We start from the raw sequence: 57,235 nt of genomic DNA, 5'->3' as shown, positions 1-57,235 counted from the left end.
AAATGGTTTAAAGATGCAAAGGATGTTAAGACCCTTCCTGTTAAAGCTGAGCTTGTCCCTTCATCCTGACTTCTTTAGCCTTTTACTTAAAGGAAAGAGTTTTTAAGGAGGGGTTTATGAAAAAGGCTTTTCCGCTTCCGTCATTCCTGCTTGTCAGGAATCTTTCTGATATAATGACATTTAAGTAGGGTTTTATGAAAAAGGTTTTTATATTTTGTCACCCTGAATTTATTTCAGGGTCTAAGAGATGCTAAACTGAGATGCTGAATCCCGAAGTGTCGGGACAGCATGACAGATAGGGTGTATGATGACAATTTCAGGAGGTCTCTTATGAAAAAGGTATTTTCGCTTATGTCATTCCGAACTTGTTTCGGAATCTCAATTGTCTTAACCCTTGCCCTGCTTATCTCTGCGCTCTTTATTCCCCTTACTATTTATGCAGACATTAATGATGACCTGAGAAGGGCGGCAGAAAAGGGTGATATTAATAAAGTTAAAAGTCTCTTACAGCATGGTGCTGATGTGAATGCAAAAGACAATAATGGCAATACTGCTTTGATGTATGCGGCAGTGGGTGGTCATACAGAGATTGTCCAGACCCTTCTTAACAAAGGCGCCAATGTGAATGCAAAAAACAATTTTGGCAATACTGCTTTGATATATGCGGTAAAGAATGGTCGTACAGAGATTGTTTCCCTGCTTGGGTATGCAATGGAAGGTAAATATATTGCTCAACAGAAGACTCCCCCTCCACAGAAGGCTCCACCTGTAATTGACATAGTCTCTCTAACTTTTTCCGAGCCTTCAGGAAACAATATCCTTGACGCAGAAGAAAAAGGGACAATCTTTATAAAGGCTAAAAACACAGGTAAAGGCACAGCATTTGATGTCCACATCAGACTTATCCCGAATGAGTCAGTTAAGGGCATGAGTTTTGCTAAAGAGACCTCTATCGGCAACATAAACCCTAATGAGGAAAAAACAGTCTCTATAGATATATCCGCAGATGAGGCTCTTTTAACAAAGGATGTTAGTTTAAAGGCAACCCTTATAGAGTCAGGAGGCTTTGACTCCCAGCCTGTGATTTTATCCTTTAAGACGAGCCAGCTTATCCCACCTGTCTTACAGCTCGCAAAACTAAATATTGAGGACTCTGAGGGAAGAAGGGTCATCACAAAAGGCAAGGAGACTAATATAACCCTTACTGTTCAGAATGCAGGCATGGGCATAGCAAGAGGTGTGGTAGTTACAATAGAGTCAGGGGACCCCAATGTCAAGGTATTCGGTGACAATAAGGTAGTCCTCGGCATACTTAATCCGGGCGAGTCAAAGAAGGCTGTTTTCAGCATAGCGGTTACACAGAGATATAGCGGCGCTGAAACCCTGCCTGTCTCATTCAGTATAGATGAGGAGCGAAAGAGGTTTTCCCTGAGACCTGACATAAAGCTTGCCCTTAATAAGGAGGCTCCTGAAATAAAGGTCGTGAAAGTGGAGGCTAAAGAGACACCACTTTTTACACCTGTGGCTTCTGAGGGTATAGATGCGGTCCAGGTCCTTAATACCGCAGAGCAGGTAGTAAGCCCAATGGATATTGCTGTTGTAATCGGCATAGAGCAGTACAAGAATGTCCCAAAATCAGATTACTCATATGATGATGCAAAATTAATGAAGGCATATCTTAAGGCATTGGGCTTTGCTGAAAGAAATATACAATTTGTAACAAACACTGATGCAACGAAATCAGGCATTGAAAAATCCATTGAGGGATGGCTAAAAAATAAGGCAAAGCCTGAAAGTCGTGTTTTTGTCTATTACTCAGGACATGGTGCACCAGAGCCAAAAACAGGTGATGCATATCTTGTCCCATATGATGGAGACCCTAATTACCTTGAGCTTACAGGGTATCCATTAAAAAGGCTTTATGATAATCTGGGCAAATTGCAGGTAGCTGAGGTAGTAGTTGTCTTGGATTCCTGTTTTTCAGGCTCAGGTGGAAGAAGTGTTTTAGCAAAAGGAGCAAGACCATTGGTGATGACAGTAGAGGGTTTAATATTACCTCAAAACATGGCAGTTTTGACCTCAACACAGGGAACTGATATAAGCACATCTAATCCTGAAAGAGGTCATGGGGTATTCACATATTATTTTCTTAAAGCACTAAAAGAGGGCAAAAAGAGCCTTGCTGAGATTTATGAATATATAAAGCCTTTGGTTGAAAACGAGGCAAAGGAGCTTAATGTTCAGCAGTCTCCGAGCATAAGCCCGGAGATAGAGAAACTGAGAGGAAGGTTTAACCTGAGAAAGTGATGAAGCATACCCAAAGCAATAGATTGCTTCGCCCCGAAGCATCAGGACTCGCAATGACACTAATCATCGGCGCTTTCTTATTTGCGTCAAGTGTCTTTGCCTCTTCTGCACCTATCTGGGTTACTGCAGAGGGCGAAGCCTACATGGGTGAGCTTGACACCCCAAAAGAGGTAAAAGAGCGTGCAAAAAAGGACGCCCAGAGAAAGGCAATTGAAGAGGCAGTCGGCACATTCATAAGGTCACATACCCTTGTGTCAAACAGTCAGCTTAAGGAAGACCTCATATATGCAAGTGTGAGGGGTAAAATAGATAAAATTGAAATTATAAAAGAGGGCTGGGATGAAAAAGACAGATTCCTCTACAAGGTCAGTTTAAAGGCACTCATCATACCTGTTTATCCTGAAAAAGGTGAGGGGATTTCCATAAAACTCTCGCTTTCAAAGACAGAGCTAAAAGAAGGCGAGGAGGTAAAGCTCTTCTATCAGGCAAGCTCGGATTGTTATGTTTATATATTCTCAGTTGCAGTAGATGGCTCTGTAACAGTGCTTTTGCCGAATTCTGTGAATCGGGAAAATTTCATAAAGGCAGGGGAGCCATACGAGTTTCCGCCTCTAAAAAGTTCGATAAGACTGAAGGCACTTTTTCTTCCTGAATACAGGGAAAATACTGCTGAAGAATGGATTAAGGTCATAGCCACAAAGAAAAAAGAAGAGCTTGTTTCATTAGGATTTCAGGAAGGAATGTTTAAAGTCTATGATGCAAAATCCACAGGCATGATAAGCGACCTCGTAAGAAGGCTTAATCAGATTGAGCCTTCAGAGTGGACAGAGGCAGGCGCAGGGTATATTTTAACGAGATAGTTAAAGAGGCGGCGATCGGATTTGAACCGATGCATCGAGGTTTTGCAGACCTCTCCCTTAGCCACTTGGGTACGCCGCCATATAGCTCCAAAAAGTCTATGACTTTTTGGAGACCTCTTTAATATTTATTTTCTAAGAAAAATCGTAAGATTTTTCTTGGCTTCAAAGCGGGCGACGGGACTTGAACCCGCGACCCCAACCTTGGCAAGGTTGTGCTCTACCAACTGAGCTACACCCGCATATTAAAAATTAATAAGGACAATCGGTTATAATAAATAAATATAGTTAATAATCAGGTGCTTTGTCAACATGATATACCCTGACATAGAAGACTTTAAAAATATTGCCCTTTCGGCAAAAGGCAGGCTCATCCCTGTTTACAGGGAAATATCAGGAGACACCGATACCCCTGTCTCTGCATTCTTGAAGCTAAGAGACTGCCCCTCGTTTCTACTTGAAAGCGTTGTTGGCGGAGAGAAATGGGCAAGGTATTCTTTTTTAGGTCTAAACCCCTCAAAGGTCATAAAGGCAACAGGAACACAGGTTGAGATAATAGAGAAAGGAAAAACACACTCTCTTGAGGTCAAAGACCCTATAGATTTCCTGAGACAAACAATGAAAAATTACAAGGCACTAAAGGTAGCAGGTCTTCCGAGGTTCTCAGGCGGTCTTGTCGGGTATCTGAGCTACGACATGGTCAGATTCATGGAAAAACTTCCTGACATGAAAAGAAAAGACATAGAACTGCCTGATATGTTTTTCATGCTCACAGATACAATGCTTATATTTGACAGCCTAAGACAAACGATAAAGGTTTTATCCACTGTGCCTACAAAAGGCAAAGACCCAGAAATTGCTTATAAAACTGCAAGAGAAAAGATTAATAACATAGTAAAGAAACTGAAAAAGCCATTGCCCCCAGATGTCCTTGAGTTCAGGTCAGGAGAAGGCACTAAAGGGGGCGATTCGTTCGTCTCCTCATTTGGGGGAAAGGAGGCATTCAAATCAGCAGTTATGAAGGCAAAGGATTATATCTCTAACGGAGATGTCGTTCAAGTGGTCTTATCACAGAGGTTTCAGAAGCCCTGCCATATCGATGCATTCTCCATCTACAGGGCACTGAGGGTGATAAACCCCTCTCCCTATATGTATTACTTAGATACAGGGGACTGTGAGATGATTGGCTCCTCCCCTGAAATCCTCGTCAGGCTTGAAGGCAGAAAGATTACCTTAAGACCAATAGCAGGCACAAGAAGAAGGGGTGACAAAGAGGAACAAGACATAGCCCTCGAAAAACAACTAAAAGATGACTTAAAAGAAAAGGCAGAGCACATAATGCTCGTTGACTTAGGAAGAAACGATGTGGGAAGGGTTGCAAAGACAGGCTCTGTAAAGGTCACAGAGCTTATGGCTGTGGAAAGGTATAGCCATGTAATGCATATGGTGTCAAATGTAGAGGGCATCCTAAAAGATGGGCTCGATTCATTCGATGTCCTCAATGCCTCTTTCCCTGCAGGCACAGTCACTGGTGCTCCAAAGATTCGGGCAATGGAAATAATCGAGGAGCTTGAGCCTTTAAGAAGAGGGTTGTATTCAGGTGCAGTCGGGTATTTCGGCTATACAGGCAATATGGATACATGTATCACCATAAGAACACTCATTAAGAAAAACAACATGATATATGTGCAGGCAGGTGCAGGCATAGTGGCAGACTCAAAGCCTGAGCTTGAGTACATGGAGACTGTCAATAAAGCCAAAGGGATGATGAAGGCAGTTGAAATGGCAGAGGAGGCGAGCTAAGACTAATATGCTATTGATGATTGACAATTACGATTCCTTTACTTATAACCTCGTTCAGTATTTGGGAGAGCTGGGCGAGGACATAAGGGTATTCAGGAATGACAAGATAACCATACCTGAGATTGAAAGGCTCAAGCCCATGAGGATTGTAATATCCCCTGGCCCTTGCACTCCGAATGAGGCAGGAATCTCCGTTGATTTAATAAGGCACTTTGCAGGCAGGATTCCAATATTGGGCGTGTGCCTTGGACATCAGTCAATAGGTTCTGCATTTGGAGGAAAAATCATAAGGGCAGAAAGACTCATGCATGGAAAGACATCCATGATTTATCATGATGGAAAAACCATTTTTAAGGGGATAGTAAATCCCTTTGAGGCAACGAGGTATCATTCCCTTCTTATAGAGAAAAAGACGCTCCCTAAGTGCCTTGAGATAAGTGCATGGACAGATATGGGTGAGATAATGGGTGTAAGACACAGGGAGTTTCTGATAGAGGGTGTTCAGTTTCATCCTGAGTCAATCCTTACAAGGGTGGGTAAGGATATATTGAGGAATTTTCTAAGATTGAGTAGAAAGGGATAGGATGCTTAACCGTCTATTACATCTTGAAAAGGAGCTGTCTTAAAAAACAGGGGACAAGTGGAGGTAATAGGTGTTGACAGTCCCATGTATTTGTTTTACAATTTTTGTATCGATGCTATAAGGAGGGATAAAATGCCGACTACTACCGTATCACCGAAATTTCAGGTAGTGATACCAAAAGATATAAGGGAGAAACTCAATTTAAAAAAGGGTCAGAGGATGACTGTCATCACAAAAGGCGGGGTAATCTATTTCATTCCTGAGAAGCCTGCTACTTCATTCAAGGGATTTCTAAAGGGAATGGACAGAGGGGACATAAGAGAGGACAAAGACAGATAATGTATCTTGTGGACTCTTCCGGCTGGATTGAATTCTTTACAGATGGTCCCCTTTGTAGCGAATACTCAAGATATCTTAAGGACCCAACTAAGATAATAACCCCAACGATTATCCTTTATGAGGTCTATAAGAAGATAAAAAAAGAGCGCACCGAAGCTGATGCCATCCTTGCAGTATCTTCAATGTGGAAGACAACGATTGTTCCTTTAAGTGAAAGCATAGCACTTACATCAGCAGATTTAAGCTTGAAGCACTTACTGCCTATGGCTGATGCCATCGTATATGCAACCTCACTGGAAAAGGGTTGCAAGGTGATAACCAGCGATACCCACTTCAGAGGACTTGAGGATGTGGTTTTGATTGAGGACTAATAAGGATGCTATGGAAAATCTAAGAAACTTTTTGAAATTAAGGAGGTAGATATGATAAAGGAGGCAATCAGCATCCTTGTAAGCGATATAAACCTCTCTGAGTTCGAGATGGCTGAGTGCATGACTGAGCTAATGGAAGGTAGGGCAACCGATGCACAGATAGCCTCATTCCTTACTGCACTCAGGATTAAGGGCGAGACAGTGGATGAGATAACAGGTGCGGCTAAGGTTATGAGGCAGAAAGCCGCATCTATCAAGTCACCTCGAGGCACACTTGACACCTGCGGAACAGGCGGAGACATGGCAGGAACATTCAATATATCCACAACCACTGCCATTGTTGTCTCTGCATGCGGTGTGCCTGTTGCAAAGCATGGAAACCGCTCTGTGTCTTCTCAAGCAGGAAGCGCAGATGTGCTTGAGGCATTAGGAGTCAAGATAGACCTCCCTCCTGAGAAGGTAGAGGAATGCCTCTTTCAGACAGGCTTTGGATTCCTTTTTGCACCTCTTTTTCACCCTGCAATGAAGTATGCAATTGGCCCAAGACGGGAGATGGGTATAAGGACCATATTTAATATCCTTGGACCCATCACAAACCCTGCAGGTGCAAAAAAACAGATACTTGGTGTTTTCTCGGACAAACTTACAGAGACCCTCTGCCGTGTCCTTCAAAACTTAGGTGCAGAAGATGTAATGGTTGTCCACGGCGAAGACGGCCTCGATGAGATAACAATCTCAAATGGCACAATGGTATCGAGGCTTTCCTCAGGCAGAAAAATAGATAACTTTGTGCTTTCCCCCGAGGACTTTGGGCTTCAAAGGGCTGAGCTTAAAGAGATTTCAGGTGGCACAAAGGATGAAAACGCAAAGATAACACTTTCAATCCTCAAAGGCGAAAAAGGTCCTAAAAGGGATATTGTGCTTATGAACTCCTCTTCGTCTCTGGTTGTCGCAGGCATGACTGATTCGTTTAAGGATGCCGTTATGATAGCAGAAGAGGCGATTGACTCGGGAAGGGCTATAGGAAAGCTTGAGGAGATTAAGGGCTTTACCCTGAAAGCCTGTTGAATGAAAGAAAAATATATCCCAGAAGAAATAGAGCTTAAGTGGCAGAGCTACTGGGCTGAAAAGGACATCTTCGGCACAAATCCGCCTAATGACAGGAAGTTTTACTGTCTTGAGATGTTCCCCTATCCATCCGGCAGGATTCATATGGGACATGTAAGAAACTATGCAATCGGAGATGTTATTGCCCGATACAAAAGGATGCAGGGCTTCAATGTGCTACATCCAATGGGATGGGATGCATTTGGACTGCCTGCTGAAAATGCCGCAATAAAAGAAGGCATACACCCTGCTACATGGACATACGAAAACATAAGCTATATGAAGAAACAGCTCATCCGCATGGGACTAAGCTATGACTGGCAAAGAGAAGTAACTACATGTAGTCCTGAATACTATAGGTGGAACCAGTGGTTTTTCCTCAAGATGCTCAAGATGGGGCTTGCATATAAGAAATCGTCTTTTGTTAATTTCTGTCCGTCATGTGCCACTGTGCTTGCTAATGAGCAGGTCATAGAAGGAAGGTGCTGGAGATGCGATAGCGAAGTAGAGCAGAAAGAATTAGAGCAGTGGTTTTTGAATATAACCCATTACGAAGAAGAGCTTCATAAAGCATGCGACGACCTCAAGGGCTGGCCTCAAAGCGTTGTCCTTATGCAGAAAAACTGGCTCGGAAAAAGCGAAGGCATAGAGGCCGATTTTCCCATCGAAGGTATGAATGAAAAGATAAGAGTCTTCACAACAAGGCCCGATACGCTTTGGGGCGCAACATTCCTCTGCCTTGCACCAAACCATCCTTTGTCCGAAAAACTTCTTCCTGACACTATCAAGCTCGAAAAACTAAAGGAGCATTATGGAAGGATGGACGAAAAAACAGGACTTTTTACAAGTCACTATGCAGTTAACCCTGTAAATGGGGAGAGGCTTCCTATTTATATCGCAAGTTTCGTGCTTATGGAATATGGGACAGGAGCCATAATGTCTGTGCCTTCTCATGACCAGAGGGATTTTGAGTTTGCAAAAAAATATGGACTTCCAATAAGAACCGTTATTGTGCCCGAGAGTCAGGAAAAAGTCTTTGACTCAGCATATGAGGGAGAAGGCATACTCATTGATTCAGGAAGGTTTAGCGGTATCTATTCTGAAATGGCAAGGCAGGAGATAGCTGATTATTTGAAGCAGGAGGGAGTTGGTAAAAAGGTTGTAAACTATAAGCTCAGGGACTGGGGCATCTCAAGGCAAAGATACTGGGGAACACCAATACCTGTGCTTTACTGCTCAAAATGCGGTATTGTGCCTGTGCCTGAAGCAGACCTTCCAGTAATACTTCCTGAAAGTGTAAGGTTTACAGGAAAAGGTGGCAGTCCACTTCTTGAGCTTGAGGACTTCATAAATGTTCCCTGCCCTTTATGCAAAGGGCTTGCTAAAAGAGAAACAGATACTATGGATACATTCGTTGACTCATCATGGTATTTCCTAAGATACTGTCTTCCAAAAGGAGATATAGACCTTCAGGGTCTCTTAAAAGACCCTCATTCAGAGGCACATAAATGGATGCCTGTTGACCAGTATGTCGGAGGAGTCGAGCATGCAGTCTTACATCTTCTTTATTCGAGGTTCTTTATGAGGGTCATAAGGGACATTGGACTGACAGCCCAGAGCGAGCCATTTGGAAATCTCCTTACGCAAGGCATGGTCTCAAAAGAAACCCTTAAGTGCCATGAACACGGCTGGCTTTCTCCTGATGAGATAAAAGACTGCAGGTGCATTAAATGTGGGAATGAGATTGAGCTTGGCAGAGTCGAGAAGATGTCTAAATCAAAAAAGAATGTTATAGACCCAGACCATCTCATCGGAAAATACGGTGCAGATACGACAAGGCTCTTCACCCTCTTTGCCGCACCACCTGAGAAAGACCTTGAATGGTCCGACAAAGGGGTCGAGGGAGCATATAGGTTCCTTGGAAGACTTTACCTCACTGTCTATAAATATAAAGATAGATTAAAAGAAGGAACTGTGTCTGAGACCCATCCCCTTTATAAAAAAACACACCAGAGCATCAAAAGGGTAACCAATGACATAGAACGGCAGTTCCATTTCAACACTGCAATATCTGCCCTTATGGAACAGTTAAATGAGATAAACTCCTTTGAGCCTGCCTCTGAGGAGGACTACCTTGCATTGAGATTTGCAATTGAAAAACTACTTGTCCTTCTAAGCCCTTTTGCCCCTCATATAGCAGAAGAGCTCTGGAGTGCTATTGGGAAAAGCCCAAGCATCCTCGATGAGAAATGGCCCTCATGGGATGATGTTGCCGCAAAGGAAGAGGAGATAGAATTAGTCATACAGATAGGTGGAAAGGTAAGGGCAAAGCTCATAACACCTCATGGGAAGTCAGATGAGGAGCTTAAAGACATAGCTCTCAATGAGCCTAAGATAAAAGAGATTCTTAAAGATAAACCTCCAAAGAAGGTGTTTGTGGTTAAGGGGAAGCTGGTGAATATAGTGGTATGAGGATATGGAAAAAGGCTTGCAAAAAGGCTGATATTAATGATGCAAAGGCTCTATGCCTTGGCATGAGATTATGAGAAAGGTTGTATAATAAAGAAATACACAAAGCAGGAGGAGCGTGATGAAAGAATTTAAACGGATAACATTCAACAAGGACATTATGGGCGGGCAGGCTTGCATAAGGGGGCTGAGAATACCTGTTTCTCTCATAATAAACCTTGTTGCAAATGGAATGACTACAGAAGAGATACTTAAAGAGTATCCTGACCTTGAGCCAGAGGACATAAAAGAGGCGCTTCAATACGCTTCATGGCTCGCTAAAGAAGAACTGCATCCTGTAAGTTATCCTTAGCATGAAATTTTTTGCAGATATGGGTATTTCACAGACTACCGTAAAGTGGTTGAAAGAGCAAGGGTTTGATGCCATCCATGTAAGGGATATTAATATGCACCGTGCCTCAGATACGGAAATTGTCAGAAAAGCAGTAGAAGAAGGAAGGGTCATCTTAACCTGCGACCTCGATTTTGGCGGTATTATTTCTGCATCAAGAGAGAAGTTTCCAAGCGCAATAATTTTAAGACTTGAAAATGAAACTCCAAACAATATCAATAGAAGGCTGAAACAGATTTTAAAAGAATCTTCAGAGGCTCTAATAAAAGGGGCGATCATCAGTGTGGAAGAAACACGGCATAGAGTTAGATTATTGCCTGTATAGAGAATATAAAAAAGGAGAGAATATCTGATTAACATGCACCCGCAGTGGAAAATAGACATGCAAATCAAAACATGGTGGTTACTGTTGCTCTGTCTTTTACTCTTCCTTACCTCCTGTGGCTACACGCTTCATAAGAACATCCCTCTTGACTCCGTAAGGCTCGGAAGTATTGTCAATCAGACATTCGAGCATGGTCTTGAAGACAAGCTCATGATTACCCTTACTGAGGAACTTATGAAAAACGGAATAAGGGTCGAAAAGACCTCGCCTTATAGCATTAGAGGTGTCATCGATACCTTTGAGCTCAGAGGGGTTGCATATAAAGAAAATGTAGCTGTCCAGTTTGAGGTATTCATAAAAGGAAGTTTCTATCTCCATCAGGATGTAACAGAGGAGTCTCCATTTGAACTCGGAGGCACTGTGATATTCCCCATAACTTTTTCGAGTGAGGGCACTTTAGAGGAAATAACAGCACTTAAAGAGGAGGCTATCGAAAGGGCATTGGGAGAGCTATCTTCCGAAATAGTCTCTTCAATCCTTTATAGATGAGAAGGTATGATTAGATTTTTAAAGGAAATAAAGAAGGGTCTTAAATCTCCAGTATACCTTCTTCATTCAAATGAGCCTTATTTATTGAAAGAAGCGGTCTTTGAAGCCAAAAGGACTATCCCTCAGGCTGAAAGGGATTTTTTATTCTATACCTTTGACAGAGAGATGCCTGAAGGCACTATAGAAAATGTGATAGACATACTTTACACAGTGCCCTTCATCGAAGGCAGAAGGGTAGTTACGGTAGAGAACTGCAATCTCCTTGTAGAGAAAGAGCTTACAGTGCTCGGCCACTATATCTCAAAGCCCTCGCCTTCCTCTGTCCTCATAATGTTGTATCAGACAGAGAAAGGCAGATTTAAAAAGTCACATAATGGGATGTTTGGCAGTGCTCAAGCCATATCTCTTGATATCAGGGAAGCGGATATTCCGTTATGGATAAAGGAAAAGGCATCGAATATCGGAATCACTCTCTCCAAAGAGGCAGTGGACTACCTTATAGCCGTTATTGGCACTGATATAGGGCTTCTCACTTCCGAGATAGAAAAGTTCTCCGAGATAGGAAAGAAAACACTTGAAAGAAAAGACATCGAAGAGCTCATCAGGGGCATTGGAGATTATGATGCCTTTGACCTCTTTAAGGCAATTCATAACAAAGACAGCCAGAGTGTATTTAAAATCTTCAAGGCATTGTCAGGCATAGTAGAGCCACAGATGCTTTTAGGTGCAATAAACTATCAGTTTACACAGAGCAAAGACACCGAAATGGCAAAGAAGGCTTTTGAGATTCTCCATGAAACAGACATTGCCATCAAAAGCAGTGGCACATCCTATCCGCTTGAATACATGCTGACCCGACTCCTTAAGCTTTAAGGATAGTGTTTGCCAGTTTCGAAAGCCTCGATATATTCCTTGAGGCAGTGTTTTTGTGTATCGCACCCTTTGATGCTGCCGAAGTTATGACCTTTACTGCCTCCTTAAGCACTGCTGATACAGCGTCTTTGTTCTTTGAGGCAACCACACTTACTAATTTCTTTCTAATAGTTTTTACCTTAGAGCGAACTGCCTTATTTCTCAGCTCCTGCTTCTTAGCTTGCCTGACCCTTTTAAGGGCAGAAAGGTTTTTCTTTGGCTGTGCCTTTGGCGGCAATTATAATACCTCCTGTAAGTTAATTTCCCTCATAAACCAGTTATATTTTATAACATACCTGATTGAATATAATCAATCAGCCCACTTATTTCCCTAAAAAAATCTTAAGCCACTTGCTCCTTGAGGGGTGCTTGAGCTTTCTTAAAGCCTTTACCTCAATCTGTCTTATCCTTTCTCTTGTAACCTCGAACTCCTGTCCTACCTCCTCAAGTGTATGTGGCATATCAGTGCCGATTCCAAACCTTCTTATCAGGATCTTCTGCTCTTTTTTACTGAGTGTTCCAAGTGCCCTTTGAATCTGTTTCTTTAATTCATCCGATATTGCAGAGTCAAACGGGGAGGAGGCGGTCCTGTCCTCGATGAAATCCGCAAGGTGGCTGTCTTCGTCATCTCCTATTGGTGTTTCTAAGGATATGGGCTCTTTTGCTATTTTCAGCACAGCCTCAACCTTGTGAATAGGCATCTTGACCCTATGTGCAATCAGTTCTTTCTCGGGCTCCCTGCCAAGTTCCTGCACAAGCTCCCTCGTTGCCCTCGTTATCCTGTTTATCGTCTCAACCATGTGCACAGGTATCCTTATCATCCGGGATTGGTCTGCCAGTGCCCTTGTTATGGATTGTCTTATCCACCATGTAGCATATGTGCTGAACTTATATCCCCTTGCGTACTCGAATTTATCGACTGCCCTCATAAGTCCGATATTGCCTTCCTGTATTAAATCAGAAAGGCTCAGTCCCTTACCCATATGCCTTTTTGCTATGCTTATGACAAGCCTGAGATTGGCTTCTGTCAACTCTTTCTTTGCCTCTGTAATCCTTTGTTCGCTACCTATTATATTTCTGAGCACCTTTTCGAGTTCACTAACCTTGATACCGAGCAAAAAAAGTATCTCCCTGAGTTTTCTTCTTTTATCCTTGTAATCTTTGTGAATCTTATCGTTTAAGGCTTTCTTCGTTTTCTTCCTCGATGTCTGAAGCTCCCTTTGGAGAAATATACCGGTTGCAATCAGTTCTTTGACCTCTTCTGTAAGGGAGGTTATCACTTCCTCTTTGAGTTTCAGTTTTTCTACCTCATCGAGCATTTGTCTTTCAATGCCAGCAAGTTTTTTTTGTGAGGGCTTTTGACCCTTCAGATAAGAAGCTCTTTTGTTGAAGAGTTTCTCTATGCGACTTACCTTGTCTGTAAATCTTTTCTTTTCTGCAATGAAGTCCTCCTCGGATATATCCTCTCCATTTGAGATTATCTCTGCAAACGGAGCCTCGCCCTTTTCAACGAGGTCCCCAAGAGGAACCAGTTTCCTTATAGCGAAGGGCAAAAGAAATATTACGGATGTGAGCTGTTTTCTTCCTGCCTCTATCTTTTTTGCAATCTCGACTTCTCCTTCCCTCGTAAGGAGTTGCCTGCCTGACATCTCTCTGAGATACGCCTTTATAGGTTCGTATTCCACTGCAACGAGCGATGCCTCCTCAGCCTCGTCTTTAACAGCGTCTTGTTCGGCTTCTCTTAAGATGTCTGAATTTTTCTCCGACTCTTCGGAATCCTCGTAATCTTTTTTCATCTTGTTGTCTCTCCAGTGAGTTTTTTCCTCTCCGTAAGAAGACTGCTTAGAAGCCCGAGGTCTTCGCTTTCCCTGGCAATCTGTATCCTCTCGTCGATCTGCCGTTTCTTTATCTTCTTTATACAGTCATCGATGTTTTTGTCAACATTTGTGATGTCAAAACCCGGCTCAACCGATAGTATGCGTATGAGCCTGTTTTCCTCGGAGTCTTCTTCTTGGACTCCTGATGCGATGTCCTTTAAGGAGATGACCTTCTGGAATGCCTTTCTTAAAAGGGTGTCTTTAATGTCCTCTAAGGATATATCTTTAAGTATCATCTGTTTTTTCTCCGGGAACGATACTATGGCACTTAAAAGCAGAAGCTCTTCATTGCAGGTCATTGACATTGCAACCCCTTTGTGATGGAGTTCTGCCTTCACGAGGTTTTTCAATTCCTTTCTGAGTGTGGACTCGCTCATCTTAGATTTTTCCGTAAGCTCAAGGAGAAGCTCCTCCTTGTAAATCGGGTCATTCACTTTTGATATTAAAGCCAATACCTCTTTTACTGTCTCTGCCTTTGGCTTAGACGATGTCTTTATAAAAAAATCTAAAGGCATAGTGGAAGCCTTTTCTATGAGATGAGTCATATATTCGTGCCCTTTTTCCCTCAGGAGGCTGTCAGGGTCTTTGCCCTCTGGCAGTATGAGGGCTTTTGGCCTCATGCCGTGCTCTAACATTAACGATACAGACCTTTTTGCCGCCATAAGACCTGCGGTGTCTCCATCAAAAATAACAATTATATTGTTTGTGAATCTTTTGAGTCTTTTAAGATGTCCTGTCGTAAGGGCAGTCCCCAGTGGTGCAACCACATTTCCAATCCCATTTTGATGGCACATGATTGCATCGAAGTAGCCTTCAACGGCAATGGCACAGTCTTTTCCCCTGATTTCCTTTTCTGCCATATTCAGGCAATAGAGGGTCTCGCCTTTCTTGAAAAGGACTGTATCAGGGGAGTTCAGGTATTTGGGCATTCCGTTATCCATAACCCTTCCGCCAAATGCTATGACATCTCCATGAGGGCTGGATATGGGAAACATTATTCTTGCCCTGAAGTTGTCATATACGCCTTTTGGACCCGTCGAGAGAAGCCCAGACTGAAGCATTAGCGATTCAGGGAATCCCCTACCTTTCAGATGCTCGTAAAGCTGATGCCAGCCTGGATGAGCATAGCCCAATGAAAATCGGCTTATGGTGTCATCCTTAAGTCCCCTCGATTTAAGATACTCGCTTGCTAACCTTGAGCCCTCGAGGTTTTTAACGAACAGTTTAGATGCCTCTTCATGAATCTCCTTGAGCGTCTCTTTACCTTCGTCTTTTTTAAGCGAATAATCCTTGAGCTTTACGCCTGCCTTTTTAGCGAGAATTCGGAGTGCCTCATTAAATGAAAGGTTTTCGTATTTTATTATAAAGCTCAAAATATCTCCGCCACTTCCACAGCCAAAGCAATGGAATATCTGCTTATGAGGGCTTACCATAAAGGATGGGGTTTTTTCAGGGTGGAAAGGGCAGAGCCCCTTGTAGTTCTGTCCTACCTTCTTAATGGAGACATATTCGGATATAAGCTCTACGATGTCGAGCCTGCCTTTTATCTCTTCAAGGATGCCGTCTGATTTCATAAATAATTATATATTTTTAAAATATGTTATATGCAAATTTTTTGTAGAGGAGGCAATATAGTTTTCAGTATGTAAGCCTGCTTATCCTTCTAAAGCCCGAGCAGGCAGTAATCCCGATGGGAGATTGTTTTGTAAGCTCATCTAAGAGGAGGTTCATGCCAATGTTGTCGCTCGAGATATGTCCTGCGATGACGACATTGATATGGTTTTTCTCTGCTTCCTTTCTGTGGTCTTCGCTCAGGTGCATTGCCACTATGGTATTTATACCGCTCTGGGCAATGCTTCCGAATATCTCTTTTGAGCCCTCTGTGCCACCTGTCATATCGACAAATATCCTACCAGATTTTCTTGATTTGGCTCCTACGAGTATCTCTGGCCCGGCACTGTTTTTTGCGGCATCCCTGTATTCGGGAATCTCTCTAAGAATGTCTATGAGGTCTTCCACCTTGTAGGGTTTTTTGTCGTCAAAAAGCCTCTGTAGATAAGCAGACACCATGTTATCTGCAGGCGTGTGAAAACAGACAAAGGGTATACCGATTAGCCTTGCGGCATCCACTGTCTTTGAATGGTTGACAGGCATGAGTCTTCTCTGAACCTCTTTAATCCTGCCCTCGAGCAGGTCTTCTGCTATATTGATTGGCACTCCAAATCTTGACAGAATATCTGCCTGCATCTGCATAACTGCATAAAGCCCTGCATAAGCCCTGCCCGAGGGATGATGGGATATTATGAGGTCAATGCCATGACCTCTCTGTCTTAAGCTGTCGCATAGAAGGACCTCGGCTGTGTCAATGTCAATACCTATGGTAGCGGAGTTTATCTCCTCATCGCCACTGCCATGAAGTATCCTTGTGTCAGGATAGGGGTTGGTAAGGGATTCTACATCAAAGAATTCCCTTTCGCTTTCCTTAAGGTTCTCGTAGTCTTTTCTACGGGCTTCAAGCTCTCTTAAGACAACGACAGTTCCCCTTGGGTCGTTGTCTATACCGATGCCAACGGCTTTATTATATAGTTCCCTAAGCTTCAATAAGCCCACATGCGCACCCTTTAGATAATAAAGACATTTTTAACCTTGAAATTTTACCCTTTTAACTGCCTTTTTGCGAGCGGCAATTGCCTTTTTCTTTTTCCTGACACTCGGCTTCTCGTAATGCTCCCTTTTTTTTATCTCCGAGAGTATTCCTTCTCTTTCGCACTGTTTCTTAAACCTCTTAAGTGCATTCTCAAAGGAATCACTCTCCCTCACCTTTATAGAGGGCATCCATGCACCCCTCCTCTCTTTGTTTAAACTTTTTCAGGTTAATTTAGCAATTAACGAGTTACTCTGTCAAGAAGAGATTGCGACCTCGCTCAACCTGCCATGAGACATCCTTATCATCTTCTTTGCAGACCTCGCTATCTCTGTGCTATGGGTAACTAAAATAAAGGTTATGCCTCTGTCACGATTTATGCTCTTTAAAAACTCCATGACCTCTGCCTCTGTCTCTTCATCGAGGTCTCCTGTAGGCTCATCGGCAAGGATTACTTCAGGGTCATTCATAAGTGCACGTGCAATGGCAACCCTTCTTTGCTCACCACCGCTCAGCTCGGATGGATAGGAGTTAATCTTATCTGAAAGCCCAACCATAGAAAGGTATTCCTGTGTCTTCTGCCTTATGCCTGATTTCCTTTTAGAAGTAAAGATAGTTGGAAGAAAGAGGTTTTCCTCTACAGTAAGCACAGGAAGAAGACTTGCAAACTGGAATATATAGCCAATCTTTTCAGCCCTGTACTCTGAAATCTTATCCTCGCTCAAGCTATAAATGTCAGTGCCACCGAAGAAAACCTTTCCTGATGAAGGCATGAGTATCCCGCCTATGATTGAAAGCAATGTTGTCTTTCCAGAGCCTGAATGCCCGGTGATGGAGACGAACTCGCCTTTTTCAATCTCAAGTGAGGCACCATCAACTGCCTTGATTTCACTACTTCCAACTGTATAGACCTTGCTTATATCATTTATCTGTATCTGTACCATTATGCCTCCTTGAGTGCCTTGAGGGGTTCAAGCCTTTTTATGCGGATTATAGATGAAAAGGCACCAATCATACATATTCCAGTACCTATAGCAAGACCAAGAATGCCCACCTCAATGCGCTCAAATACGGTGAGTGTTGCAGATACATCCCTTAGAATGGTAAAGACCCTCGAAAGGCTAACCGATAGATATGTGCCAAGTGCTATTCCAATAAGACTTCCAAGCACACCAATGACAATGACCTCGATAAAGAACATCCTGATTATATGGGAGCCTTTTGCGCCAATTGCCCTCATTATTCCAACTTCCCTAAACCTCTCATTTACAATAGCAGAGAATATTGCCCACGCAAGAAATGTCGAAAGCAAGGATGCAAGAATGATTGTAAGCAGAAACACCCTATTTATATCCTTGAGTGTGGAGATTATCCGCTTGCCCATATCGCTTCTTTCAATAACATCGACTTCAACTATCTCACCCTCAACCTTTCTACCAACCTTTACAGGGTCAAACCCTTCCCTGACCTTTGTGAATATGAGGGAAATCTCACATGGTTTAATACCAGATTTACCCTTTTCAATTACCTCATTAATATTTTCATCACTTATAAAGATTGCATTGTCAAGCCCTGTGCCTGTCTTTTCGAGCACACCTACAAATTTAAACTTGGTCCCGAAAAGCACACTTCCTTCCATATCAAGAAGACCTAAATTCCTATCTGCTTCCCAGCCTATGATTGCCTCGCCTTTTTCGAGCTTCCTTCCAATAGCCTTTTTAAGCCATGGGGTAACAATAAAATCCGTTTCCTGATTGAAGGCAACCACCTTGACCTCTGGTATATCACAGCAGACACCAAGTATAGTGGTAAGATATGTCTGGTATGTAACCTCTTCTATGCCATCAACCTTCTTGACCCTCTCTACCATGGAGCTGTCCATGTAGAATGTCTTTGCCTTTGTCTCAAGCAGGACCTCCTCTGCATAATCCCTTGCACCCATGGGCACAACCAAGAGGTCTGCACCAAGTCTGTCTGATGCCCTCTTAAGCGTTGAGCTTACACTCAAAAGGAACGATGTCCCGAACACTAAGATTGACACTAAAAGACCTATGGAGAGGATAAGGATTACGGTTCTAAAAGACTTTCTTTTTAGGTTCTTAATAGCAACACTGAAAAGATTAAATCTCAAGACCTATCTCCTTATTATTTTAAATGTGGGAAACGGGCATCTGTTTTATAATAAAGCAGATGCCCGCTATTTTCAAGCCAGCTTAGAGCTTACTTTTTCCAGTTTCCGTCCAGACCGCAGAGAACCGAATTGCCGTGAATGCCAAGAGCCCTGTGGCACTGATAGCATGCAGATGATGATGTTCCAACAACACCCTTTGCCTCAATGTCATAAAGAAGGAGCGTACCATCGGTAATGTCTTTTCCTTCTGCACCTTCGGAGCTTTCAACCATCTCCCTTAAGGTCAGTACTACATACTTACTGTCAGGGGTTGCCATTGCATCGTGGTTCTGTCCCTCATTAAGCATCTCCTCGTCAATGAGTTTAAGACTCTTTGCATCAATGAGGAAGAACCTGTCAGCACCTGACTGAAGTATATAATTGCCATCAGGTGTATAGGTCTGCCTGAATGTAAGTGTCTTTCCGGGTGTGCCTGTAACCTGTTTCTGTTTCAGAATCTTTGCCTCGCCCTTTTCAAGTGCTGCCATGTCAAGCCTGATGATGTCAATCTTTCCGTTGGGCTTTCCCTCATCAGCAAGATTTACTGCAACCATAAACTCCTTCATATCAGGAGAGTTTATGCCATGATAGAACTTAGTCTCGCCCTTCTTATAAGGAAGGAAGACCCTGTGCTTGAGCTCAAGTGTCTTTTTGTCCAGCACATCTATATATGCCTCATCCGTCATCATCACAGGGATGAACATCGTTGAGGACTGTCCTGAGGCACAGTAGTTTGCACCAATCCATGTCGCCCTGTCAGCGATCTTAATCGGAACATCCTTTATTACATTGCCTGTTTTGAGGTCCGAGATACCAACATGGAGTGTTCTTCCACCTTCTATGTTCTTGTCAGGAATATATGTTGACCAGTACATCTTTGTGCTGTCATTGACATCTATCCTTGCATCGTGTGTCGGGTGTGTAGCCTTCGTGCCAATGACAACCCTGTCGAGCTTTGTTACCTTTATGGGCTTTGCGGCAGATGGGTCTATCTCAACATCGGCAGCTGCAAAATGTCCACCCATACCTGCAACATAGAGTGTGCCTACATATTTTGCCGCGGCGATTGCAGTTGGTGCTTTGGAGTTGATTGTGGTATGAGAAAGATAAAATGCAACCGCAAGAATCAGGCATGCACCAATAATCAATAATTTTTTCATTTTTACTCCTCCCCGTTATTTTTTTGTGAGTCTACCAACTTTAAAAAGAAAGTGCTTTTGCATCACCTCCCTTTTTGGAAATTTTATTGCCTTCAGCAGTTGTTATAAAAATTATATAGAGGAATATGTAAATATGCAACTTCAATTTTTCAATTTAGAAGACCTTAATATTAAAACTTTATGCCTTGTGTGGCTCATGCAAATGATTCTTTCCCCATCATCTCCCAGTCAACCCTATAGAGTTTGAAATATTTATCTTCAAAGACTCTTATGAGATAAGAAGGAGGCTCATATAATGTGTCATCTGACATAAGAACATAATCGAATTTCTTGTAATACTCCTTTATCCTCAGCCAGTCATCCTCTTTGAATGATAGTGCCTTCTTATAGATAAGGAGGTGCTGTTCTTCCGATTCCTCTATGTCCTTTAGTGTAAGTCCATAGACAACATCGAGTTCCTTATAGATTTTCGGAAGCATATCAGGGAAATATATGGAGTTTGAAACGACCCCATAGGCAAGCACAGTGTTTCTGAAAGCCGCATTCACCCATGTATACAGGTAATAGTGGTCTTTAAGGGTTTCACTCTGATAAACAAAAAAAACAGAATCCTTTGGCGTATTTTGGTCAATATAGCTCAGGAGCTTCTTTTCGCTTCTGGTTATTTCGGGAAGAGACCGTATTACTGTCTCATAAAATACTGATGTAAAGGCAATCCCAAAAAGGACAATCATGCCAACGATGACATGATAGCTCAGAGAAACAATCCTCTGCCTGAGTCGGGAGTTATAAGCAAATGTAAACCATGTCATAAGCCATGCCACCACATAAAGTATTCCTATGGCGAGCTTTTTATAGTTCAGCACAAGACCTATATATGTCTCTGAAGAGTAATCTATAAAACAGAAGGCAAACACTACGAGGCTAAAGAGAAGGGCATCTTTGAGAGTCCACCTGCTAAAGTGCTCTTTATAGATTATCCAGAGGATAGGGAAAAACAGAAACGGTGCATAATAAAAAGAAAAAACTACGAGGACTATTAAGGGTATGCCTTTTACACCATGCTTTTCGATAATAAATCTTATAAGAAGGGCTATCTGGATGAATAGGGCAAGCACCAAAAGAGAGGCAAGCCTGCTTGGATAAAGGGTCAAAAGCCTCGGATGCTGAAACACATATGCACCTATAGCAACAAATACCATCACTGCCACATATGCCATGAGCGCATAGGTCAGATAATATGCAGAATCCATGTTTTTGACGGAATCTTTAAAGAAACCCGGGTATTGCCTTTCCTTCTTCTTCATGAATACCACAAGGCAGGCAACTACGATATAAGTGTACAAGAGGCTTGTCAGTTCCTCCTTATGCATCCACGAGACAGCATGGCCACTGGTCTTCATAATAGTAGCCAGCTTAAACCATTCAGTAAAATTAACATTATATGACTGGAGCTGTGGCATATAAAGCACATAAATCATTGGCACAGCAATCAGAGGCAATATGCGCAGGGCTTTCCCCTTTACACTATAATCCTTAAGGAATGAGATATATCCGCATGCAAATGCACTAAAAAGAATGCCCTGAGCAGGATGAAATAGAAGAAGAAGGGTAAGAAAAATGAAATAAAGGGCAAACCTCCCGGAGACTAATGCAAATAAAATCAGGGGATGAAATCCTTGAGAAAGATAGCCAAAGAGCTTTCCGCTCACAGGGTAAAAGGGATATGTGTAAAGAAAGACCTTTGAGAACAAAGGCGTAATACTCATCAGCACAGCAAAAAAAAGGGCTATATTTCTTTCCCTGATAAAGTAACTGGCAAGGAGATATATCCCTATAAAATATATAAGAGAAAGCACAAAGAATTGAAGAAACTCATAGTTATAATTTCCAATGATACTGCCCATGAAACCTGCAAACCTCACAAGTGGAAACTGTGCCAGAGCCTTAATGGCAGTTGTAAGGGGAAGTGTCTCATCCAGGATGACATCTCCTGTAAGGTATCTCATTGGCCCTATTATGTCTGACCTCATAAGCGGAAGATAGGTCTTCATAATGAGGAGTTTGATTGCCGATACCGCTATGCCATAAAGGATAACAGTGCCATGCCAATAAGGCAGTCTATTTATTTCTGATGAGCGCACCTATATATCTTATCATACCACTGGATAATGTCAGTAATGTGAAAGTCTTTTTTTTGGGGATACCAGTACTCGTATATCTTACTGAGGAATTGATATTCCTCCTCGGTGTTTACATCAAGCCTTAGCTCAGGTCTTCTGAACTCAGGGGGGCATGTCACTGTTCCGACCTTGAAGTCTGCCCTGTGCTCATAGATATAGCTATGGGGATGTTCCCTATGAGTCGGGTCTTTAGTGATTTTCCAGAGCTTCTCAATGGTAGAGAAATTATAAACCTCAGCGCCAAGACCATCCGGATAGCCGTTTCCATTTATGTTATGGGTGTTTGAAGAGAAGTCATTGTCAGTGCCGAGATGGTATCTTATGATTCGGTCTATCTCTTCTGGCTCAACAACTGGATTATCAGCACAGAGCCTCACAACAGTATCCGCCTTGAATTCTTTTGCTGCCTGATAATACCTGTCAACAAGGTCATCTTCAGAGCCTCTGAAGACGCTTATGCCGAGCTCCTCAGCAACCCTGACAAGCACATTGTCCTCAGCCCTTTCGGTAGTGGCAAGCACTATCTTCTCAGGGGTCTTGCTTCTCTTTACCCTTTCTATAAACCTATATAGGAGGGGTTTGCCTGCAAGTGGCATCATTGATTTTCCGGGAAGCCTTTTAGAGCCCATGCGCGCCTGTATGATGGCAACTACCGTTTTAGGCACTTACCAGCATGTCCTTCCACCGTCTATTACAAGTGTAGAGCCTGTCATATAAGATGAGGCATCTGAGATGAGGAAGATGATGGCTTCCTTGTATTCGTCGGCATCAGCCATCCTTCCCATTGGGATGAGGTCTGTTAGTTTTTCCACAAAGTCCGCATGCTGGCTCTGATAGACTCCACCAGGGCAGAGGGCATTTACCCTCACCCCTTTTTCTGCCCAATAAACAGCGAGGTATTTTGTAAGCCCGATGATGCCGTGCTTGATTACAGAATAAGTTACTGGCTTTACAGGCTGACTGTCTTCTGAAAGCCCTTCTTTTCTGTAAATTCTCTGGTCAGGGGCTATAATGCCAAGGTCAGATGAGATATTCAGGATGACCCCTCTGCCCTTTTGAGCCATCTCTGTGCCGAAGACCTGACTGCAAAACATAGCACCCTTTAAGCCGACATCAAGCTCCTTATCCCACATGCGGGATGAATAATTTTCAAACCTTAAACCTTTAAGCCCAAAAACTCCTTTGACCTTTGGGTCTATAGAGGCATTGTTGATGAGGATGTCCACAGCCCCTAATTTCCTGAATATCTCCTTGCCTACATTTTCCACAGCAGTCTTTTTTGTTATATCAACTATATGAATTGGAATCTTCTTCCCGTATCTTTTTGCAAGCTCCATAGAGACCTTTTCCATAGACTTCTTATTTATATCTAAAAGGATTGGGAGTCCGCCTGCCTCAATGACAGCTTCGGCATGTTTCCTTCCGAGAAGCCCAGCCCCGCCTGTTATCACTGAGTTTCTGCCTTTGAGATTAAATCTCTCCATCATAGGAGTCTCCTTATCTGCCCGCCATCAACTACAAGGTTGGCACCAGTAATAAACGATGCCCTATCAGAGACCAAAAAACATATAGCATCGGCTATCTCCTCAGGTGTGCCAAGTCTTCTCGCGGGGACAGAGGTCTCTATATATCGCTCTACTGCCGCTCTGTCTTCCTTTAGTTTTCTGTCCCATGTTCCTCCCTCAAAATACACATTGCCCGGAGAGATAGCATTCACCCTTATACCGTCTGAGGCAACGAGGGCTGACACATTCTTTACGAAGCTCAGGAGAGCTGTCTTTGCAGCTGAGTAAGGAATAGGCGCAGGAATTGCCTCACAGCCGGCAATTGAGGATACCGCGACAATACTGCCAGAAGCCTGCTCCTTCATCACCCTTATGGATTCCCTTATGAGTCTTACCGCAGGGTAGAAGTTTATGTCAAAGCCCTCATGCCAGTAACTGTCCTCAACATCCCAGCCGACCTTGGACCTTCCACTTCCTATATTTGCAATAGCTATATCAAGCCTTCCCTGCTCCCTGAGAACAGTCTCTATGAGAGTTTTTATAGTCTCTGTAAGGCTAAGGTCCCCGTTGAACTTATAAACACTGTTTCCGAACTGGGAGCTGAGGTCTCTATATGTAGAGTCCAGTGCCTCTTTGTCTCTACCAGTCAGATAAACAATCGCACCCTCCTTAAGCAAGCCATAGGCTATGGCTTTTCCTATTCCCCTTGAAGAGCCACTGACAACCGAGACCCTGCCACCGATATTCAGTTCCATTTAGAGCCTTTTCCGCCTCCTATGAACCTTTTAAGAAAGGATAGATAATCCTTTATTTTCTCCTTCTCCCTGCCTGTCTGTCCCCTTGCTGTCTGGAGAATAAAAATGCCTGAGAAGCCGAGCCTCTTGAGCTTGCTGAAGACAAGATGAAAGTTGACATCGCCTTCCCCAAGAGGAACACTTCCTCCTTTATATGTACGGTCCTTTATATGCACATCAGTTATCCATCTGCCATATATGTCAAGCTCTTCCTCCGGGTCATAGCCAAGAGAGGCGCTATTGCCCATATCATAATTGACCTTTATATTCGGGGAGCTAAACCTGCGGAGAAGCCCTATAAATCCCTCTGGTGGAAGGTCGGTCTCAAGTGTAAGATTGATTCCTAATTTTTCAGCTAAAGGAAAGGACTTTTTAAGCGAGACCTCAAGCTGTCTTATCTCCTCTAATGTTTTCAGACCTGAGCGGTCAACACATGGAATTATTATATCCTTTACAGACAGAATCCCACAGTTCCTGATAAGGGCATTCAAAACCCCAAGTGCCTTCCTGCCATCACCCCTATGGAGCGGATAGTCCATGAAATAATCCGCACATACAGACAGCACCCTTACCCCGGTCTGTTTCTCAAGGGAGTTAATCCTTTCAATGCCCTTAATATTCATGAGGGGATGGCTCTCGGGGTTATCCCCCCCGAAGATAAACTCTATGCAGTCAATGCCAAGCTCCGATGCTGAGGAAAATTCCTTTTCCCATTCCTCCTCAGGGAATGCCTGAATCAATCCCTGAACTGGTGGCAAAAGCCTGCCCTGCATTATGCCGATAGGGTTATTCATTACTGTATTAAAGAATAGCTTTATTAATCCTTATCCCCTCCCCTAAATTCATAGGGCGTGGGGGCAGTGCCTTCAGCCGGGGTAATGCCCCATTTTTTTATCTGGGCTATTATGTCTATTCCGACATTCCTGCTCCACCTCTCCATAAGCATTTTAGTAATAGGTCCCATCTTTCCCGAGCCTATGGTAAGTCCGTTAATCCTTGACACCGGAAGCATGCAAAACGGTGTTCCTGTAAAGAATGCCTCATCTGCGGTGACGACATCATAAAGCTCTATATTTCGCTCATGGCATGGAATATTCAACTGTTTTGCGAGCTCATCCATCACATATGCCCTGCTTATGCCACGAAGGATGTTTCTTGGCTCAGGCGTAAAAAGAGAGCTATCCTTGACTATGAAGAAATTTGCCCCTGTGCCCTCTGCGACAAAGCCATCTGTGTCAAGGAGAAGTGCCCATACATTCTGCCCCTTGTATTTTGAGACCTCTATATTTGCCATCATGTAATGTAGCCTGCTTCTGTTTTTTACCTTTGGCTCAAGCAGCCTTGAGGGGATTGTCCTCTGGCTTGGCACAACTGCCTCTATGCCTTCATCGAAGAGCCTTCCCATCGCCGAGACAGTCCATCTGAGCGGAAAATCCGCTATAATAATGTTTGTGCCTTTATGCCCACCCAACACATCTCTGTATATTGAAAGCGTTCCCCTTGTCACATTTATCATGAGGCGGTGCTCGTCATCAGGCTCAAAGACAGGGTCGTTTCTTTCTATGGTGTCAAGACATGCCTGCTTCAGCTCTTCAATTGTCATTGGAATATCTATATGGATATAGCGGGCTGAGTTATAAAGCCTCTGTAAATGCTCTATGAGCTTGAACTGTACCTTATTGAAGGAGCGGGTCATCTCAAAGACCATGTCACCAAACATAAGGGCAGAATCGTAGATGGATATTTTGGCTTCTGTCTCAGGAACAAAGTCTCTGTTAAAGTATACGATTCTTTCTGCCATTGGTTTTCCTTTTATCTCTGCGAGGGTGGCTAATGTGCTCTAAGATCTCTTTTACCACACCTTCCCCCCGTGTTGCCCTTAGGGTTGTCTTTGCAGCGGCTCTTGCCTCTACAATGGCATTAGAGGGCGCAAAGCTGTGTTCAAGATACTCAAGTAGGGAGATGTCTTTTTTAGAGTCGCCCACATAACAGACCTCTGAGGCATTTAGCGATGCCTCTGCTATCAGGGTTTTAAATGTATTCAGTTTGTCCTTGCAACCGGCTGAAAAAAAATCAGGCAGGAATCTGCGTTTGACATATCTCGTGAAGTGGTTGTCCTCACCGGTTAGAAAGCCTATCTTTATGCCCAATCTCTTGAGCTCAAAGATGGCATCTATGTCATCGTAAGATATGGTCTTTGCCTCCTCACCTGAGGCATTTATCGTAACCTTCCCATCTGTAAGGACACCGTCTATGTCCAGAAAAACAGCCTTAATCACCCAACCCGCCTGAGCTTCTGTATGATAGGCTCTTCGCTTTCATAGACCCTGATAATGCCATCACCCCTTGCGACCTGATATTCCCTTATATCTCTTACGAGCCTCTGTAGACCCTGAGGCTCTACAGAGGCTGCCTGGTCGCTTCCCCACATTGCCCTGTCAAGGGTTATATGCCTTTCAACCATGCATGCCCCAAGAACTACTGCTGCGTAAGTGGTTGCCAGACCTACCTCATGCCCGGAATATCCCACTGGAGTCCCGAACCTCTCCCTCAAGGTCGCTATGCCAGCGAGATTCAGCTCTGAAGGCTTTGATGGATATGTGCTTGTGCAGTGAAGTAGTATCAGTTCCTCTCTTCCCAGCACCTTAACCGCATGCCCTACCTGCTGCATTGTGCTCATTCCAGTGGAAAGGATGATGGGTCTGCCATACCTCCTATTGTGTCTGAGGAGGTTGTCGTCTGTAAGGCAGGCAGAGGCAATCTTATAACATGGGGGGCTGAATTGCTCTATGAAATCAACAGAGCCTTCATCCCAGCAGGATGCAAACCACTGGATGCCCTTTTCTTTGCAGTATCTGTCTATCTCTGTGTAGTCTTCATACCCGAATTCAAGCCCTCTTTTTAAGTCGCCGTTTGTAGTTCCGAAAGGGTTTTCTCTTGGCTTTGCAAGCTCTTCAGCCGAGTAAACTACCTCAATTGTGCGTTTCTGGAACTTAACTGCATCACAGCCGGCAGTTACTGCCACATCTATAAGTTGCTTGGCTATATCTACAGAGCCATTATGGTTTATGCCTATCTCTGCGCATATATAGCAGGGGTTGCCGTCGCCAACATTTTTTTCTCCTATTTTTACAACAGGCGACATTTTTATGCCTCCTCCAGTTTTTAAAATATTTTATATTATATATAGAAAGGTTTTTCACTGTCAACCAAATCCTGCATTAACCAACCCATTTGAGCCCTGATTAAGTTCAGATACATATGAGGCAGAAATAAAGAATCTTCTTCACAGAATAGGGATAGGGGGACAAAGTCCCCCTATAAAAAAATAATTCCCCTCCATGAAGGGAGGGGATGAAGGGGAGGGTTGTCTCATATATGTTGAACCCATACATATTGCTTGACAACACGAGAAGTGGTGTGTTAGTTATATAACAACTTGTTTTACAGGTTGGATTTTGTTTTCCCGGAAGGAAAAAAGGAGGATTTTTGTAGTTATGGTAGTTGAAGGAAAAGTGAAATGGTTCAACGAAAACAAAGGCTTTGGATTTATACAGCAGGACGACGGCACTGATGTATTTGTCCACTATTCTGCTATCAAGACAGATGGCTTCAAGACCCTTATCGAAGGCGATAGGGTTCAGTTTGAAGTCGTAAGTGGAGAACGCGGACCAAAAGCCGCAAATGTAGTAAAGGTTCAATAAAGACCTTTCTGGGGGGCGTTAAGCCCCCCTTTGTTTCCTCCCAAAAAACTTCTTTGATAGATAGTTTGCGACACCCATGTCAAATCTGCACCCGTGTTATAATTATTGAATGCTTAAGCCAGCCATACTCGGAATTATTCAGGGCGCCACAGAGTTTCTTCCTGTTAGCTCTACAGCCCACCTGATACTCATGAGATGGTTTTTCGGCTGGAATGGAGAGTTAAGCACCCTTTCATTCGATGTGGCACTTCATGCAGGCACGCTTACAAGCCTCCTCATATGCTTCTCAAAGGATATAGCCAATATCATTAAGGAAAATAAAAGGCTTGCCCTTTTTATTGCTATTGGCACATTGCCTGCTGGACTGGCAGGTTTCCTCGGAGAGGACTTCGTTAGTGGGTCCCTCAGAAGTCCGTTTATAGTAGCCTCAGCTCTTATAGTCTTTGGATTGGTGATGCTTGCCTCAGAGAGATTTCAAAAGCTAAGAGACATGCAGACCCTGACACTCTCTGAGGTCCTATTCATAGGAATTGCCCAGGCAATTGCCCTTGTCCCGGGTGTCTCACGCTCAGGCATTACAATATCAGCCGCACTTATGATGGGATTGAAAAGACAGGACTCTGCAAGGTTTTCCTTCCTCCTTTCAATACCAATTGTCGCTGGTGCATCAGTCCTTGAGGGAAGCAGACTTATGAGCCATCCCGAAGATTATGACCTCGGAGTCTTTGTATCAGGCTTTCTCGCCTCTTCTATAGCAGGTATCTTTGCAATAAAATTTCTACTTGGTTATCTAAGGAGACATCCTCTAAATGTATTTGTTTACTATAGGATTGCACTTGCTGTTATAATCATGTGGTGGGGATTTACAGGCAGTGGTTATGGTAAGTAAGGCAGGCACAAAAGGCAAAAGGGCAGTTGGCATCATAACTGTTTTAGGCAGTGTATACCTTGGACTGAGTCTCCTCAGCTATTCTAAATGGGACCCATCTCTACTTACATATACCTCTGAGCCTGCTCAAAATCTTGGCGGAATAGCAGGCGCTTACATATCAGATGCCCTTATGAGCCTCATCGGAGTTTCTGCCTATAGCATACCGCTTTTTCTCTGTGTTTACGGGATAAAGGGGCTACTCTTAAGGGAAAGGAGTAGGATAAATTTAGTAGGAGCAGTGCTTTTTATCTTTTCGTTTTCAACTCTGTCAGGACTGATGGCAGATTCGTTTGACATCGAGTTAAATGCAGGCATTATCGGAACTGCATTAGGAAACGCCTTTAGTTCGTTACTTTCCATAGTAGGTGCATACATCCTGTCAATCGCCTTTGTGCTTGCCTCGCTCATACTCGTGAGTCCAGAGTCATTTATCGATGCTTTATTCAGGCTAAAAACAGAAGACAAAGAGAAACCAGAAGTTCCAGAGGAGGAATATATAAGCAGACGGTATGAGCCAGAGGTCTTTACAATGCCTTCTTCTTTACCGCCTCGATTAGAGGAAGAAGAAGGATTTTCCTATGCCGAAGAACAAGAGGAGCTTGAGAAGAAATATCTGCCACGACTAAAAAAATCAGGCTATGAACTGCCTTCTATAGAACTGCTTGTTCTTCATGAAGACACAGGGCTCAGACCCACAAAGGATGAGACCATATCGGACACTGTATTGCTCGAGAAGAGACTTGGAGATTTTCAGGTAGAGGGTAAGGTTACACAGGTGCATATCGGGCCTGTGGTTACGATGTATGAGTTTGAGCCTGCACCAGGGGTTAAGATAAACAGGGTAGTATCCCTTTCAGATGACCTTGCATTGGGTCTTAAGGCAAGAAGCGTAAGGATTGCACCCATACCCGGAAAAGCAACCATAGGGATAGAGGTTCCAAACAGATACAGAGAGACAGTCTCACTTAGGGAAATCATATCTTCGGAGGCGTTCAGGAGAAGTCCCTCTGCCCTGACCCTCGCATTAGGGAAGGATATATTCGGAAACCCAGCTGTTGCCGACCTTCTTAAGATGCCACATCTTCTTGTGGCAGGCGCTACAGGCTCTGGAAAAAGCGTTTCCATAAACGCAATGGTAATGAGCATCCTTTATAAGGCATCGCCTGCCGAGGTCAAATTACTGCTTATAGACCCGAAACTCCTTGAGCTTTCGGCATACGAGGATATACCCCATCTTGTCATGCCTGTGGTGACAAGTCCAAAGGAGGCAGCAGATGCCCTCAAAAAAACAGTGTTCGAGATGGACAGAAGATACAGGCTTATCGCAGAGAAAGGAGCAAGAAACATAGAGGGCTTTAATGCACATGTTTCAGAGGAGGAGAGATTGCCCTACATTGTGGTCTTCATAGACGAGCTGGCTGACCTCATGTTTACATCGGCAGTAGTCGTGGAGGACTCCATCGCAAGGCTTGCACAGATGGCAAGGGCATCGGGGATACATCTGATTGTGGCTACCCAGAGACCCTCTGTGGATGTAATAACAGGGGTCATAAAGGCGAATTTTCCTGCGAGGGTATCGTTTCAGGTAAGCTCTAAAATAGACTCAAGAACAATCCTCGATAGCCACGGAGCAGAACAGCTCATAGGCAATGGAGACATGCTCTTCATGCTTCCCGGTGCAAGAACAATACGAATCCATGGCGCATTCATTCAGGGCTCTGAGATTAATGCTATCACTGATTTCATAAAAGCACAGGGGAGACCCGATTATAGTCTCTTTGAAGGAATTCAGACAGTTGAGGAGCAAAAAGAGACGGTCCCTGGTGAGCGGGATGAGATATATCAGAGAGCACTTGATTTCGCAGAGGCAGTAGGCGAGGTCTCGATATCCTCCATACAAAGAAGGTTCAAGGTAGGCTATAACAGAGCCGCAAGAATCATGGAGCTTATGGAAGAAGACGGACTCGTAGGACCTATGAAAGGTGCAGGGAAACCCCGAGACTTCTTAAGAAAGGGGCATAGAGGACACCTCCCTTAACAAAAAACAGGTGAAAACTGCCGCAATCGTCATAATCGGAGACGAGATTCTTTCAGGCAAGATAAAGGATACAAACTCGTATTATCTTGCCGGAGAGTTGAGGGCACTCGGCGTGAATGTCAAATCTATCTCCGTTATACCCGATGATGTAGATGTTATAGCAAAGGAGGTCTCGTCTACATCAAAAAAATATAACTATGTCTTTACCTCAGGCGGAATTGGCCCAACGCATGACGACCTCACAATAGAGGGCATAGCAAAAGGATTCGGACTTAAGACCCACAGGAACAATCACATCGTGAGGCTTATTAAATCACGATGTAGGGGAAGAGCCTTAGAGAACTCTGTCCTAAAGATGGCTTACCTTCCAGAAGGCACTGAGGTCATCAAAGAAAAAGGAATGGGTTTCCCGGTTTTAGTTTTAAAAAATATTTTTATATTTCCGGGAATCCCACGGTTTCTAAGAAGGAAGTTCTCCCTGATAAAAGACCGCTTCCGTTCATTAAAGCCATTCCATCTGAAAAACCTCTATGTAAATGATGAGGAGTGCTTTATAGCACCTCATCTCGAAAGGATAGTGTCTGGTTTCCCTGATGTTTCAATAGGCTCATATCCTGATGTAGAGGCATCGGGGTATAAGGTTAAAATCACGCTCGAATCCAAAAACAGAAAATCCCTGCTTCAGGCTTATAGGTCCCTGCTTAAGATTCTTCCCCATGAGATAGTTGTCAATGAGCATTGAGCCTCTTATAAATATCATGGAGTCCCTGAGACAAGGCTGTCCGTGGGATAAAGAGCAGACCCCTGGGTCCCTTAAGCCTTTTTTGCTCGAGGAGGCATACGAGGTTATCGAGGCTATAGATGAAGGAAATCCCGATAGGGTTAAGGAGGAGTTAGGCGACCTCCTATTCCAAATAGTCTTTCATTGCCAGATTGCAAAGGAAAAATCCGAGTTTGACATCAACGATGTGATAAAAGGAACCTGCGACAAGATGGTCAAAAGGCATCCACATGTGTTTGGACAAAAAGAGTATAAGACTGCCGAGGAGGTGCTCTCTCACTGGGAAGAACAGAAAAAAACAGAAGGCAAGCTCAGGGAATCTATCCTTGAGGGTGTGCCGGAGATACTGCCTTCTCTTTTACGGGCACATAGGCTTCAGGACAGAGCCTCGAAGGTAGGCTTTGACTGGGAAAATATAGAGGATGCCCTTAAAAAATTGGATGAGGAGCTTTCGGAATTCAAATCCGCCCTCGAAAATAAAAAACACTCCGAGATAGAAGATGAGTTGGGAGATATCTTCTTTATGCTCGTTAATATCTCACGGTTTGTTGGCATCAATCCCGAGGATGCCCTGAGAAAAACTATAAGCAAATTCATCTTGAGGTTTAGGTTCATGGAAGAAAAAGCCGCCGAACGAGGCTTGACCCTTAAGGCTCTGACGCTCAAGGAAATGGACAAATTATGGGATGAGGCAAAGGGGTTACGAACCCCAGCGAAATAGGGGGTTAGATAGATTTGATGAACTCCTCGAGGCTTGACTTGTCTTCCTCCTTCAATTCAGTGAATTCTATTCCAATGTCATAGTGGATTGGAAGCCCTTCAGCCAGCTGACAATGGGCAATCCTGCCTGAGAACCTGATTGCCTTATCATGTGGAAGAAATATCTCCATAGAATAGGTTTCATCTAATTTAAATTCGTCGCTTGACTCGATAAGCATTCCTCCCAGACTGAGTTTTTTGACAGTGTAAGAATAAATATAATCTAACACTGCCCTCTCGGGACCATGAATCTTGAATCTTAGACCTTTCAGCCTGCCCTCATCTGCCTTCTTGTGGCCATCTATGAAGGTAACGAGTTCTTCTAATTTTTCGCTTACAATGGTTCTGAATTCTATCCCTGCCCTGTATACAGGAATAACCTCGCCGTGGGCGGACTTTTTACCTTCTTTAAGAACAGCCCACACAACAAGTCCTTTAAAGGAAATACTTCTGCCTTTGTCATCCAGCTTAATCGTATATTCGGTGCCAATCCGAAGCCTCCTGCTGGTCTCGATAGCCGCACCGCCAAGAGATATGTTTATGATGTGAATATCGGAGATAAAAAGCATGTTGCCGTGTATGCCTTCTACGGTGAATCTTTTATGACGCCTTTTATCATCCATCTAAGCAGGTCTCTTACCTCTTACTTCAGGAATGCCCCTTTTTAAAAATAAGTATATCACCTAATGAATGTCAACACAAATATTTTAATTACTCTGAATAGAAATAACAGGGCGATTCAAGTATAATCTTATTAAGGGATGGATATAGCTCATAGTCTCATAAAATCGGCAAGGACTGTAGGTGGAGATGCCCTATGGGAACTCCTGATAACACAACACCCTGAGGTGCTTTCCAATGCTGTATTCAATAAAAATCTCAAGGAGGAGATGGCGGTATTCATAGCAAGAAGCAGAAACACCCCTTTAGAGACCCTTGGCTTTCTGGCAGGAGATGTGAGGTTTAAGGAAAGCTCTGAGCTAAAGCTTGTCCTTTGCAAGAATCCCAAAACCCCACAGAAAGTAACACTGTCCCTTCTTAAGTTCATTGGCACATTAGACCTCGGAGACCTGACGAGATACCAGCGCATCCCCCTAAATATAAGGCAGAAGATAGAGCTGATTCTCATAGAGAAAATACTGCCAATGCCCTTGGGTGTCAAAAAGTCTCTTGCAAAGCGGGCAAGCAGTAGTGTCGTAATGGCAATCATGGGAAAATCCGATAAGTCTGTCATAAGCGTATGCCTGGACAGTCCGTCGCTCGTAGAAGGACACCTTTACACACTGATTAATAAATCCTCGACAAAGCAGACTCTGATAGAGGCAGTAGCAGAGCATCCGAAATGGGCATTGAGATATGCTATCAGGTACGCGCTTATCAGGAATTTCTACACGCCCATGCAGTATATCATAGACTTCATAAAGGGCATGAAGACCTCTGACCTTAGGCTCCTTTATTCCGACCCAAAACTTCCAGTGTCAACGAAACCATACATCTTTATGGAGCTTCAGGAAAGAAACGAGACCGTTGACATTGCAAAAACAAAAACCTATACCCTCTCTGAAGAGGAAGATGCCTGCATCTCCGACAGAGACATAGACCTGTGAGCTATTTTTTCTTTATATAGAAATAAAAAGACTTTCCTTCTTCCTTGGAGCCTATGAGCTCATGACCAAGCTTTCTTAGAAGGGCAGGAATATCAGCCTTTGTGCCTGGGTCGGTTGATATGACCTCAAGCACTTGACCTGCTGATACTGTGTCGAGGGCTTTCTTTACCTTAAGAATAGGCATTGGGCAATTCAGCCCGCTTGTATCTAAAGAGACATCAGCCTTTATATCAGCCATTATTACCTCCAGTTCTAATTGGGGTTTTTAACCCTCTGCCTTTGGATTTTATAAACCTGAATATGAGGAAGGGGGAAGATGTTTATCATTTCAGGTTTTTTATAAATTCCGTAATAGGCAGTGCGGCAAGTGAAAGAAGATGAACAGAGCCTCTCGAGCCAAGCTCAACTGACATGCGCATAACTGTGTCATTGTCAGGAGCCTCTACGATATTTACGAAGTCATAAGGTCCAAGCACTGCAAACTGCTCTTTCACCTTAACACCCATTTTTTCAAGCTCTTTGTTTACCTCAAGAATCCTCGATGGGTTCTGCTTGATGGTTTTTCTGCCCTCATCCGTTAGCGTGCTTAATATAACATATATCCCCATTTTACCTACCTCCTTTCTTTTCCCTCTTCCTTATACATTGTATAATTTTTTGAATCAAGGGTCAATGGGTTTGTATAAGAGCTGTATAAGGGCAATGAAGTAAATGCTATAATCCGATATGAAGGATGAAAATGGGCAGGGGCTTTTCCATTCGGGATATGTAACGATAGCAGGAAAGCCCAATGTAGGAAAATCCACGTTCCTTAACTCGATCTTAGGCGAGAAGGTCTCCATAGTAACTTCAAAGCCACAGACAACACGAAACAGGATTATCGGAATAAAAACCCTGAAGGACTCCCAGATAATATTCATAGATACACCGGGCATTCACAAACCAAGACATGCCCTCGGTGCACTTATGGTGAAAAGGGCAAAAGAGGCATTAAGGGATGTGGATGTGATACTTTTTATGGTGGAGCCCTCGGCGCCTTCTTATGATGACATTGGCATCGTAAAACTCCTGAAGGGCTTTCCACTAACACCTGTTTTCCTTCTCATAAACAAGACAGACACTGTGAAAAAGCCTATGATTCTGCCTGTAATCGAGGAGTATAAGGAGATTTATCCCTTTAAGGAGATAATCCCTGTTTCTGCCCTCAAAGGCGATGGCATAGATATAGTCCTCGAGAGGATTCTCGAGCATCTTCCACTTGGACCTAAATATTATCCCGATGACCTTGTAACTGACCAGCTCGAAAGGTTTATGGTTTCCGAGATAATAAGGGAAAAGGTCATGGAAGAAACCGAGGAGGAGGTTCCACATGCCTGTGCAGTTGAGGTTATCGACTGGTCAGAGGAAAAAGACATAATTTCCATCTCGGCAAATATTTATGTTGAAAAAAATAGTCAAAAAGGTATTATAATAGGAAAAGCCGGGCTGAGGCTTAAGGCGGTGGGGACTTCAGCAAGGGCTGATATTGAAAGAATGCTTAATACAAAGGTTTATCTCAGGCTCTGGGTCAAGGTCAAACCGCACTGGCGAAAGAATGAGACAGCTTTAGCAGAATTGGGGTTAAAGTGATATGTTGATTCGTATGAAGGTCGAGGGTCTTTTATTCGACCCGAGAAGTAACATGTATATCCTACTTCTTAAGGAAGTGGATGGCTCAGACACTTTACCCATCTGGATTGGAAAACCAGAGGCAGACTCTATAGCCCTTGCACTGGGCAAGGTGGCAACACCAAGGCCTCTGACCCATGACCTCATCAGAAACCTCATTGACCTCCTTAAGGTAAAGGTCACGAGGATTGTGGTTACAGAGATATTAGACAACACATACTATGCCCTCATTTATCTAACCGATGGAAAACGGGATATACCGATTGACTCAAGACCCTCGGATGCAGTTGCAGTTGCCCTTAGGTCAAGTGCACCTATATTCGTCGAGGATGGGATATTAGAAAGAAAAAATACAGATGAGCTTGAAGAATGGCTTAAAAACCTTAAGCCAGAAGACTTTGGCAATGTCATGTGAGCCTGTATCGTAGAACAGAGGCTATTGTCCTTAAGAATAATCCTTTTCAGGAAGCAGACCTGATAGTTACTTTTCTTACACTGGATTATGGCATCATAAATGCGATTGCAAAAAGCTCCCGAAAAATAAAAAGCAGGTTTGGAAGCTCTCTGGAGCCATTTACATATTCTAAAGTCGCATTCGTTGGAAAAGAAGATGTAAGACTGCCCAGATTGACTCAGTCAGACATAATTACATCCTTTCACGGATTAAGGGAAAATCTCTCTGACCTAATGGATGCATCCGAGATGGCAGGAATTACCCTTATGCTTTTGCCCGAGGCAGAGGTAAATAAAAAGGCATTCTCCCTTCTGATGACCTCACTTCACATGCTCGATAAAAAACACTCTACCGTGCCACCAGTGATGCTTTATAAGATAAGATTGCTTGACATAGCAGGCTACTCACCCTCTTTGAAGTGCGTAAAATGCAAAAAACAAGTAGATGGCTTTTATATGGAAGGGGCGATGCTCTGTAATGCCTGTGTCAGGGCTTATAACCAAATCTCGGTTTTGAGCCCTCTTTCATCTGGGGCAATAAAGCTTTATGAGAGCCTGAGGCTTTGGGACATCCAGAAGATGAGTAGGATAAAGCCATCGGTTAGTATGCTACTTGAGCTTAAGGAGCTCATTAAGACGCATATACAATATATAGCTTCACCCTGAGATTCGTAGTTTCCCTGTGGATTTTTTAATGCGAGTTGTTTTATTCTTATATGCATTAGATTTATGGAGGTATTGATATGAAAAGGAAATCCTCTCCTCTTGTTATTATCGGTGCTTTATCTGTTTTATTGCTTTTCTCCTGCACTCCGCCTCAGCCTACAAAGGCATGGACAAAACAGATGGGAAGTCCTGCGGATGATTTCGCCTATGCAGTGGCATTAGACGAACAGGGCAATGCCTATATAGCAGGCTCCTCGTCAGGTAATTTTGATGGGCTTCGTGGAGCAGGCTATCGTGACCTTATCTTAGGCAAATACGATGCAGGCGGAAGGAAGCTCTGGTCAACGCAGATGGGAACCTCATCGTGGGAAGAGGCATATAGCATTGCAGTTGGCCAAAAAGGCGATGTATATACGGTTGGCTATACATATGGAGGTCTCGACGGCAATATGAACTTAGGCCAGTATGACTTTTTTCTGGTCAAGCACGATGCAGGTGGCAATAAGCTCTGGAGCAAGCAGATGGGCACAGAAAAAAACGATTATGCCTATTCAGTGGCAGTTGACAAAGACGGTAATGCCTATGTGGCAGGCTATACATATGGAAGTTTCGAGGGCTCAACCAATGCAGGCAGTGCAGACATCTTCTTAATCAAATACGACACAAATGGAAATATGCTCTGGGTTAGACAGATGGGGACTGCATCGGATGATATAGCCTACGGAGTGGCAGTTGACAAAGACGGAAATGCCTATGTGGCTGGCTATACAGGCGGAGGGTTCGATGGCAATGCCCATATGGGCAGTTGGGATATATTTCTTATTAAATACGACTCAAACGGTACCAAGCTCTGGAGTAAACAAGCCGGGACTCCATCATGGGATGAGGCATGGGCAGTGGCAGTTGACAAAGACGGTAATGCCTATGTGGCGGGCTACACAGGCGGAGGGCTCGATGGCTTAAAAAGTTCGGGTGCATTCGACCTCTTCCTCATTAAGTATGGCTCCAATGGAAATAAGCTTTGGGTGAAACAGACAGGCACTGCTGAAAATGATTATGCACATGCAGTGGCAGTCGATGCTAATGGGAATGCATATGTCTCTGGCTATACAGAGGGTGGACTTGGTGGAGTCAACAGAGGAGATGCAGACCCATTCGTGGTGAGCTTTAGCCCAAAGGGAAGAAAACTATGGACCTATCAGACAGGAACCTCCTCTGGAGATTACGCATTCGGTGTGGCAGTAGATTCCTCGATGAATGTATATGCAGTGGGAGAAACCTCAGGCACGATTGAAGAAAATGGCAGTCAGGGCGCTTATGACCTTTGTCTTTTTAAGCTCAATGCACCTAAGGAGGAGGGATTCTTTAGCCGTATCAAATCGTTTTTCAAAGGACTGCTTAAGAAAATCGGCATAGGCTGATGCGTTGGGGACTTATCAGTGCAGTGCCCTTTGAAGCCAATCTCCTGATAAAAAGGCTCTGCCTGAAGCAACCCCCTAAGTCCGACCTCTTGGGCTTGTTCATTGGCAATAATGTCTTATATATCTCCTCAGGCATAGGTGCTGTAAATACAGGACATGCAACTACCCTGCTTATAAAGGAGTTTTTACCTCAGGCTGTTATTGCCTTTGGCATTGGTGGTGCATATCCATCATCAGGCTTAAAAATAGGTGACATTGCAGTGGCTGAAAAGGAGATATATGCTGACACAGGAGTACTCTTAAAAAATGGATTTCACGGTCTAAATACCATCGGGATACCACTGATTAAAAAAGGCAAAAAAAAATACTTCAACGAATTTCCTCTTGACACTAAACTGATTAAAAAAGCTATGAGGGTGCTACCAACTGTGCATAAGGGCGTATTTCTTACCGTATCTACCTCTACAGGCACATTAAAAAGGGCAAATGAGCTGAGCAGAAAATGTAATGCCATATGCGAGAATATGGAAGGCGCCTCTGTCGCACATATATGCACTATGTATGGCATACCGCTTCTTGAGCTAAGGGGCATAAGCAATATGGTTGAAGACAGGGATTTAAGAAAATGGGACAAAGCCCTTGCCTCAAGGAGATGTCAGGAGGCAGTGCTAAAGATAATAAGCCTGATTTAGGGTTTCCAGAACTCCACAAACTCGCCGCTTTTTGTAATCCAGATGACATAAGGTGCATTAACCACATCGCCCTTTTCATCGAATTTAATCCTGCCAAGGCCGCCTTCAAACTCAAGGCTATGGAGTTTCTCTATGACAGCCTTAGTGTCTATTGTGTTTGCCTCCTTAATTGCAGTAAGGAGTATGTTTATCGCATCGTATGCATAAATGGAGTAAGGCCCGATGTCTCCGAATCTCATCTTATAAGTCTGCATGAATGTCTTTGCAGTGGGTATGTTCTTTGGGTCAGGGCTGAATGTAAGGAATGTGCCTTCTGCGGCATCTTTGCCTGCTATTTCAACAAACTTCTTGTCTATCGTTCCATCTCCGCTCATAAAGGGGGTTTCGATGCCAAGCTCTCTTGCCTGTCTTACGAGGAGACCTGCCTCAGGGTATATGCCTCCAAAGTAAATCAGCTCGGGATTTTTGTCCTTAATGGCAGTAAGCACCATCTTGAAGTCCTTATCGCCCTGAACAATGCCTCCGTAGTAAACAGTCTTTATATCACTGCCTAAGGATTTCTTGAATTCATCTGCAAGTCCCTGTCCATAGGTTGTCTTGTCATGGATTATGGCAACGGATTTCACTTTCAGCTTTTTCTTTACGAAAAGAGCGGCAATCATTCCCTGCTGGTCATCCCTTCCGCAGACCCTGAAGACGCCTCTCATACCCCTTTCTGTAAGCAGGGGGTTTGTGGATGCAGGGCTTATCATAGGGATGCCTGCCCTCCCATAGACATCAGAGGCTGGAATCGAACAGCTTGAGTTAAAGTGCCCTATGATGCCGACAACACCGCGGTTAACAAGCCTGTTTGCAACAGAGACCGCTTGCTTTGGGTCTGCTTGGTCATCGCCGACCTCTATGACAATCCTTTTGCCTAACACCCCGTCTTTTTGATTCCACTCCTGAACTGCAATCTCAACGCCGTTTCTAAAGTCAGCTCCCATCTTTGCCTGAGGACCTGTCATTGGCCCTGCAATGCCGATTCTTATAACATCTTCCTTTGGCTTACATGCAGTAATGGCTGTTAGGATAACGAATATTGATACTAAAAAGCTTTTCCTCATGATTTCTCTCCTCTAAAGTCTTTCTGTAAAAGCTGGCTCTTAATAGAGATGTAATTTTTTATCTTCTTTAATGTCTCTCTGTCAAGGTCTGTAAAATTCACTCCGATGCCTATGCCTGCTTGCGAGTGTTGGACCTTTGCAGTAAGATTAAGGGTTTCATTGCCAAGCCTGAACTTAATATGAATGATATTACCTGTAATGAATGTCTTTGTCGTATAAAGATACATCCCTTCCTCTGAGAGGTCAAGTCCTTCTGCCTTTGTAGTCTTATTGATTGTTACATCCTTTGTTATTGAAATCCGCACTTTTTTCCTTTTAAGCATGTCTTAGTTTATACCATTAAAATGCTGTTTGCAAGAAATCATTCTTTGTCTGTCAGCAAAATCAAAGTTCAGCCTTGACCTTTCCTGCTCTTCATCATCCCTTTGCTTTAGTTTATGGGGTGGGGGGGGTGCCTCATAACCCCTTGATTTTTAAGGATTCCCATGTTGATTAAGTTGATATTTATCAACCTCAACCATCGTTTTATAGCTATAATCTACTAAAACTATAGTTAGTAGTATAAGGCATGGTTTTTGATTTGTCAAGCCTTTTTTGTCATTTGTCAAGCCCCTCAATAACCCCTTTGTTAAATTTCAGTGAAGTGAAGTGCTGGAGTTTTAAAATTTAATTATTCTTCATTCGGTGGTGCTTGATTTTCGCCTCTAATATTTAATCCCTATCTTTTTAAAAAAATCTAATAACCCAAGACACTTTAATCCAAGCATAGAAGTTATTGCTGGAATCCTATTTTGTGTATTTTTCTCATCCGTAACGATGATTGCATCCTCACAAAGGCTAAGAGCCATTACCCACGGATCAGCCCACACTTCTTTATTATTTTCATTTTTCCAATAATTTTTATCATACTGCTTTTCAACTTCCTGAAGTTTTTGTCTCTGACATTCATCTATATCTTTGAACATCACCTTGTTACTTTTACACCAATCATAAATTTTATCGCTCACAGCTTTAATTTCTTTATAAACTTCCAGCGATGCTATTAACTCTCCATTTCTTATCATATCTTCTAATTTATTCCAAATTGTGGGGAATACATCTCTCCGATATATATCCCTTCCACGAGGCATGAGATTTATTAAAGCGCTGGCGTCTATACAAAATATTGTTTTCGGGAATAATTCCTGCTCTCTGGGCATTCTAAATTACCATTCGACAAATTTTTCTGTGTATTTAGCTTTCAACCCTAAGATATTCATTACCTCAGAATATGAAATTTTATCGGACCGATAGGCATTAGTCGCCTCTCTGACGACTAAATTCCCAACACGATTCTGAAATACCTTGTTCCAATCCCTACGGCCAAACTTTTTCCCTTTTAATTTCTTTTCTCCCTCCCTCTTAAACTGTTCATATCTTTCTTTAGATATATATCCTAACCAGAGAAGTCTAAGCATAATTACCTGTTTACTCACTCCATAAATTTCGGAAAGCTCTAAAACTGTGCGTTCATCTAATTGTAAAAACCTTTTATACTCTTCCTTTAAGTCATCTAAAGGGACAAGGAATTCTGCAGAAAACAAATTACAGCTTGCTTCTATGTCTTTGTCTTTTTGCTCAATCTCTATTGAACATATACCGGAGCTTCTTTTTAGTAAGTGATATACTTCGTGGAAAAGAGAGAATAATTTTATTGATGGATTGTCTTCCTCATTTAAAACAATGACAGAGATATTGGCAAAAACACTAAAGCCTCTAACATCTTCTGCCTTTAATGGTAATTCTATAATTGATATAAACAATTTTCCTTCCAATACCTGTTTGTAGTGAGTTAAAAGTTCGTCTGATTTTTTTGATTTCAATATATCTACTTTCAAATATTTTTTAAATTCGTGTGCTAATTCATCAGGTTTTAATGTCTCTGGAAAATCTGGAATTTGACTTCTTCTACCACTTAACTCAGCTAATTTATAAGCAATGTAATAAGCCCTTCTTTCAGCTATATATACCTGCGGGGTTAATCTTTTTTCACGATTTATTCTAAAGTCTGTTAGTGCAGGCATTATAGGGAGTATGTCTGTGAAAAATGCAGAGAGAGGGCGATGATAAATATCAGATAATTTTTTTATTTGGGTTAAAGTAAATTCCGCAAGACCACCTTCTATTTTTTTTATCTTTTCTGCAGTGGTTTTAAGTTTCTTAGCCACCTCATCAATGCTATATCCAGAAATCTCACGAAGTGCTTTCAACACCTCAGGGTTAACTTTTATTTCAGGACTTTTTGTCATTTTTATTTATCGCCTTCTATTATTTTTTATCTATGAAGAAGATACTGAAAATCTCTGGAAAAAGCAAGGTCAATGAGAAAAAAATGGCCCCCCTAACTTTCTCAACCTTATCAAAAGGTGTCATATAGTTCAACCCTCTGTAGTTCCTTCTATCAGCTCTAAAAAAGATTTATTCTACTTCAGTGGTAAAAACTCTACTCTATCAGTAAGGTCTTCAGGTTCTCCAGATTGAGCAATTATTTCTAAGTCTCTGACACAGGCTCCAATCGAAATACTCAAGGGGGATGTATAAATTACTCCTGAAAATGGGATTGATAACCGTTGTCTCTTTGCTGCCTCTACCAATAAATCATCATCAAAAGTAAAAAGCACACGACTTAATGCCGTTGCGCGGTCTAACAGTTCAGGGTCGGAAAGTTTATCAGCATTGTCTTCCTGTGCTGTAAGAACATTAATCCCTCTTAGACGGAGACCATTTGTAATTGCCTTTGGTATATGAGCATCCATGTAAAGCTTGACAGCCACTACAGTAGCCGGGAGGCTCTTAATCTTTCTTTCAAAGGGGATTTTTCGGCCTTGTATTGCATAATGCCTTGAAGGCGTTGTTCGATATCTTCATTGAGTTTTTTTTCATTGTCATAATAATAAGCCAATGCTGAATGAATCTGTCCCAATGTTAAATAAGGATGCTGGAGATGTAGCTCCTCAGGGCTCCATCCATATGCTATCTTTTCTGCTACAAGCTCAACCACTTTCATGGTAGTGCCTGCAATAAAAGGCACTCCTTTTTTATCAATTGTGATATGCTCATATTTAGTTTCTACTGAATACATATACACTCCTTTTACAAATCCTTCTCGTTTCAATTATACCATAGATAAGGTAAAATGCCTTAGTCCAAATTTTTTTAATTCATTTTCTTGGGCATGAAGGACATCGCAGATGCGATTCACCTAAAGCAACTGGGGTTTGGGGTGAAACCCCAAATAAGATTGGAAATAGAAATAGGCTCAGGAAAATTATAGCCTCTATTAGAACATTATCATTTTGGCAGGACAGGAGGGAAGGGACAATGCCCCTTACCTTCTCCTTGGCCTTTTTGAGGCATCGAGCACTCTCTTCCTCAGTCTCAGGGAGACAGGCGTAACTTCTATCAGCTCGTCTTCTTTAATAAACTCTATTGCCGTCTCAAGGGAAAGCGTCCTCGGAGGTATCAGCCTGAGGGCTTCGTCTGCACCTGATGCCCTCATGTTTGTGAGCTTCTTTTCCTTGGTCACATTCACATCGAGGTCAACATCCCGTGAGTTTTCGCCTGCTATCATGCCCTCATAGACCTCTATGCCTGCCGGAATGAAAAGGACTCCCCTCGGCTGAAGGTGGAAAAGGGCAAATGTGGTGGATATGCCCTTGCGGTCCGACACTAACGCTCCAGTGGGACGCTTGGTCATCGGGCCAGTCCAAGGCTCATACCCGTCAAAGACCTGATGCGCAAGCCCCGTGCCCCTCGTGTCCATAAGAAACCGGGCGCGGAATCCGATAAGCCCCCTTGAGGGTACATTGAATTCAAGCCTCACCCTGCCCCGGCTCTGCTGCACCTTGAGCATCCTACCCTTTCTCACACCCATCTGCTGGGAGACAACGCCCACGAACTCCTCCGGGATGTCAATAACCACAAGCTCCACCGGCTCATGGATGACTCCGCCAATGTCCTTTGTTATGACCTCCGGCATGGACACGGACATCTCGTAACCCTCCCGCCTCATCATCTCTATCAGTATTGCAAGCTGGAGTTCTCCCCTCCCCTTGACCGTAAAGGAGTCCGTAACGGTAAAATCCACTCGGATACTTACATTATGAAGCACCTCTTTTTCGAGCCTGTCGCATATCTGACGGGAGGTTACAACCCTGCCTTCCCTTCCTGCCATAGGCGATGTATTTACCGAAAAGACCATCGAGAGCGTTGGCTCGTCCACTGCAATCCGTGGCAACTGCCGGGGGTCCTCCAAATCGCCCACCGTGTCCCCTATGCCTACGCCCTCAAGACCGGCTACGGACACGATATCGCCTGCGCTGGATAATTCGATGGGCACCTTCTCGAGACCCTTAAATGAGTAAAGCATGCTCACCTTTCCTGTGACCGGCCCTCCGTTTTCACCGATAATCCTCACGGTCTGCCCCTGCCGTACTGCCCCGGAGAACACCCTGCCTATGGCAAGCCTGCCGGTATAGTCGTCGTAATCTATGTTTGTAACGAGCATCTGAAGAGGCATTGAATCGTCGTACACAGGAGGCGGCATGTAGTTGATTATCATATCAAAAAGAGGCATAAGGTTTTTAAATTCGCCGCCCGGCTCAAGCGATGCAACTCCGACCTTGGCATTGGTGTAGACTATCGGGAAATCAAGCTGTTCCTCCAAGGCTCCAAGGTCTATGAAGAGGTCATAGACCTCATTGAGGACCTCCTGAACCCGGGCGTCGTGCCTGTCTATCTTGTTTATCACAAGTATGGGCGGCAGCTTAAGCTCAAGCGCCTTTTTCAGCACAAACCGTGTCTGGGGAAGGGGGCCTTCCGATGCGTCTACCAAAAGGAGCACGCCGTCCACCATCTTAAGGGTCCTCTCTACCTCGCCGCCGAAGTCGGCATGACCCGGAGTATCCACTATATTTATAGTAACATCGCCGTATGTGATGGCTGTATTTTTAGCCATAATGGTGATGCCTTTCTCCCGCTCAAGGTCAATGCTGTCCATAACCCTTTCCTTTACCTTCTGGTTGCTCCTGAAGATGCCGGACTGGTGCAACATGCCGTCCACCAAGGTGGTCTTCCCATGGTCCACATGAGCGATGATGGCGATATTCCTTAAGTCATTCCTTGTTTTCCGCAAAACCATACTCCCTTATGAGTGTTTTCTATGTTTCTTACCGACATAAAGCAGAACAACTTTTATAATAACATGTTCTGCATGCTAAAAGCCCTTAAATGAATTTACACAGAATAATTGACATTACCCGGCAGTTACAATGGGGGAGGCAAAGCCTCCCCCAAAAAATCAATCAGTGATGCTCTTCTTCTTCTTCATACCCTGTAAACATTGCCTTTATATGGGCAGTTACAGTGTGTCCTAATGTTGCAAGGTAGATGTGTATGAAAAGAAACGAGCTAAAGAACAGAAACAGAAGCACATGAACCGTGTCCACTATCTTTATGCCGCCTGCAAGGCTTATGAATTGGGAGAAGCCCTTTACATCCCACATCAAAATGCCTGTCACAATCTGAAGCGGAATAAACATGGCCATGATGTTCAGATAAGCCATCTGCTGTAAGGGGTTGAATTTATTGTCAGGCGAAGGATGATGCGGGTTTTCTTCGCCAACGAATATTCCGTATGCGTAATACCTTGCCTGCCTGATGCTTCCCTCGATGAACTTCTTAGGGCTGAATGCCGGCACATAGGTCTTAATCTTGCCTGAGATGAGATAGTAGCCCAGCCACAAAAGGAAGTTTCCAAGAAGGATGAACCCGCATATGTTGTGGGTGTCAACTGCAAACTTGAATGTCATGAGGTTCATGATGTCCCTGTAGCGTATCTGAAGCCCTGTGACAATCAGCGCAAGGAAGCTCAGGGCATTTATCCAGTGCCAGATCCTTACTGGTATGGGGTGAAGATATATCTTTTTCATGTTTTCACCTCCCATGTCCTTTATGTTTTTTGGAAGCCCTCAGCCGTCTTGTCAGTATCCTCATGGTTATATGCACTGCAGGGAATGACGCACCTGCCAGAACCATGAATATGCCAAGGAAATCCAGTATTTTCACACGCATTGAGCCTAAGGCATAGAACTGGTTAAGAGGCAACACAGAGAATATCGAACTCAGCGCCTTGGGGTTGACATCGACGAACCCCTCCTTGCCATTGCCCTTTATGACTGAAAGCGAAACAGCCTTAAAGGAATCTGACTGGGCGTTATGGCAGGTATCGCACTGCCTTAGTGCCTTGCTCTTGTCGGTTACGCAATGGGACTTTATGGAGTCCTGAATGCCAACTGTGCCTTTTAGTCTCACTGAGGTTTCCTTATCGTTGAGCCTCTGATAGATATCCCAGAGTTGTCTGCCCCCTATGCCTCCTTTAGGGTTATCTGTTAGCATCCCATAGTCTGCGCCCAAAAGCTCTTTTACCTTTGGCTCTGAGATAACCTTGCCTGAATCTCTGTCCGTTATACTAAGGTATATCCTGCGTCCTACATTAGGGACATGGCATGCTGTGCAGGCAACTGCCTCGAGATGTATAGCCGCATTCGGAAGCCACTGGTCATGCATATATTCAGCGTTGTTGTGGCAGACAGTGCATCTTGCCTTTGGGGACATTGAAAGTGTAGCTGGTTTTACCCCATGTGCAGAATGGCAGGACGAACATATTGGTGCGGCTGCCTTGCCACCTGCCTTTGCCACACCATGAACGCTTCCCTTGAACTCCTCAAAAGTGTCCTCATGGCATTTTCTGCATGGCACACCTGCCATTGTCTCTGCTATTGCCTTTGGCCCTACAGAGTGGGCACCATGACAGTCTGTGCACACAGGTGCCTTAAGGTTTCCCTCCTTGAGCATTCCAAAGTGGATACTGCCTTCAAACTCCGCGTACTTATCAGGGTGGCATCTCCTGCATACACTGCTTGATATCTCCACAGAGAGTTGCCTCCTCCCTTCAAACTTCTTAAGCGGATGCTCCTTTTTAGAAAACCCCACATGACAGTCAGAGCAATTGTGATTTGAGTGAACAGATTTCCTGATGACCGTCTCGTCAATCTTTAGAGAAACGACCTCTCCGTTTAAAGAGAGCTTCAGGTCTTGCTTATGACAGGTAAGACAGTACTGAGAGTCAGATGCGGTTTCTTTCCATCCAGAAGACTTCCTGATGGAGTGCGAGCCGTGACACTCAGAGCAAGGCGGTGCATTTGCTCTGGTTACTGCGTGCTGGTGAAGGGGCTTTTTGAGGATTTGCTCATCTGGATGGCAGTTTCTGCATGCAGATGTGACATGGAGGCTAAATTCCCGCTTGCTACCATATACCGCAGATGGATGATTGTCCATAGAGATGTCGTTGTGGCAGTCCGAACAGCCAAGGAAACTATGAACAGTGTCTTTGAAGTGCTTTTCGCTCAGAACTATAGAGAGTTTCTCTCCGTTTTTAAAGGTCTTGACAATAGGAGTCGAATGACAGCCCATGCACATCCCTGCCTCATCGGAAGACAGGACACTTGCCGAGGCTATGCGGGTGAGAAACACTACGGCAACGAGCATTGACACAAAGGGGATTAAGCATACAAACAGCACTCCAAAAAACGGGCCAAGCAGAATCATCCAGATGCTTCCCTTTCCAGCAATCCGTTCAGCATTAAGCTTGAACATCTTTACTACCTCCTTTCTTTAGATTTAGATTCGCTGATAATTACAATATATAATCTTAGATTGGAAAAAAGCAATATAATAATGTAAGGCAACCTGCTTCATCCTTTCAGGGTCTAATGTTTTTGCTTTAGTTTATAGGGAGGGGGGGTGCCTCATAACCCATTGATTTTTAATGATTCCTGCTTCCATTTTAGTTCCGTTTAGTTCCGTTTTGGTTCACTTTTATGCATTTTATTTGCACTTCTGCACTCTCTGTCTCCTCTTTCGTCTTTCTGAGCCTGTCAAAGGGTCTCTCCTTGCTCCTTTAAACTAAAGTTATATAATAGAGGATTTTATCCCCTTTTGTCAAGTAAAAAATGCACTATGGTTTTCTCCCCTTTCTGTCATTGCGATGCCGATGCCTCGGCAGAAGCAATCTCAGCCTGTCATGCTGAATTTATTTCAGCATCTAATAAAATCAACTGGTTATAAGACCCTGAAACGAGTTCAGGGTGACAGTATTGAATATCTGCAAACCGATTTGTCATTCTGAATTTATTTCAGAATCTCAGTTACTCCTGCTCTGTTGCTCTTTTATTCTCCTCCCAATATATTGCCACTAAAGAAGGTTACCTGTTATAATCGGATATATATAGATAAGAAGAGGTGCGATATGGAAAAAGAAGTTATCTTTGTTATCGAGGAATCTTTAGAAGGAGGTTATGAGGCTAAGGCATTAGGTCATTCAATCTTTACCGAGGCTGATACACTTGAAGAACTTAAAAAAATGGTTCATGATGCCGTCCTGTGTCATTTCGACGAGCAGGATAGACCTAAAATAATACGCTTGCATATGGTAACAGAAGAACTTCTTGCCGTATGAAACTGCCACGGGACATCGGTGGCTATGCACTTGCTTCACTTCTTGCAAAATACGGTTATCAAACAATACACCAGACAGGCAGCCATGTCAGGCTGGTATCGTCAATAAAAGGCAGGCAACATCGCATCACCATACCTGCACATAAGACCCTAAAAGTCGGCACTTTAAGTGGTATCCTTAAGGATGTCGCCTCATACCTTAAAATAGATTTTCTGAAACTATGTAAAGAGCTTTTTGACTAAAAAGCCACAGAAGTTCCGCATCAAGCCGTTCTTGGCAAGTCGTTTTTGCTTCTGAAACACTGCAACCATGTATTCGTATTATTCCACATCCAAAAGAATCGCCTTAATTATTGTCGGGCTGAAATTAAGTATGGTGTCCCCAGAATTGTATTATTCTGTTATCTGCACCGGATACATTCTATCTGCAATGCCCAAAGGCATTGTCATGCTGAACTTGTTTCAGCATCTCAGTTCAGCATCTCATTAGACCCTGAAACAAGTTCAGGGTGACAGGGAAAGGGTCTGTCATTCTGAATTTATTTCAGAATCTCAAAAACTTATAACAACCTACAGCGTAAAGAAGGCAAGGAGATTCGGAAATAACACAGATGGTGTAGGAAACCCGGCGCGAACGGTTCAGAAAAATAGCGGCAAAAAGGACAAACGACATCCTCGAGAAAATCAGAATCTTGGGTAATTGCTCGAATAAAAGCTCCTATGCGTATACGGAGGAAGAGGCGAACAGGATTTTCTCGCCAGGAATCGGAACAAAGGTTTATCGTTCATGGGCACATATAATAATCGGCACTTTCACCTAACGCATCGGCAGTAAATGTGTCCGGCAGTTCTGCTGTTTTCCCTTTCAACATCTTTCTTATTCTATTTACAAAATCCGCTTGCGACTCAACGAACATTTGTTCAATATCGCCTAAGTTCGCGGTCTTAACCTCCAAACTGTTTGTTTCGTTATTCTTCTCATGATACTTAACCCTTAGGTTGTAACTCAGTTTTATTCCTCCGTTGTGGTTGAGAAAACCCTCGAATAACTGCACGGCATCGCCACCGCCCAAATAAACAACTTTCGGATTATTGGAATAATTGCCGGAGCATTGGTGTTTAACATTTTGCACTGGCTTAGACTTTTGCTGGATTGTCAAGATCGCGGCATTTGAATACAATCCGTCTGAACCCTTCACCTTCACTGTATATCTGCCGGGTTTTATGTTCTTTACACTGACCACTACTTGATTGTCGGTTCTGTTCTTAGGCTTACCCGTACCGACAATCTTGCCCGATGCATCAATAAAAACTACATCCATTCCTTCAGTAAATCCGTTCCCTTTATGGTTATATTGAACTTGCTTCCCGATATCTTCGACGGCTTTATTGAAGTTATTATCGGCTGCGTTAAAAGCTGAGGAGTTTTTATTACGGCATCAGGAGAAGTTTGAATTACAACTTCGGGCTGCTCATCAGTTTTAATTACGACATCGGGTTGGCCCTGCAAATCCAACGGCTCATCTACGATTGATGCATTTTCAGTTGATGCGCAGCCGTAAAAAACTATTGCTATACAAAAGATGACCATAAATGCTATAGCGATATTGATGCGCTTATCATTTGTCATTTCAGATTCCTCTACATTTTATTGTGAATGTTATTGAGAAGGTATACCTATATCAAGAACTGTTTTTGCACTTGTCTCAATATAACTTTTAAACATTTTAATCCATGTGCCATCATAGGGCTTGTTCTTGTCGCCTAAATCTTTCCTGAGTTGTAACGCAGCGAAGTAATGTTGGGCCTGAAACATCCTCTTCATATAGTACTTTTTCGTCCAGCGGTTATAAGACCATATTATTTCCGTCATAATCAGGGCAAATCCAAAAAAGAGGGCCACTATCCCAGCGAGAGGGCCGCCATATACCCACCTGAGGCCAACGGAGCCCGCAATTAACATTATTCCCCCAACTGCCCAATAGATGTATTTTCTCTCGTGTTTGTATATGTGTTCCTTTTTTTCCTCAGCCGCTTCCTTGCTGCGCTCAATCAAATGCGAAACTCCATAACCGGTAAATAGGCCTCCAAGAAGCAATGTTATGGCTACTGCCATTACGCCAAAACCTGCGTCTCTGAAAAAAACAAGAAATCCGAAAAATGAAACCTCCGCGCCCGCAGCCATCAGTAATAAAATAAACCAAAGCACAATTGCCATGAAAGTGGCAGCTTTACGTTGCAGTATGCCGTCTTTGGCATCCTGAAGGTGCTGAGGGTCAACCGGTTTTTCCTCCAAATTACATAATTTCTCCAAGTGCGTGTCGCAGTTATCTTTATAATGTTGTATTGCCAATGCCATTGACTCACGCTTTTCTTCGATTGTTTGCGCTGCGATAATCTGGGGTAGGAACTTTGTCTTGGCCTCATCCTCCAGCCACCTTGTGATATTCTCGCAGTCCAGCATATAAGCGGCATTAATGTCCCACAAGTGATCTTTTGCCCTGCTTAAAATATCGCCTTGGGTAGTGCCTCTCGGTGCTTCAGACATGATGTTTCACCTCCCTATATCTGTTTTTGATATGAATTTCATGGTTAATGCGAACCGACCATTGAAACAAAAAACGCGTCCCGGGAATTCGGGACGCGTTTGAATAGCGGTTAAACCCTTAAAAAAACTTAAGAGTGAGTGAGTGAGTGCAAATATCATGCGCGGTGCCTTATGGTCGGAATTTTCTATTTCTCTCATATACGTAATCCCCCTCAGGTTATATTGACAATATCATTTTCGAGTATATATGTCAAGATAAATAATGTTATGGTATCAAGCCAATTTAGAAATGTCCTATTTAGTTAATAAGCATATGCCCATCTTAAGACTGTGCAAGCGGTAGCTCAACTATAAAAACACTTCTATGTGGCTTATTGTCAGAGTTACCACTCTTCAGGCATTAGGTGTGCTTGATGAGGCTGTAAATCCCACAGTAAGACTTGAGATTGTTAGGGCAGGAAAAGTCGCCCCTTTACGCTTCTAAATAATACTAAGCGACCTTATGTTTTGCTTCCTTAGTAAGATGTTCTTTTATCCACATCCTTAGAAGCGATGTATAGCTTAAGCCCTTCTGCTCGGCAATTGCTTCCACCGATTTAATATCGGTTGGGTCAAGCCTTATTGCAACTGTCTTTTTTGGTTTTTTAACAAATCGTATCTCAGCTTCTTTAGTATCTCTGTAATAATCTTCAAAGCTATGGGTCTCCCAGAATCTTGCAGATTCTTCATCGGTCTTAAATTTCGGTATTTTTCTCATATTATTTACCTTGCCTTTTAAAATAGTTTCTTTCCCATGTATTCATGTCTCTTGCAGTGATAACTCTTGCCTCTCCCAGTCTTACAAATCTGACTACAATAAAGAGGAATCTTCCTGAGTAAGTTTTACCAAAAACATAGTGTAGGTTTTCCCTGCCTGCTCTGATAAATGGAGTATCATACTCGTTGAAACATGCCTCTTCAACCTCTGCTGGGTTGACTGCATGTCTTGCTATGTGCTTTATGCCTTCGCCTGTCCATTTAATAGAGCTTATAGCTCTCATCATATAATGTTCCTGCCGCTTAATTAACAATAAACAAAAGTATTGCGTTTGTCAAATTAAAAAATTCCAATGTCAAGCCAATTTAGAAATGTCCTATGTAGAAAGAGATTTTTAAATCAGGCGTTAGTTATATGCGACTTGAGAGAGGCTATGCTCCGATACTATTTCCCAGCAGTCTTCTGAGGAGAGGAGTTTTTTTGCAAACTTGATGTTTGTTGTATGCCCTGTTTTTATGGCGTGAATATGACCGTAAACAGGAAGCCCTATCAAGGAAATGTCTCCGATGAAATCAAGCACCTTATGCCTTATGAACTCATCCTGAAACCTGAGCCCTGTCTTGTTAACGACCCCGATGTCACTTAAGATTATTGCATTTTCGAGCGAGCCTCCTTTTGCAAGACCATTTGCCCTCATATTGGCAATATCCTTTAGAAACCCAAATGTCCTTGCAGGTGCAAGCTCTTTCACAAAGGTCTCCTCGTTGAGCCTTATGCTCATTTTCTGCCTCCCAATGAGGTTATGGTCAAAAGATGCCTGATATGTGATAAGTGTGCCATCATATGGTAAAACACAGATTTCAGTATTAGCCTCTTTAAAGAATACTGGCTTTAGTATTCTTAAATGAGGCATTTTTTCTGCCTGCTTTGCAACTCCGGCAGAAAGGATTAGCTCCACAAACCCTGATGAGCTTCCATCTAATATTGGAATCTCTGGGCCTGAGACCTCGATGAGAAGATTATCTATGCCCAGACCTGAAAGTGCGGCAAGGATATGCTCAACTGTCTTTACCTTTGTGCCATTTGAGCCCAATGTCGTTGCAAAGGCAGTATCGCTTACTGAATTAAGGTCAGCCTTAATGAATACATCCCTGTCCCTTCTGTAAAAGACAATGCCATTGTCCCTTGGGGCAGGCATGAGCTTAACAGATGTGCTCTGCCCGGTGTGAAGCCCGATACCTGCTATGCTTACTTCTTTTTTTAAAGTCCTCTGTAGCCTCATAAAGAGATTTTATATGCAAATAAGATGCCATAATAAAACCTTTTAAAATCAATGGTTTTTCTTTCTATAGGTGTATCATTTGTTCAAAGACTTGTTGCAATTCTGAGACAGTGCTATTCTGCTGAAGGCAGTGCCTCCCCGCCAACGACTATCTCAGGGATTCTCACAGTTGGCATTGCATCCGAGACAGGCACACCCTGTGAGTCTTTTCCGCATGTTCCAATGGAAAAGCCCAAATCAGACGATACCATATCGATGGACATAAGCACCTCAGGGCCGTTGCCTGTAAGTGTAGCGCCTCTTACAGGCTCTCCTATAGAGCCTTCCTCGATAAGATAGCCTTCGAGGACATCAAAAACGAAATCTCCTGTAATGGTATTTACCTGACCTCCACCCATTTTTTTGACAAAAAGACCATTTTTGGTTGCCTTGAGCACATCCTTTGAACTGGAGATTCCTGATGCTATGAAGGTATTTGTCATTCTCGGAATAGGCCTGAACTCATAGGACTGCCTTCTTCCGTTTCCAGTAGGGGAAACCCCTGCTTTCATGGCAGTCAGCTTGTCATGCATATAGCTTATAAGCACGCCATCTTTAACGAGAACAGTTCTCTGTGAAGGAGTGCCTTCGTCATCGAATCTGAAAGAGCCTCTTTTATTAGGTAGGGTGGAGTCGTCTATGACTGTTATGAGCGAAGATGCAACCTGTGTGCCTATTTTTCCTGAAAACGAAGAAAGACCCTGCTCTGCAAGGTCTGCCTCAATGCCATGTCCAATGGCTTCATGTATCATTGTTCCGCCTGCCTCTGAGGATACGATAGCAGGCATTCTGCCTGCAGGTGCTCTTCTTGCCTTAAGCATCATGATTGCCCTGCCACCTGCCTTAATGGAAAGCCCCTCAACAGGTGTCTCATCGAAAAGCTCAAACCCAATAAGACCCCCTGCTGTTTCGTATCCTGTCTGTATAATGCCATCCTCTTCTGCCACGACATTTATAATAAAAACCGTATGGATTCTCTCGTCCTCTGCGATTTCTGCCTCTGATGTTGCGACCTGAACCTTTTGGACAGAGTCCCTGTATATAACGCTCACCTGTTTTATCCTTTTGTCTACTGCCCATGCAGTGTCATTAGCAGAGCGAACAAGATTAATCTTTCTCTCCATCGCTATGCCTTCAGGCGGCAGTTTTATCTGGAAGTTTAAGGATGGAGTTTTTATTCTCAAGTCAAGGTCGATAACCCTGTGTTCCGAGGGTGTGCTTTTAATTGCCTTCCCTAATATACCTGCGGTCTCAAGAAGGGTCTTTCTGCTTACATCGTTACAGTAGGCATAAGCAGTTTTTCCGCTCCAGAGAAGCCTTATACCGACTCCAAACTCTGTGCCTGAGACAACCTTTTCTATTTTTTTGTCCTCAAGCTGGATATATGTTGGCTGTCTCCATTCAACAAACACATCAGCATAATCACCACCTTTTGAGAGTGTCTTCTTTATTATCTTTGATAAGAGTTCCCTGTCAAGCATAAAACTTCCTTTCTAAATTCACGGAATTGGCTCTCTATGCTATAGTAATTATACCAGAATACTTATGCCAAAAATCGGTGTTATAGCTGGAAGCGGAATCGAGAGGCTACAGTCTTTAAGGCTCTTAGAGGAAAAGCCTATTAAGACCCCTTATGGCGAGCCTTCGGGACATTATAAGATATGCGAGGTCTCAGGCATCCAGCTTGCATTCCTCGCAAGACATGGCATTCCACACAGAATCCCTCCTCATAAGATTAACTATAGGGCGAATCTTTGGGGCTTCAAAAGCCTTGGAGTCCAAAGGCTCATATCAGTCAGTGCAGGAGGTGGAATAAATCCCTCCCTCAGACCCGGAGACATAGTCTTGCTCAGTCAAGTCATCGATATGACACAAGGGACAAGACAGTCCACATTCTATGACGAAGAGGAGGTCGTGCATGTGGATTTCACAGAGCCATACTGCTTAGAGCTCAGGACATCTGTCCTTGAGGCAGGCAAAAAGGCAGGCATCCCTCTTATCGAGAAAGGCACATACATCTGTGTAAATGGCCCAAGGCTTGAAACAGCAGGAGAGATAAGGTTCTTCTCGAGCATAGGTGCCGATGTCGTTGGAATGACAGGCATGCCAGAGGCTTGCCTTGCAAGAGAGCTTGAGCTATGCCTTAGTTCAATCACGGTTATCACTAACTATGCGGCTGGGATTTCTCGGAAAAAGCTCACTGCAGTTGATGTCATAGAGAAGATGAAGGAGTCAAACGAAAAAATAAATGCCCTTCTTTCCGAGACATTCCACTTAATACCAAAAGGGCGCGGATGTTCATGCAAAGATGCCCTTAAAGATGCACGGGTTTAGGGATTACGAATCACGACGAAGACGCACTGCTCTCCGTGACACCTTGGTCTTTGAGCCGAGGGTGTTTCTACTTATATCCAGAAGTTTTGCGGCTTGCAATTTATTGCCATTTGTCTTTTTTAGTGCTATTTCTATTAGAGATTTCTGAACCTCTGACACGACTGTATCATAAAGATTGGACTTATTCACTCCTCCTACTTCATTGATGTATCTATTAAGCTTTGCCTCGAGGAACTCCTTTATCGTGCCTATGCCCTCCCCCAGAAGGTCGTGTTTTCCAATTACTTCTTCTTTTGAGATAATGCATGCCTTTCTGATGGCAGTCTTAAGCTCTTTGACATTTCCTGGCCAGTCATAACTGAGAAGAAAATCCTCAAGCTCTTTAGAAAATCTCTTTTTGCCTGTCTCAAACATTGCCTCTGCCTCTTTAAGGAAGTGTTTTGCAAGCGGCAGAATGTCCTGCCTCCTGTTTCTAAGGGCAGGCACCTTAATCTCTGTCCAGTCAAGGTCTTTTCCTTTTGACGAGGCTATTACCATCACATTGGCTTTCGGTGTTTCCTCTGAGGTAGGAAACCGACCCTTATCTACAAGCATAAAGAGTTTTCTTAGAAGGTCTTTGTCAAACCCCTCGACGCCATTAATAAAGAGTGTGCCTCCTTCGGCTGATTTAACCTTTTCCTCGAGCCTGTCCTCTTCGGAGACGCTTAAGGTTATAAACGGTCCTCCTCTACGGAGGCTCTGGTTATGTATCGCCCTCGCAACCAATTGCCTTCCGGTTCCGTCCTCTCCTGATACGATAACAGGTGCATTTTTCTCGGAAACCTTTTGAATCTTACGAATGACACTGAGCATCTCAGGGCTTTTGCCCACAATTGTATAAGAGACGAGACCCAATGCCTTTAGTCTCTGAATCTCCTCCATGAGTGCAAGATGCATCTCGGCAGACTTAAGGGTTAGCCTGAGTATTTCCTCATCCATAGGCTTCTCGATGCAGGCGTATGCACCTTCCTTCATTGCAGTTATAGAGGATTGTTTTTTACTTTCAACCTGTATCGCTATTATGAGTGCCTGAGGATAATATGTCCTGATTTCCTTTACCCCGGCTATAAACGCTCCCTCTGGCAAGTCAAGAAGCACAATCTGGCCTTCAGGCTTAATCGCATTCAAGCCCGAAGGAGAAAGCCTTGACCTCGAGATAATCTTAAAGCCTTTGACACACTCTTTGAGTCTTTGGACAGTGCTCTCGTCATTGCCAATTATGAGAATTTCTTTATCCATAATCTTCCATAGTCTGGGGAAGGTAAAGATTATAACACAAGCAGGTGTTTCAGGTATAATCTTTATAAGCAAGACTGCCTTCATGCCTCCATCCTTACTTGATTTATAGGGTAGGGGGGGGTGTCCCCTAACCCATTGATTTTTAATGATTCCTGCTTCCATTTTAGTTCCGTTTAGTTCCGTTTTGGTTCACTTTTATGCATTTTATTTGCACTTCTCCACCCTCTGTCTCCTCTTTCGTCGCCCTGAGCCTGTCGCCCTGAGCTTGT

At 43.4% G+C, this 57,235-nt stretch carries 63 protein-coding genes and 2 tRNA genes (1 of these 65 cut by a window edge); 27 read left to right on the top strand and 38 right to left on the bottom strand.

All coding sequences use genetic code 11. The features are described from left to right. The 3 genes from HY805_06680 to HY805_06670 all read left to right on the top strand — a co-directional run. Positions 1 to 69: the end of a DUF2283 domain-containing protein gene (locus tag HY805_06680; GenBank protein ID MBI4823897.1), read on the top strand. Its footprint begins 165 nt before the window's first position; the window shows 69 of its 234 coding nt (coding positions 166-234); its start codon lies off the left edge, out of view; it ends in the stop codon at positions 67 to 69. A gap of 261 nt (positions 70 to 330) precedes the next feature. Then, entirely contained in the window at positions 331 to 2,307 is a 1,977-nt protein-coding gene (locus HY805_06675) for an ankyrin repeat domain-containing protein (protein MBI4823896.1), read from the top strand. Further along, entirely contained in the window at positions 2,307 to 3,167 is an 861-nt protein-coding gene (locus tag HY805_06670) for a DUF4384 domain-containing protein (protein ID MBI4823895.1), read from the top strand. Before HY805_06675 ends, HY805_06670 begins: the two co-directional genes overlap by 1 nt. Positions 3,168 to 3,173: 6 nt before the next feature. Here HY805_06670 and HY805_06665 read toward each other — a convergent pair. Together HY805_06665 and HY805_06660 are read right to left on the bottom strand one after the other, a co-directional pair. Next, a tRNA-Cys gene (locus HY805_06665) sits at positions 3,174 to 3,246 on the bottom strand. A gap of 87 nt (positions 3,247 to 3,333) precedes the next feature. Further along, positions 3,334 to 3,406 (bottom strand) — tRNA-Gly (locus HY805_06660). A 70-nt stretch (positions 3,407 to 3,476) separates the two neighbouring features. Here HY805_06660 and trpE point away from each other — a divergent pair. The 10 genes from trpE to holA all read left to right on the top strand — a co-directional run bounded on the left by trpE (position 3,477) and on the right by holA (position 11,974). Continuing rightward, positions 3,477 to 4,967, top strand: a complete 1,491-nt coding sequence (trpE, locus tag HY805_06655; GenBank protein MBI4823894.1) for an anthranilate synthase component I — start codon at positions 3,477 to 3,479, stop codon at positions 4,965 to 4,967. A 7-nt stretch (positions 4,968 to 4,974) separates the two neighbouring features. Then, entirely contained in the window at positions 4,975 to 5,550 is a 576-nt protein-coding gene (gene pabA, locus HY805_06650) for an aminodeoxychorismate/anthranilate synthase component II (GenBank protein MBI4823893.1), read from the top strand. Between the two features lie 132 nt (positions 5,551 to 5,682). Then, positions 5,683 to 5,889 (top strand): AbrB/MazE/SpoVT family DNA-binding domain-containing protein, encoded by a 207-nt coding sequence (locus HY805_06645; protein MBI4823892.1) that lies wholly within the window; start codon positions 5,683 to 5,685, stop codon positions 5,887 to 5,889. Next, positions 5,889 to 6,260 carry a type II toxin-antitoxin system VapC family toxin gene (locus tag HY805_06640; GenBank protein ID MBI4823891.1) on the top strand — a complete coding sequence of 124 codons (372 nt, stop codon included), beginning with the start codon at positions 5,889 to 5,891 and terminating at the stop codon, positions 6,258 to 6,260. Before HY805_06645 ends, HY805_06640 begins: the two co-directional genes overlap by 1 nt. A 51-nt stretch (positions 6,261 to 6,311) precedes the next feature. Continuing rightward, positions 6,312 to 7,328: an anthranilate phosphoribosyltransferase gene (gene trpD, locus HY805_06635; protein ID MBI4823890.1), complete on the top strand. Its 1,017-nt coding sequence runs from the start codon at positions 6,312 to 6,314 to the stop codon at positions 7,326 to 7,328. Beyond that, positions 7,329 to 9,839, top strand: coding sequence for a leucine--tRNA ligase (locus tag HY805_06630; protein MBI4823889.1), 2,511 nt, complete (start codon positions 7,329 to 7,331; stop codon positions 9,837 to 9,839). A 118-nt stretch (positions 9,840 to 9,957) separates the two neighbouring features. Beyond that, complete coding sequence (locus HY805_06625) at positions 9,958 to 10,188, top strand: DUF433 domain-containing protein (GenBank protein MBI4823888.1); 231 nt, start codon at positions 9,958 to 9,960, stop codon at positions 10,186 to 10,188. Between the two features lies 1 nt (position 10,189). Further along, entirely contained in the window at positions 10,190 to 10,552 is a 363-nt protein-coding gene (locus HY805_06620; GenBank protein ID MBI4823887.1) for a DUF5615 family PIN-like protein, read from the top strand. A 57-nt stretch (positions 10,553 to 10,609) separates the two neighbouring features. Next, entirely contained in the window at positions 10,610 to 11,101 is a 492-nt protein-coding gene (locus HY805_06615; protein ID MBI4823886.1) for a hypothetical protein, read from the top strand. A gap of 6 nt (positions 11,102 to 11,107) precedes the next feature. After that, positions 11,108 to 11,974 carry a DNA polymerase III subunit delta gene (gene holA / locus HY805_06610; GenBank protein MBI4823885.1) on the top strand — a complete coding sequence of 289 codons (867 nt, stop codon included), beginning with the start codon at positions 11,108 to 11,110 and terminating at the stop codon, positions 11,972 to 11,974. Here the strand turns inward: holA and rpsT are convergent. The 16 genes from rpsT to HY805_06530 all read right to left on the bottom strand — a co-directional run bounded on the left by rpsT (position 11,964) and on the right by HY805_06530 (position 27,491). Beyond that, entirely contained in the window at positions 11,964 to 12,251 is a 288-nt protein-coding gene (rpsT, locus tag HY805_06605) for a 30S ribosomal protein S20 (GenBank protein ID MBI4823884.1), read from the bottom strand. The genes holA and rpsT overlap by 11 nt on opposite strands. 85 nt (positions 12,252 to 12,336) lie before the next feature. After that, entirely contained in the window at positions 12,337 to 13,809 is a 1,473-nt protein-coding gene (rpoD, locus tag HY805_06600) for an RNA polymerase sigma factor RpoD (GenBank protein MBI4823883.1), read from the bottom strand. After that, complete coding sequence (locus tag HY805_06595) at positions 13,806 to 15,464, bottom strand: DNA primase (GenBank protein ID MBI4823882.1); 1,659 nt, start codon at positions 15,462 to 15,464, stop codon at positions 13,806 to 13,808. The genes rpoD and HY805_06595 overlap by 4 nt, the downstream gene beginning before the upstream one ends. Positions 15,465 to 15,528: 64 nt before the next feature. Next, positions 15,529 to 16,491, bottom strand: a complete 963-nt coding sequence (locus tag HY805_06590) for an NGG1p interacting factor NIF3 (protein MBI4823881.1) — start codon at positions 16,489 to 16,491, stop codon at positions 15,529 to 15,531. Between the two features lie 39 nt (positions 16,492 to 16,530). Further along, complete coding sequence (locus tag HY805_06585) at positions 16,531 to 16,725, bottom strand: 30S ribosomal protein S21 (GenBank protein MBI4823880.1); 195 nt, start codon at positions 16,723 to 16,725, stop codon at positions 16,531 to 16,533. Between the two features lie 66 nt (positions 16,726 to 16,791). Beyond that, on the bottom strand, positions 16,792 to 17,478 hold the full coding sequence (locus tag HY805_06580; GenBank protein ID MBI4823879.1) for an ABC transporter ATP-binding protein: 687 nt from the start codon (positions 17,476 to 17,478) through the stop codon (positions 16,792 to 16,794). Next, the gene (locus tag HY805_06575) at positions 17,478 to 18,665 is read right to left on the bottom strand and encodes an ABC transporter permease (GenBank protein ID MBI4823878.1); all 1,188 of its coding nucleotides are present in this window, start codon (positions 18,663 to 18,665) and stop codon (positions 17,478 to 17,480) included. The genes HY805_06580 and HY805_06575 overlap by 1 nt, the downstream gene beginning before the upstream one ends. Before the next feature lie 89 nt (positions 18,666 to 18,754). Then, entirely contained in the window at positions 18,755 to 19,864 is a 1,110-nt protein-coding gene (locus HY805_06570) for a hypothetical protein (protein ID MBI4823877.1), read from the bottom strand. Between the two features lie 194 nt (positions 19,865 to 20,058). Next, on the bottom strand, positions 20,059 to 22,008 hold the full coding sequence (locus HY805_06565) for a hypothetical protein (protein ID MBI4823876.1): 1,950 nt from the start codon (positions 22,006 to 22,008) through the stop codon (positions 20,059 to 20,061). Further along, positions 21,990 to 22,712: a glycosyltransferase family protein gene (locus HY805_06560; GenBank protein ID MBI4823875.1), complete on the bottom strand. Its 723-nt coding sequence runs from the start codon at positions 22,710 to 22,712 to the stop codon at positions 21,990 to 21,992. The genes HY805_06565 and HY805_06560 overlap by 19 nt, the downstream gene beginning before the upstream one ends. Then, on the bottom strand, positions 22,713 to 23,534 hold the full coding sequence (locus HY805_06555) for an SDR family oxidoreductase (GenBank protein ID MBI4823874.1): 822 nt from the start codon (positions 23,532 to 23,534) through the stop codon (positions 22,713 to 22,715). It lies immediately after the preceding gene. Next, positions 23,531 to 24,307: an SDR family oxidoreductase gene (locus tag HY805_06550; GenBank protein MBI4823873.1), complete on the bottom strand. Its 777-nt coding sequence runs from the start codon at positions 24,305 to 24,307 to the stop codon at positions 23,531 to 23,533. Before HY805_06550 ends, HY805_06555 begins: the two co-directional genes overlap by 4 nt. Next, positions 24,298 to 25,140: a sugar phosphate isomerase/epimerase gene (locus HY805_06545; protein ID MBI4823872.1), complete on the bottom strand. Its 843-nt coding sequence runs from the start codon at positions 25,138 to 25,140 to the stop codon at positions 24,298 to 24,300. The genes HY805_06550 and HY805_06545 overlap by 10 nt, the downstream gene beginning before the upstream one ends. A gap of 23 nt (positions 25,141 to 25,163) precedes the next feature. Beyond that, positions 25,164 to 26,147 carry an aminotransferase class IV gene (locus HY805_06540; GenBank protein ID MBI4823871.1) on the bottom strand — a complete coding sequence of 328 codons (984 nt, stop codon included), beginning with the start codon at positions 26,145 to 26,147 and terminating at the stop codon, positions 25,164 to 25,166. Then, a complete protein-coding gene (locus HY805_06535) occupies positions 26,122 to 26,625 on the bottom strand; it encodes an HAD-IA family hydrolase (protein ID MBI4823870.1) in 504 nt (167 codons plus the stop codon). The genes HY805_06540 and HY805_06535 overlap by 26 nt, the downstream gene beginning before the upstream one ends. Continuing rightward, complete coding sequence (locus HY805_06530) at positions 26,622 to 27,491, bottom strand: N-acetylneuraminate synthase family protein (GenBank protein ID MBI4823869.1); 870 nt, start codon at positions 27,489 to 27,491, stop codon at positions 26,622 to 26,624. The genes HY805_06535 and HY805_06530 overlap by 4 nt, the downstream gene beginning before the upstream one ends. Positions 27,492 to 27,843: 352 nt before the next feature. On the opposite strand from HY805_06530, the gene HY805_06525 reads away from it, so the two are divergent. The 5 genes from HY805_06525 to mazG all read left to right on the top strand — a co-directional run bounded on the left by HY805_06525 (position 27,844) and on the right by mazG (position 32,521). Further along, the gene (locus HY805_06525) at positions 27,844 to 28,050 is read left to right on the top strand and encodes a cold-shock protein (protein ID MBI4823868.1); all 207 of its coding nucleotides are present in this window, start codon (positions 27,844 to 27,846) and stop codon (positions 28,048 to 28,050) included. 109 nt (positions 28,051 to 28,159) lie between these two features. After that, a complete protein-coding gene (locus HY805_06520) occupies positions 28,160 to 28,939 on the top strand; it encodes an undecaprenyl-diphosphate phosphatase (GenBank protein ID MBI4823867.1) in 780 nt (259 codons plus the stop codon). Continuing rightward, positions 28,929 to 31,019, top strand: a complete 2,091-nt coding sequence (locus HY805_06515) for a DNA translocase FtsK 4TM domain-containing protein (GenBank protein MBI4823866.1) — start codon at positions 28,929 to 28,931, stop codon at positions 31,017 to 31,019. The genes HY805_06520 and HY805_06515 overlap by 11 nt, the downstream gene beginning before the upstream one ends. Positions 31,020 to 31,029: 10 nt before the next feature. Further along, on the top strand, positions 31,030 to 31,761 hold the full coding sequence (locus HY805_06510; protein MBI4823865.1) for a competence/damage-inducible protein A: 732 nt from the start codon (positions 31,030 to 31,032) through the stop codon (positions 31,759 to 31,761). After that, complete coding sequence (gene mazG / locus HY805_06505) at positions 31,745 to 32,521, top strand: nucleoside triphosphate pyrophosphohydrolase (protein ID MBI4823864.1); 777 nt, start codon at positions 31,745 to 31,747, stop codon at positions 32,519 to 32,521. The genes HY805_06510 and mazG overlap by 17 nt, the downstream gene beginning before the upstream one ends. Before the next feature lie 4 nt (positions 32,522 to 32,525). On the opposite strand, the gene HY805_06500 is transcribed toward mazG, so the two are convergent. Next, positions 32,526 to 33,182: a PilZ domain-containing protein gene (locus tag HY805_06500; protein ID MBI4823863.1), complete on the bottom strand. Its 657-nt coding sequence runs from the start codon at positions 33,180 to 33,182 to the stop codon at positions 32,526 to 32,528. A gap of 138 nt (positions 33,183 to 33,320) precedes the next feature. Between HY805_06500 and HY805_06495 the strand changes: the two genes are divergently transcribed. Next, positions 33,321 to 34,166 carry a hypothetical protein gene (locus HY805_06495; GenBank protein ID MBI4823862.1) on the top strand — a complete coding sequence of 282 codons (846 nt, stop codon included), beginning with the start codon at positions 33,321 to 33,323 and terminating at the stop codon, positions 34,164 to 34,166. Between the two features lies 1 nt (position 34,167). Here the strand turns inward: HY805_06495 and HY805_06490 are convergent, their stop codons facing one another. Beyond that, positions 34,168 to 34,404, bottom strand: a complete 237-nt coding sequence (locus HY805_06490; GenBank protein ID MBI4823861.1) for a sulfurtransferase TusA family protein — start codon at positions 34,402 to 34,404, stop codon at positions 34,168 to 34,170. A gap of 85 nt (positions 34,405 to 34,489) precedes the next feature. Continuing rightward, entirely contained in the window at positions 34,490 to 34,774 is a 285-nt protein-coding gene (locus HY805_06485; GenBank protein MBI4823860.1) for a GYD domain-containing protein, read from the bottom strand. Between the two features lie 118 nt (positions 34,775 to 34,892). Between HY805_06485 and era the strand changes: the two genes are divergently transcribed. The 5 genes from era (at position 34,893) to mqnB (ending at position 39,066) form a co-directional block, all read left to right on the top strand. After that, entirely contained in the window at positions 34,893 to 35,795 is a 903-nt protein-coding gene (gene era / locus HY805_06480) for a GTPase Era (protein ID MBI4823859.1), read from the top strand. A 1-nt stretch (position 35,796) separates the two neighbouring features. Continuing rightward, positions 35,797 to 36,249 (top strand): bifunctional nuclease family protein, encoded by a 453-nt coding sequence (locus HY805_06475; GenBank protein ID MBI4823858.1) that lies wholly within the window; start codon positions 35,797 to 35,799, stop codon positions 36,247 to 36,249. Beyond that, positions 36,246 to 36,953, top strand: coding sequence for a DNA repair protein RecO (gene recO, locus HY805_06470; protein ID MBI4823857.1), 708 nt, complete (start codon positions 36,246 to 36,248; stop codon positions 36,951 to 36,953). The genes HY805_06475 and recO overlap by 4 nt, the downstream gene beginning before the upstream one ends. Positions 36,954 to 37,030: 77 nt before the next feature. Continuing rightward, the gene (locus HY805_06465; GenBank protein ID MBI4823856.1) at positions 37,031 to 38,374 is read left to right on the top strand and encodes an SBBP repeat-containing protein; all 1,344 of its coding nucleotides are present in this window, start codon (positions 37,031 to 37,033) and stop codon (positions 38,372 to 38,374) included. Beyond that, positions 38,374 to 39,066, top strand: a complete 693-nt coding sequence (gene mqnB, locus HY805_06460) for a futalosine hydrolase (GenBank protein MBI4823855.1) — start codon at positions 38,374 to 38,376, stop codon at positions 39,064 to 39,066. The genes HY805_06465 and mqnB overlap by 1 nt, the downstream gene beginning before the upstream one ends. Here mqnB and HY805_06455 read toward each other — a convergent pair. The 9 genes from HY805_06455 to HY805_06415 form a co-directional block, all read right to left on the bottom strand. Further along, a complete protein-coding gene (locus HY805_06455) occupies positions 39,063 to 40,172 on the bottom strand; it encodes a branched-chain amino acid ABC transporter substrate-binding protein (protein MBI4823854.1) in 1,110 nt (369 codons plus the stop codon). The two genes, mqnB and HY805_06455, sit on opposite strands and share 4 nt — an antisense overlap. Next, complete coding sequence (locus HY805_06450; protein ID MBI4823853.1) at positions 40,169 to 40,477, bottom strand: PilZ domain-containing protein; 309 nt, start codon at positions 40,475 to 40,477, stop codon at positions 40,169 to 40,171. Before HY805_06450 ends, HY805_06455 begins: the two co-directional genes overlap by 4 nt. 399 nt (positions 40,478 to 40,876) lie before the next feature. Further along, on the bottom strand, positions 40,877 to 41,371 hold the full coding sequence (locus HY805_06445; protein ID MBI4823852.1) for a DUF4411 family protein: 495 nt from the start codon (positions 41,369 to 41,371) through the stop codon (positions 40,877 to 40,879). Positions 41,372 to 41,377: 6 nt separating this feature from the next. Continuing rightward, positions 41,378 to 42,460 (bottom strand): ImmA/IrrE family metallo-endopeptidase, encoded by a 1,083-nt coding sequence (locus HY805_06440; GenBank protein MBI4823851.1) that lies wholly within the window; start codon positions 42,458 to 42,460, stop codon positions 41,378 to 41,380. Between the two features lie 174 nt (positions 42,461 to 42,634). Continuing rightward, positions 42,635 to 42,985 carry a DUF5615 family PIN-like protein gene (locus tag HY805_06435; protein ID MBI4823850.1) on the bottom strand — a complete coding sequence of 117 codons (351 nt, stop codon included), beginning with the start codon at positions 42,983 to 42,985 and terminating at the stop codon, positions 42,635 to 42,637. Then, positions 42,985 to 43,293: a DUF433 domain-containing protein gene (locus HY805_06430; GenBank protein ID MBI4823849.1), complete on the bottom strand. Its 309-nt coding sequence runs from the start codon at positions 43,291 to 43,293 to the stop codon at positions 42,985 to 42,987. The genes HY805_06435 and HY805_06430 overlap by 1 nt, the downstream gene beginning before the upstream one ends. Positions 43,294 to 43,539: 246 nt before the next feature. Continuing rightward, positions 43,540 to 45,351, bottom strand: a complete 1,812-nt coding sequence (gene typA, locus HY805_06425; protein ID MBI4823848.1) for a translational GTPase TypA — start codon at positions 45,349 to 45,351, stop codon at positions 43,540 to 43,542. 163 nt (positions 45,352 to 45,514) lie between these two features. Continuing rightward, positions 45,515 to 46,141: a cytochrome b/b6 domain-containing protein gene (locus HY805_06420; GenBank protein MBI4823847.1), complete on the bottom strand. Its 627-nt coding sequence runs from the start codon at positions 46,139 to 46,141 to the stop codon at positions 45,515 to 45,517. Positions 46,142 to 46,145: 4 nt separating this feature from the next. Further along, positions 46,146 to 47,867, bottom strand: coding sequence for a hypothetical protein (locus HY805_06415; protein MBI4823846.1), 1,722 nt, complete (start codon positions 47,865 to 47,867; stop codon positions 46,146 to 46,148). 652 nt (positions 47,868 to 48,519) lie between these two features. On the opposite strand from HY805_06415, the gene HY805_06410 reads away from it, so the two are divergent. Then, positions 48,520 to 48,729, top strand: coding sequence for a 2-oxoisovalerate dehydrogenase (locus HY805_06410; GenBank protein ID MBI4823845.1), 210 nt, complete (start codon positions 48,520 to 48,522; stop codon positions 48,727 to 48,729). Continuing rightward, a complete protein-coding gene (locus tag HY805_06405) occupies positions 48,726 to 48,971 on the top strand; it encodes a type II toxin-antitoxin system HicA family toxin (protein ID MBI4823844.1) in 246 nt (81 codons plus the stop codon). The genes HY805_06410 and HY805_06405 overlap by 4 nt, the downstream gene beginning before the upstream one ends. Positions 48,972 to 49,513: 542 nt before the next feature. Here HY805_06405 and HY805_06400 read toward each other — a convergent pair. The 7 genes from HY805_06400 to HY805_06370 form a co-directional block, all read right to left on the bottom strand. Then, on the bottom strand, positions 49,514 to 50,050 hold the full coding sequence (locus HY805_06400; GenBank protein MBI4823843.1) for a hypothetical protein: 537 nt from the start codon (positions 50,048 to 50,050) through the stop codon (positions 49,514 to 49,516). Next, complete coding sequence (locus HY805_06395) at positions 50,041 to 50,358, bottom strand: hypothetical protein (protein MBI4823842.1); 318 nt, start codon at positions 50,356 to 50,358, stop codon at positions 50,041 to 50,043. Before HY805_06395 ends, HY805_06400 begins: the two co-directional genes overlap by 10 nt. Positions 50,359 to 50,388: 30 nt before the next feature. Next, complete coding sequence (locus HY805_06390; GenBank protein ID MBI4823841.1) at positions 50,389 to 51,276, bottom strand: hypothetical protein; 888 nt, start codon at positions 51,274 to 51,276, stop codon at positions 50,389 to 50,391. A 490-nt stretch (positions 51,277 to 51,766) separates the two neighbouring features. Beyond that, complete coding sequence (locus HY805_06385; GenBank protein MBI4823840.1) at positions 51,767 to 52,033, bottom strand: hypothetical protein; 267 nt, start codon at positions 52,031 to 52,033, stop codon at positions 51,767 to 51,769. A 1-nt stretch (position 52,034) separates the two neighbouring features. After that, on the bottom strand, positions 52,035 to 52,319 hold the full coding sequence (locus HY805_06380; protein ID MBI4823839.1) for a BrnT family toxin: 285 nt from the start codon (positions 52,317 to 52,319) through the stop codon (positions 52,035 to 52,037). 120 nt (positions 52,320 to 52,439) lie between these two features. Continuing rightward, positions 52,440 to 53,315, bottom strand: a complete 876-nt coding sequence (locus HY805_06375) for a UDP-3-O-acyl-N-acetylglucosamine deacetylase (GenBank protein MBI4823838.1) — start codon at positions 53,313 to 53,315, stop codon at positions 52,440 to 52,442. Positions 53,316 to 53,428: 113 nt separating this feature from the next. Next, on the bottom strand, positions 53,429 to 54,835 hold the full coding sequence (locus tag HY805_06370) for a TldD/PmbA family protein (protein MBI4823837.1): 1,407 nt from the start codon (positions 54,833 to 54,835) through the stop codon (positions 53,429 to 53,431). Positions 54,836 to 54,899: 64 nt separating this feature from the next. On the opposite strand from HY805_06370, the gene mtnP reads away from it, so the two are divergent. Further along, positions 54,900 to 55,688, top strand: a complete 789-nt coding sequence (mtnP, locus tag HY805_06365; protein ID MBI4823836.1) for an S-methyl-5'-thioadenosine phosphorylase — start codon at positions 54,900 to 54,902, stop codon at positions 55,686 to 55,688. A gap of 3 nt (positions 55,689 to 55,691) precedes the next feature. Here the strand turns inward: mtnP and HY805_06360 are convergent, their stop codons facing one another. Further along, on the bottom strand, positions 55,692 to 57,050 hold the full coding sequence (locus tag HY805_06360; protein ID MBI4823835.1) for a sigma-54-dependent Fis family transcriptional regulator: 1,359 nt from the start codon (positions 57,048 to 57,050) through the stop codon (positions 55,692 to 55,694). Between the last annotated feature and the right edge of the window lie 185 nt (positions 57,051 to 57,235).

This window comes from Nitrospirota bacterium (genome assembly GCA_016207905.1).
Taxonomy (GTDB): Bacteria; Nitrospirota; Thermodesulfovibrionia; order Thermodesulfovibrionales; family JdFR-86; genus JACQZC01.
Note: the sequence above shows the minus strand (reverse complement) of the source record. Positions and strands in the feature narration are given on the sequence as shown.

Bases quoted from the DNA above. Each gene is read 5' to 3' on its own strand.
- HY805_06385 (MBI4823840.1), bottom strand. From the start codon at position 52,033: ATGAGAAAAATACCGAAATTTAAGACCGATGAAGAATCTGCAAGATTC.
- HY805_06520 (MBI4823867.1), top strand. From the start codon at position 28,160: ATGCTTAAGCCAGCCATACTCGGAATTATTCAGGGCGCCACAGAGTTT.
- HY805_06595 (MBI4823882.1), bottom strand. From the start codon at position 15,464: ATGAAATCAGACGGCATCCTTGAAGAGATAAAAGGCAGGCTCGACATC.
- mqnB (MBI4823855.1), top strand. From the start codon at position 38,374: ATGCGTTGGGGACTTATCAGTGCAGTGCCCTTTGAAGCCAATCTCCTG.
- HY805_06410 (MBI4823845.1), top strand. From the start codon at position 48,520: ATGGAAAAAGAAGTTATCTTTGTTATCGAGGAATCTTTAGAAGGAGGT.
- HY805_06675 (MBI4823896.1), top strand. From the start codon at position 331: ATGAAAAAGGTATTTTCGCTTATGTCATTCCGAACTTGTTTCGGAATC.
- HY805_06550 (MBI4823873.1), bottom strand. From the start codon at position 24,307: ATGGAACTGAATATCGGTGGCAGGGTCTCGGTTGTCAGTGGCTCTTCA.
- HY805_06540 (MBI4823871.1), bottom strand. From the start codon at position 26,147: ATGGCAGAAAGAATCGTATACTTTAACAGAGACTTTGTTCCTGAGACA.
- HY805_06395 (MBI4823842.1), bottom strand. From the start codon at position 50,358: ATGACAAATGATAAGCGCATCAATATCGCTATAGCATTTATGGTCATC.
- trpE (MBI4823894.1), top strand. From the start codon at position 3,477: ATGATATACCCTGACATAGAAGACTTTAAAAATATTGCCCTTTCGGCA.
- HY805_06440 (MBI4823851.1), bottom strand. From the start codon at position 42,460: ATGACAAAAAGTCCTGAAATAAAAGTTAACCCTGAGGTGTTGAAAGCA.
- mtnP (MBI4823836.1), top strand. From the start codon at position 54,900: ATGCCAAAAATCGGTGTTATAGCTGGAAGCGGAATCGAGAGGCTACAG.
- HY805_06645 (MBI4823892.1), top strand. From the start codon at position 5,683: ATGCCGACTACTACCGTATCACCGAAATTTCAGGTAGTGATACCAAAA.
- HY805_06620 (MBI4823887.1), top strand. From the start codon at position 10,190: ATGAAATTTTTTGCAGATATGGGTATTTCACAGACTACCGTAAAGTGG.
- HY805_06465 (MBI4823856.1), top strand. From the start codon at position 37,031: ATGAAAAGGAAATCCTCTCCTCTTGTTATTATCGGTGCTTTATCTGTT.
- HY805_06430 (MBI4823849.1), bottom strand. From the start codon at position 43,293: ATGTATTCAGTAGAAACTAAATATGAGCATATCACAATTGATAAAAAA.
- HY805_06490 (MBI4823861.1), bottom strand. From the start codon at position 34,404: ATGGCTGATATAAAGGCTGATGTCTCTTTAGATACAAGCGGGCTGAAT.
- HY805_06585 (MBI4823880.1), bottom strand. From the start codon at position 16,725: ATGCCCTCTATAAAGGTGAGGGAGAGTGATTCCTTTGAGAATGCACTT.
- HY805_06360 (MBI4823835.1), bottom strand. From the start codon at position 57,050: ATGAAGGCAGTCTTGCTTATAAAGATTATACCTGAAACACCTGCTTGT.
- HY805_06495 (MBI4823862.1), top strand. From the start codon at position 33,321: ATGGATATAGCTCATAGTCTCATAAAATCGGCAAGGACTGTAGGTGGA.
- HY805_06515 (MBI4823866.1), top strand. From the start codon at position 28,929: ATGGTAAGTAAGGCAGGCACAAAAGGCAAAAGGGCAGTTGGCATCATA.
- typA (MBI4823848.1), bottom strand. From the start codon at position 45,351: ATGGTTTTGCGGAAAACAAGGAATGACTTAAGGAATATCGCCATCATC.
- HY805_06370 (MBI4823837.1), bottom strand. From the start codon at position 54,835: ATGCTTGACAGGGAACTCTTATCAAAGATAATAAAGAAGACACTCTCA.
- era (MBI4823859.1), top strand. From the start codon at position 34,893: ATGAAGGATGAAAATGGGCAGGGGCTTTTCCATTCGGGATATGTAACG.
- HY805_06475 (MBI4823858.1), top strand. From the start codon at position 35,797: ATGTTGATTCGTATGAAGGTCGAGGGTCTTTTATTCGACCCGAGAAGT.
- HY805_06625 (MBI4823888.1), top strand. From the start codon at position 9,958: ATGAAAGAATTTAAACGGATAACATTCAACAAGGACATTATGGGCGGG.
- HY805_06415 (MBI4823846.1), bottom strand. From the start codon at position 47,867: ATGTTCAAGCTTAATGCTGAACGGATTGCTGGAAAGGGAAGCATCTGG.
- HY805_06670 (MBI4823895.1), top strand. From the start codon at position 2,307: ATGAAGCATACCCAAAGCAATAGATTGCTTCGCCCCGAAGCATCAGGA.
- HY805_06545 (MBI4823872.1), bottom strand. From the start codon at position 25,140: ATGAATAACCCTATCGGCATAATGCAGGGCAGGCTTTTGCCACCAGTT.
- HY805_06455 (MBI4823854.1), bottom strand. From the start codon at position 40,172: ATGAGGAAAAGCTTTTTAGTATCAATATTCGTTATCCTAACAGCCATT.
- pabA (MBI4823893.1), top strand. From the start codon at position 4,975: ATGCTATTGATGATTGACAATTACGATTCCTTTACTTATAACCTCGTT.
- HY805_06530 (MBI4823869.1), bottom strand. From the start codon at position 27,491: ATGTCGCCTGTTGTAAAAATAGGAGAAAAAAATGTTGGCGACGGCAAC.
- HY805_06630 (MBI4823889.1), top strand. From the start codon at position 7,329: ATGAAAGAAAAATATATCCCAGAAGAAATAGAGCTTAAGTGGCAGAGC.
- HY805_06570 (MBI4823877.1), bottom strand. From the start codon at position 19,864: ATGAAAAAATTATTGATTATTGGTGCATGCCTGATTCTTGCGGTTGCA.
- HY805_06375 (MBI4823838.1), bottom strand. From the start codon at position 53,315: ATGAGGCTACAGAGGACTTTAAAAAAAGAAGTAAGCATAGCAGGTATC.
- rpoD (MBI4823883.1), bottom strand. From the start codon at position 13,809: ATGAAAAAAGATTACGAGGATTCCGAAGAGTCGGAGAAAAATTCAGAC.
- HY805_06525 (MBI4823868.1), top strand. From the start codon at position 27,844: ATGGTAGTTGAAGGAAAAGTGAAATGGTTCAACGAAAACAAAGGCTTT.
- HY805_06400 (MBI4823843.1), bottom strand. From the start codon at position 50,050: ATGGATGTAGTTTTTATTGATGCATCGGGCAAGATTGTCGGTACGGGT.
- trpD (MBI4823890.1), top strand. From the start codon at position 6,312: ATGATAAAGGAGGCAATCAGCATCCTTGTAAGCGATATAAACCTCTCT.
- HY805_06640 (MBI4823891.1), top strand. From the start codon at position 5,889: ATGTATCTTGTGGACTCTTCCGGCTGGATTGAATTCTTTACAGATGGT.
- HY805_06390 (MBI4823841.1), bottom strand. From the start codon at position 51,276: ATGTCTGAAGCACCGAGAGGCACTACCCAAGGCGATATTTTAAGCAGG.
- HY805_06445 (MBI4823852.1), bottom strand. From the start codon at position 41,371: ATGCCCAGAGAGCAGGAATTATTCCCGAAAACAATATTTTGTATAGAC.
- HY805_06500 (MBI4823863.1), bottom strand. From the start codon at position 33,182: ATGGATGATAAAAGGCGTCATAAAAGATTCACCGTAGAAGGCATACAC.
- HY805_06580 (MBI4823879.1), bottom strand. From the start codon at position 17,478: ATGGTACAGATACAGATAAATGATATAAGCAAGGTCTATACAGTTGGA.
- HY805_06405 (MBI4823844.1), top strand. From the start codon at position 48,726: ATGAAACTGCCACGGGACATCGGTGGCTATGCACTTGCTTCACTTCTT.
- HY805_06420 (MBI4823847.1), bottom strand. From the start codon at position 46,141: ATGAAAAAGATATATCTTCACCCCATACCAGTAAGGATCTGGCACTGG.
- HY805_06615 (MBI4823886.1), top strand. From the start codon at position 10,610: ATGCAAATCAAAACATGGTGGTTACTGTTGCTCTGTCTTTTACTCTTC.
- HY805_06380 (MBI4823839.1), bottom strand. From the start codon at position 52,319: ATGATGAGAGCTATAAGCTCTATTAAATGGACAGGCGAAGGCATAAAG.
- HY805_06485 (MBI4823860.1), bottom strand. From the start codon at position 34,774: ATGGGGATATATGTTATATTAAGCACGCTAACGGATGAGGGCAGAAAA.
- holA (MBI4823885.1), top strand. From the start codon at position 11,108: ATGATTAGATTTTTAAAGGAAATAAAGAAGGGTCTTAAATCTCCAGTA.
- HY805_06555 (MBI4823874.1), bottom strand. From the start codon at position 23,534: ATGATGGAGAGATTTAATCTCAAAGGCAGAAACTCAGTGATAACAGGC.